Origin of the sequence: Corallococcus sp. CA041A, from assembly GCF_003612075.1 — a bacterium.
Classification (GTDB): domain Bacteria; phylum Myxococcota; class Myxococcia; order Myxococcales; family Myxococcaceae; genus Corallococcus; species Corallococcus exiguus.
On sequence record NZ_RAWF01000003.1, the window covers coordinates 1 to 57671 of the forward strand.

General features: G+C 70.1%; 40 protein-coding genes and 1 pseudogene (1 of these 41 running past the window's edge). 27 read left to right on the forward strand and 14 right to left on the reverse strand.

All coding sequences use genetic code 11. The features are described 5' to 3' along the window. The first annotated feature begins 77 nt into the window (after positions 1–77). Together D7V77_RS00910 and D7V77_RS00915 are read left to right on the forward strand one after the other, a co-directional pair. A complete protein-coding gene (locus D7V77_RS00910; protein WP_120574369.1) occupies positions 78–1322 on the forward strand; it encodes an exonuclease SbcCD subunit D in 1245 nt (414 codons plus the stop codon). Continuing rightward, entirely contained in the window at positions 1319–5122 is a 3804-nt protein-coding gene (locus D7V77_RS00915; RefSeq protein ID WP_120574370.1) for an AAA family ATPase, read from the forward strand. The genes D7V77_RS00910 and D7V77_RS00915 overlap by 4 nt, the downstream gene beginning before the upstream one ends. 4 nt (positions 5123–5126) lie before the next feature. On the opposite strand, the gene D7V77_RS00920 is transcribed toward D7V77_RS00915, so the two are convergent. Both D7V77_RS00920 and D7V77_RS00925 read right to left on the reverse strand, forming a co-directional pair. Next, a complete protein-coding gene (locus tag D7V77_RS00920; protein ID WP_172813111.1) occupies positions 5127–6074 on the reverse strand; it encodes a serine/threonine-protein kinase in 948 nt (315 codons plus the stop codon). Further along, positions 6071–6865 (reverse strand): TIGR02266 family protein, encoded by a 795-nt coding sequence (locus tag D7V77_RS00925; RefSeq protein WP_233596555.1) that lies wholly within the window; start codon positions 6863–6865, stop codon positions 6071–6073. Before D7V77_RS00925 ends, D7V77_RS00920 begins: the two co-directional genes overlap by 4 nt. A gap of 261 nt (positions 6866–7126) precedes the next feature. Here D7V77_RS00925 and cglD point away from each other — a divergent pair, with 261 nt between their 5' ends. Then, a complete protein-coding gene (gene cglD, locus D7V77_RS00930) occupies positions 7127–10540 on the forward strand; it encodes an adventurous gliding motility lipoprotein CglD (RefSeq protein ID WP_120574372.1) in 3414 nt (1137 codons plus the stop codon). A gap of 120 nt (positions 10541–10660) precedes the next feature. Here cglD and D7V77_RS00935 read toward each other — a convergent pair whose 3' ends face one another. Then, positions 10661–12427, reverse strand: coding sequence for a M14 family zinc carboxypeptidase (locus D7V77_RS00935; protein ID WP_120574373.1), 1767 nt, complete (start codon positions 12425–12427; stop codon positions 10661–10663). 31 nt (positions 12428–12458) lie between these two features. Continuing rightward, on the reverse strand, positions 12459–13394 hold the full coding sequence (locus tag D7V77_RS00940) for an MBL fold metallo-hydrolase (protein WP_120574374.1): 936 nt from the start codon (positions 13392–13394) through the stop codon (positions 12459–12461). 172 nt (positions 13395–13566) lie between these two features. On the opposite strand from D7V77_RS00940, the gene D7V77_RS00945 reads away from it, so the two are divergent. Further along, entirely contained in the window at positions 13567–14880 is a 1314-nt protein-coding gene (locus tag D7V77_RS00945; RefSeq protein WP_120574375.1) for a sensor histidine kinase, read from the forward strand. Further along, positions 14877–16283, forward strand: coding sequence for a sigma-54 dependent transcriptional regulator (locus D7V77_RS00950; protein WP_120574376.1), 1407 nt, complete (start codon positions 14877–14879; stop codon positions 16281–16283). The genes D7V77_RS00945 and D7V77_RS00950 overlap by 4 nt, the downstream gene beginning before the upstream one ends. Positions 16284–16288: 5 nt before the next feature. On the opposite strand, the gene D7V77_RS00955 is transcribed toward D7V77_RS00950, so the two are convergent. After that, positions 16289–16753 (reverse strand): hypothetical protein, encoded by a 465-nt coding sequence (locus tag D7V77_RS00955; protein ID WP_120574377.1) that lies wholly within the window; start codon positions 16751–16753, stop codon positions 16289–16291. Between the two features lie 120 nt (positions 16754–16873). Between D7V77_RS00955 and D7V77_RS00960 the strand changes: the two genes are divergently transcribed. Beyond that, positions 16874–17452 carry a hypothetical protein gene (locus tag D7V77_RS00960; RefSeq protein WP_120574378.1) on the forward strand — a complete coding sequence of 193 codons (579 nt, stop codon included), beginning with the start codon at positions 16874–16876 and terminating at the stop codon, positions 17450–17452. Positions 17453–17467: 15 nt separating this feature from the next. Next, positions 17468–18043 (forward strand): RNA polymerase sigma factor, encoded by a 576-nt coding sequence (locus tag D7V77_RS00965; protein WP_120574379.1) that lies wholly within the window; start codon positions 17468–17470, stop codon positions 18041–18043. A 21-nt stretch (positions 18044–18064) separates the two neighbouring features. Here D7V77_RS00965 and D7V77_RS00970 read toward each other — a convergent pair whose 3' ends face one another. Further along, the gene (locus tag D7V77_RS00970) at positions 18065–18340 is read right to left on the reverse strand and encodes a hypothetical protein (protein ID WP_126934583.1); all 276 of its coding nucleotides are present in this window, start codon (positions 18338–18340) and stop codon (positions 18065–18067) included. Between the two features lie 272 nt (positions 18341–18612). Here D7V77_RS00970 and D7V77_RS00975 point away from each other — a divergent pair, with 272 nt between their 5' ends. The 3 genes from D7V77_RS00975 to D7V77_RS00985 all read left to right on the forward strand — a co-directional run bounded on the left by D7V77_RS00975 (position 18613) and on the right by D7V77_RS00985 (position 22716). Next, on the forward strand, positions 18613–21081 hold the full coding sequence (locus D7V77_RS00975; RefSeq protein ID WP_120574381.1) for a heavy metal translocating P-type ATPase: 2469 nt from the start codon (positions 18613–18615) through the stop codon (positions 21079–21081). 88 nt (positions 21082–21169) lie between these two features. Then, positions 21170–21583 carry a four-helix bundle copper-binding protein gene (locus tag D7V77_RS00980; RefSeq protein WP_120574427.1) on the forward strand — a complete coding sequence of 138 codons (414 nt, stop codon included), beginning with the start codon at positions 21170–21172 and terminating at the stop codon, positions 21581–21583. 41 nt (positions 21584–21624) lie between these two features. Next, complete coding sequence (locus D7V77_RS00985; protein WP_120574382.1) at positions 21625–22716, forward strand: aromatic ring-hydroxylating dioxygenase subunit alpha; 1092 nt, start codon at positions 21625–21627, stop codon at positions 22714–22716. A gap of 6 nt (positions 22717–22722) precedes the next feature. On the opposite strand, the gene D7V77_RS00990 is transcribed toward D7V77_RS00985, so the two are convergent. After that, positions 22723–23682 (reverse strand): PLP-dependent cysteine synthase family protein, encoded by a 960-nt coding sequence (locus D7V77_RS00990; protein ID WP_120574383.1) that lies wholly within the window; start codon positions 23680–23682, stop codon positions 22723–22725. Positions 23683–23856: 174 nt separating this feature from the next. Between D7V77_RS00990 and D7V77_RS00995 the strand changes: the two genes are divergently transcribed. Together D7V77_RS00995 and D7V77_RS01000 are read left to right on the forward strand one after the other, a co-directional pair. After that, entirely contained in the window at positions 23857–25317 is a 1461-nt protein-coding gene (locus tag D7V77_RS00995; protein ID WP_120574384.1) for an ATP-binding protein, read from the forward strand. A gap of 83 nt (positions 25318–25400) precedes the next feature. Then, on the forward strand, positions 25401–26009 hold the full coding sequence (locus D7V77_RS01000) for a DUF2378 family protein (protein WP_120574385.1): 609 nt from the start codon (positions 25401–25403) through the stop codon (positions 26007–26009). On the opposite strand, the gene D7V77_RS01005 is transcribed toward D7V77_RS01000, so the two are convergent. Beyond that, positions 26000–26935 (reverse strand): pirin family protein, encoded by a 936-nt coding sequence (locus D7V77_RS01005; protein WP_120574386.1) that lies wholly within the window; start codon positions 26933–26935, stop codon positions 26000–26002. The two genes, D7V77_RS01000 and D7V77_RS01005, sit on opposite strands and share 10 nt — an antisense overlap. Positions 26936–27103: 168 nt before the next feature. Here D7V77_RS01005 and D7V77_RS01010 point away from each other — a divergent pair, with 168 nt between their 5' ends. Further along, a complete protein-coding gene (locus tag D7V77_RS01010) occupies positions 27104–28102 on the forward strand; it encodes a zf-TFIIB domain-containing protein (protein ID WP_147451942.1) in 999 nt (332 codons plus the stop codon). Positions 28103–28116: 14 nt separating this feature from the next. Here D7V77_RS01010 and D7V77_RS01015 read toward each other — a convergent pair whose 3' ends face one another. The 3 genes from D7V77_RS01015 to D7V77_RS01030 form a co-directional block, all read right to left on the reverse strand. Further along, complete coding sequence (locus D7V77_RS01015) at positions 28117–29370, reverse strand: hypothetical protein (RefSeq protein ID WP_147451943.1); 1254 nt, start codon at positions 29368–29370, stop codon at positions 28117–28119. 205 nt (positions 29371–29575) lie between these two features. Next, a complete protein-coding gene (locus D7V77_RS01025) occupies positions 29576–30313 on the reverse strand; it encodes a double-CXXCG motif protein (protein WP_158624250.1) in 738 nt (245 codons plus the stop codon). Between the two features lie 16 nt (positions 30314–30329). Continuing rightward, complete coding sequence (locus D7V77_RS01030; protein WP_158624251.1) at positions 30330–30488, reverse strand: DUF1778 domain-containing protein; 159 nt, start codon at positions 30486–30488, stop codon at positions 30330–30332. 235 nt (positions 30489–30723) lie between these two features. Between D7V77_RS01030 and D7V77_RS01035 the strand changes: the two genes are divergently transcribed. Both D7V77_RS01035 and D7V77_RS43120 read left to right on the forward strand, forming a co-directional pair. Further along, positions 30724–35067, forward strand: coding sequence for a DEAD/DEAH box helicase (locus D7V77_RS01035; protein ID WP_199733716.1), 4344 nt, complete (start codon positions 30724–30726; stop codon positions 35065–35067). Positions 35068–35131: 64 nt separating this feature from the next. Then, the gene (locus D7V77_RS43120; protein ID WP_147451944.1) at positions 35132–35887 is read left to right on the forward strand and encodes a hypothetical protein; all 756 of its coding nucleotides are present in this window, start codon (positions 35132–35134) and stop codon (positions 35885–35887) included. 18 nt (positions 35888–35905) lie between these two features. Here D7V77_RS43120 and D7V77_RS01040 read toward each other — a convergent pair. Next, positions 35906–37238 (reverse strand): annotated as a pseudogene (locus D7V77_RS01040) (IS4 family transposase). A gap of 310 nt (positions 37239–37548) precedes the next feature. Between D7V77_RS01040 and D7V77_RS43125 the strand changes: the two are divergent. The 8 genes from D7V77_RS43125 to D7V77_RS01065 all read left to right on the forward strand — a co-directional run bounded on the left by D7V77_RS43125 (position 37549) and on the right by D7V77_RS01065 (position 47446). Beyond that, entirely contained in the window at positions 37549–38640 is a 1092-nt protein-coding gene (locus D7V77_RS43125; protein WP_147451945.1) for a metallopeptidase family protein, read from the forward strand. A 73-nt stretch (positions 38641–38713) separates the two neighbouring features. Then, complete coding sequence (locus tag D7V77_RS43130) at positions 38714–39361, forward strand: hypothetical protein (protein ID WP_147451946.1); 648 nt, start codon at positions 38714–38716, stop codon at positions 39359–39361. Positions 39362–39786: 425 nt separating this feature from the next. Then, a complete protein-coding gene (locus D7V77_RS43540; protein ID WP_158624253.1) occupies positions 39787–39954 on the forward strand; it encodes a hypothetical protein in 168 nt (55 codons plus the stop codon). A 111-nt stretch (positions 39955–40065) separates the two neighbouring features. Further along, complete coding sequence (locus D7V77_RS01045) at positions 40066–40581, forward strand: hypothetical protein (RefSeq protein WP_120574392.1); 516 nt, start codon at positions 40066–40068, stop codon at positions 40579–40581. Positions 40582–40597: 16 nt separating this feature from the next. Beyond that, complete coding sequence (locus tag D7V77_RS01050) at positions 40598–40981, forward strand: hypothetical protein (protein WP_120574393.1); 384 nt, start codon at positions 40598–40600, stop codon at positions 40979–40981. 183 nt (positions 40982–41164) lie between these two features. After that, complete coding sequence (locus tag D7V77_RS01055; protein ID WP_120574394.1) at positions 41165–42559, forward strand: ammonium transporter; 1395 nt, start codon at positions 41165–41167, stop codon at positions 42557–42559. A gap of 290 nt (positions 42560–42849) precedes the next feature. After that, positions 42850–45030, forward strand: a complete 2181-nt coding sequence (locus tag D7V77_RS01060) for a hypothetical protein (protein WP_233596556.1) — start codon at positions 42850–42852, stop codon at positions 45028–45030. 229 nt (positions 45031–45259) lie between these two features. Next, the gene (locus tag D7V77_RS01065; RefSeq protein ID WP_233596563.1) at positions 45260–47446 is read left to right on the forward strand and encodes a hypothetical protein; all 2187 of its coding nucleotides are present in this window, start codon (positions 45260–45262) and stop codon (positions 47444–47446) included. Between the two features lie 13 nt (positions 47447–47459). Here D7V77_RS01065 and D7V77_RS01070 read toward each other — a convergent pair whose 3' ends face one another. Together D7V77_RS01070 and gltB are read right to left on the reverse strand one after the other, a co-directional pair. Then, positions 47460–48920: a glutamate synthase subunit beta gene (locus tag D7V77_RS01070; protein WP_120574397.1), complete on the reverse strand. Its 1461-nt coding sequence runs from the start codon at positions 48918–48920 to the stop codon at positions 47460–47462. Positions 48921–48923: 3 nt separating this feature from the next. Beyond that, positions 48924–53495, reverse strand: a complete 4572-nt coding sequence (gltB, locus tag D7V77_RS01075; RefSeq protein WP_120574398.1) for a glutamate synthase large subunit — start codon at positions 53493–53495, stop codon at positions 48924–48926. Between the two features lie 285 nt (positions 53496–53780). Between gltB and D7V77_RS01080 the strand changes: the two genes are divergently transcribed. The 4 genes in view from D7V77_RS01080 to D7V77_RS01095 are tightly spaced (each overlapping or abutting the next) and all read left to right on the forward strand, a layout consistent with a single transcriptional unit that may run on beyond the window. After that, a complete protein-coding gene (locus D7V77_RS01080; RefSeq protein WP_120574399.1) occupies positions 53781–54380 on the forward strand; it encodes a biliverdin-producing heme oxygenase in 600 nt (199 codons plus the stop codon). Next, the gene (locus D7V77_RS01085) at positions 54361–56625 is read left to right on the forward strand and encodes an ATP-binding protein (RefSeq protein ID WP_120574400.1); all 2265 of its coding nucleotides are present in this window, start codon (positions 54361–54363) and stop codon (positions 56623–56625) included. Before D7V77_RS01080 ends, D7V77_RS01085 begins: the two co-directional genes overlap by 20 nt. Beyond that, positions 56622–57059, forward strand: a complete 438-nt coding sequence (locus tag D7V77_RS01090; RefSeq protein ID WP_169819688.1) for a response regulator — start codon at positions 56622–56624, stop codon at positions 57057–57059. The genes D7V77_RS01085 and D7V77_RS01090 overlap by 4 nt, the downstream gene beginning before the upstream one ends. Further along, positions 57056–57671: the 5' portion of a hybrid sensor histidine kinase/response regulator gene (locus tag D7V77_RS01095; RefSeq protein ID WP_120574402.1), read on the forward strand. Its footprint extends 575 nt past the window's final position; 616 of the gene's 1191 nt are visible here — the first part of the coding sequence; it begins with the start codon at positions 57056–57058; its stop codon lies off the right edge, out of view. Before D7V77_RS01090 ends, D7V77_RS01095 begins: the two co-directional genes overlap by 4 nt.

Below are 57671 nucleotides of genomic sequence, written 5' to 3' on the forward strand. Positions count from 1 at the left end.
TTGGAGTCGGGGATGGGACCGGGGGAGGCTGCCCGGCTCGCACCCGCCACCGGGCCACGAGGGAGGGTGAACGCCGGATGCGCCTGCTGCACACATCGGACTGGCACCTGGGCCACACGCTGTATGACGTCTCACGCGAAGCGGAGCACGCCGCGTTCCTGACGTGGCTGTTGGACACGCTGGAGTCCCAGGAGGTGGACGCGCTCCTGGTGGCCGGGGACATCTTCGACACGGCCAACCCCAGCGCGGAGGCGCAGGCGGCCTGGTACCACTTCATCGCGCGTGCCCGGCGCACGCTGCCGAAGCTGGACGTGGTGGTGGTGGGCGGCAATCACGACTCCGCCGCGCGCCTGGACGCGCCGGATCCGCTCTTCCACGCCCTGGGCGTGCGCGTGGTGGGCGGCCTGCCGCGCCACCGGGGCGGACTGGAGATGGAGCGGCTGGTGGTGCCGGTGCACGACGCGCGCGGGAAGGTGGGCGCGTGGGTGGCGGCGGTCCCGTACCTGCGGCCCTCGGACCTGCCGTCCGTGCCGGACAGCGAAGGGGACCGGCTGGTGGAGGGCGTGCGCTCTGTTTACACGGAGGTGCTGGAGGCGGCGCGCAGGCGGCGCAGGTCCGGGCAGGCGCTGGTGGCCATGGGCCACTGTTACATGACGGGCTCGGAGCTGTCGGAGCTGAGCGAGCGGAAGATCCTGGGCGGCAACCAGCATGCGCTGCCGGTGGAGCTGTTCCCGGAGGACGTCGCGTACGCGGCGCTGGGGCACCTGCACAAGGCGCAGCGCGTGGGCGGCCGCGAGGGCGTGCGCTACAGCGGGTCTCCGCTGCCGCTGTCGCTGTCGGAGGCGCACTACCGGCATCAGGTGCTGGTGCTGGACGTGGAGGACGGGGCGCTGACGCAGGTGCGTCCGCTGACGGTGCCTCGCACCACGGACATGATGCGGGTGCCCGCGCGGGACGCGGCGCCGCTGTCGGAGGTGCTGGAGTTGCTGGCGGCGCTGCCCGCGTGCGAGGCGGAGGCTCCGGAGTCGATGCGGCCGTACCTGGAGGTCTGCGTGTCGCTGCCCCGGCCGGAGCCGGCGCTGCGCCACAAGGTGGAGAAGGCGCTGGAGGGCCGGGCGGCGCGGCTGGTGAAGCTGACGCCGTTCTATACGGGCACGGGCGGGGCGCTTGCGGACGTGCGGCCGGGGTTGTCGCTGCGTGAGCGCACTCCTGAGGACGTGTTCCTCGCCCGGTATGCGCGGGACTTCAAGGAGGCGCCCTCGCCGGGGTTGCTGGAGTCGTTCCATGCGCTGCTCACGCAGGTGCAGGAGGACGCGTCGTGAAGATCCTGGCGATTCGCGGCAGCAACCTCACGAGCTTCGCGGGGGACTTCGCGCTGGAGCTGGACCGGGCGCCGCTGGACCGGCTGGGGCTGTTCGCCATCTCCGGCGCGACGGGCGCGGGGAAGAGCACGCTGCTGGATGCGCTGTGCCTGGCGCTGTTCGACCGCACGCCCCGGCTGGGCGGGCCCAGCAAGGTGCTGGTGGGCCGGGCGGACGAGGAGGAAGAGGCGCGACTGTCCGCGTACGACGTGCGCGGCATGCTGCGGCGCGGGGCGGGCAAGGGCCACGCGGAGGTGGATTTCCTGGGCAAGGACGGGCGGCGCTACCGGGCGCGGTGGAACGTATGGCGTGCGCGTGAGCGCGCGGAAGGGAGATTCCGGCCGCAGGAGCTGAGCCTGACGGACGTGGTCTCGGGGCAGCTGTTCGGCCGCACCAAGGGCGAGGTGCTCCACGCGATCCAAGAGCGGCTGGGGCTGTCGTTCGATCAGTTCCGGCGCTCGGCGCTGCTGGCGCAGGGGGAGTTCGCGGCGTTCCTGCGCGCGGACGCGAACGAGCGCGCGGAGCTGCTGGAGCGGATGACGGGCACGGAGGTGTACAGCCGCGTGTCCATCGCCGCGCACGAGAAGAACGCGAAGGAGCAGGAGGAGCTGAAGCGGCTGTCGTTGGGGCTCGCGGCCATCGCGCTGATGTCGGACGCGGATCGCGAGAGTGTGCGCGTCCAACTGGGCGAGGAGGAGGCGGCGCGGGTCCGCGAGGAGACGCGGTCGCGCGAGGCGGAGGCGGCCCGGTCCTGGTACGCGCAGCGCGCGGAGTTCGTGGGTCAGGAGCAGCAGGCTGAAGGTGCGGTGGCTCGGGCGGACTCGGAGCGGGAGGCGGCGGCGCCTCGTGAGGCGCTGCTGGAGTCGGTGCGCGCGGCGGAGGGTTTCCGCGCGGTGGTGTCGGCGGTGGAGGCCGCGGAGCAGGGCTGCGTGAGGGCGGAGGCCGAGCAGCTGGAGCGGGCCTCGCAGGCGGAAGCGGCGCTCGCGGCGGCTGCGGCGCAGCGGCAGGTGCGGATGCAGGCGGAGGCCGCGCGGGCCGCGGCGCTGGATGCGGAGGCGTCGGTGCGTCCGGCGCTGGAGGAGGCCGCGACGCTGGACACGCGCCGCGCGGAGGCGGAACGCGAGGCCCGTGAGGCCGCGGAGCTGGCGAAGCAGGCGAAGACCGCGGAAGCGTCGGCTCGAGACGCGCTGGCGCTGGTGCAGACGGCGGAAGCGAAGGCCCAGGTGCTGGTGGACGCGGCCGAAGCGTGGCGCGTGTCGCATGCGAGCTGGGAGTCCCTGGCCACGGAGTGGCCTCGCTGGCAGCGTGAGCTGGAGCGCTTCGCGGGGGCGCTGAAGGACGAACAGTCGGCGGGCTCGGACGCGGACCGGTTGGGGAGGGACGCGGACCGTCTGGGCAACGAGGCCCAGGCGCGCCGTGAGGAGCACCAGGGCGCGGTCGAGTCGGAAGCGCAGGCGCAGGCACTGGCGACGCATGCGGAAGCCGCGCTGGGCGAGGATGGCGGCGCGGCTCGGCGGGCGCTCCGGGATGCGCTGCTGGCGCGACAGGATGTTCTGGGGGCGCTGACACTCGCGGGTGAAGGCGCTCGGGCGGAGGCCACGGCGGAAGGTGACGCGGCGGCGGAGGTGAAGGCGCACCGCGAGGTTTCCCAACGCGCGGCGGAGGAGGCGAAGGACGCGGCGGCGCGGCGGGCGACGCAGGATGCGATGCTCCACGAGGCTCGCCGTGCGCAGTCGCGCGCGGAGGCGACGCAGGGGCTGGCCTCGCACCGGGCCGCGCTGCACGAAGGTGAGCCGTGTCCGCTGTGCGGCGCGCTCGAACATCCGTATGCCCGGGAGGCCTCCGCGCTGGAGGGGCTGGTCGCGGAGGCCGCGGCCCGGGTGCTGGAGTTGGAGACCGCGCGGGATGCCGCGGCGAAGCAGGAGAGCGCGGCGAGCGTGCGGCAGGCGACCGCGGACACCGCCGCGACCCAGGCCGAAGCCCGGCGCGACACGGCGGCCCGCAAGCGCACGGCGCATCGTGAAGCCTGGCGCGCGGCGCGCGAACGGTGGACCCGTGCGGTGCACGCCGAACAGGATGCCAGTGCCGCTGCATCACCTCCCGAGGACGCCGAGGCCACCACCGCCCAGGCGTGGATCCGCTCGGCTCAGGAAGACGCACGTGCGCGGCTCGCGACCCTTCGTGACGAAGAGGCTTCCGCGGAAGCCCGCGCCAGCGCTGCTCGCGAGGCCCGGGCCCAGCTGGAGACCCGGCGCACCCGGCGCGAAGGCGCGGCCGATGCCCTGCGTAAGGCCGAGGACGCCTGGTCCCGCGCGTCCCAGTCCCACCGCGATGCGCTCCTGCGCCGGGACACGGCCCGCGATGCCCGCGAGCGCGCCCTCACCGAAGTGTCCCCTCCGTTCGCCAGCGAGGCTGCCCCCTGGAAGGACAAGCTCGCGGAGGACCCCGTGCGCTTCCAGGGCCAGTGCCTGGCGCGCGTGACGAAGTGGCGCGAGAAGCTCGCGGAGCTGGAGGCCTCTCGCAAGCGCCTGGAGGAACAACAGGGCCTGCGCGCCCGAGAAGAAGTCCGCCTCCAGTCCCGGCACGAGGACGCGGAGACCGCCGCCCACCGCGCGAGCCTCAAGGACGCTGCCTTCCAGGATGCTTCCAGGGCCCGCGCCCGGCTGCTCCAGGGCCGCCCCACGCAGGAGGTGCGCGCGGAGGTCCAGGCGCGCATCGACGCCGCCCAGGCCACCTACGAGCGCGCCCGCGAGGACTCCGAAACCCTCCAGCAGGCGGAGAAGGTGGCCACCGCCCGCGCCGAGGACGCCGTGCGCCTGCGCACCGAGGCCGCCCGCACGCTCGACAGCGCCCAGGCCGTCCTCGCGGAACGCCTCGCCGGACATGGCTCCACCCTGGAGCAACTCAAGGCCCTGCTGTCGCGCGGCGCCGCCTGGTGCGATTCGGAGGCCCGCGCGCTCAACGCCCTGCGCGAGTCCGTCGCCCAGGCCCGCGCTGTCCTCTTGGAGCGCCGCGAGCGCCGCGTCCGCCATGAGGCCTCCGGGCTTCCCTCGCTCGCGGAAGCAGACGTCGCGGAGCTCTGCGAACGCCTGCGCACCGACGTCGAGGTGCGCCACCGCGCCGTGGCCCTGCTGCGCGCGAAGCTGGACCACGACGACGCCTCCCGCGCACGTCATGGCGCGGAGGCCCGGGCCCTGGAGCTGCGCCGCGCCGACGCGGAGGTGTGGAAGACGCTGGGCGACCTCATCGGCTCGCACGACGGAAAGAAGTTCAAGGTCTTCGCCCAGAGCCTCACCCTGGACGCGCTGCTCCTGCACGCCAACGCGCACCTGCGCGAGCTGGCCCGCCGCTACCGCCTGGAGCGCGTGCCCGGCCACGACCTGGACCTCCAGGTGGTGGACGGCGACATGGGCGACGAGGTCCGCAGCGTGGCCAGCCTCTCCGGCGGCGAGAGCTTCCTCGTGTCGCTCGCGCTCGCGCTGGGCCTGGCCTCGCTGTCGTCTGAGACGACGCAGGTGGAGACCCTCTTCATCGACGAGGGCTTCGGCACCCTGGATCCGGAGACGCTGGAGGTCGCGCTCGCCACGCTCGACGCGCTCCAGGCCACCGGCCGCCAGGTGGGCATCATCTCCCACGTGAGCGGGCTCGCCGAGCGCATCGGCGTGCAGGTGCGAGTGGTGAAGCAGGGCGGCGGCCGCAGCAAGCTCGTCGTCGAAGGCGACGCGGGGATCATCGCGCCCTCGGATCAGCAGGTGGCGTGACGGCTCAGCCCGTCACCGGCTCCGCGCCCATCAGGCCGCGCACCACCGCGGCCACGGCCAGCGGCGTCGCCACGCGGTCGTCGCTCAGCGCCGCCAGCGCCCGCGCGAACTGCTCCGCGGAGGAGAAGCGCTGCGACGGGTGCGGCGCGAGCGCCCGGTCCAACACCAGCGCCAGCGGATCCGACACCTCCGGCGCCACCATGCGCACGGGCGTCAACCGCAAGCCCCGGATGGAGGCCTCCACCTCCTCGGCCGTCCCTTCCTCGTAGGGCGACTCCAGGGACAGCAGCTCGTACAGCAACACCGCCGCCGCCCACAGGTCCACCGCGACGGAGACCTCGCCCGCCAGGAGCTCCGGCGAGCGGTAGTTCTGCTTGCCCACCCGCCGCAGATCCACCTCCAGCCCCGCGCGCGAGCGGGCCACGCCGAAGTCCGCGAGCTTCACCTCTCCGCCGCGCGACAGGAGCACGTTGTGCGGAGACACATCGCAGTGCACCACCGCCAGCGGCAGGCCCTTGGAGTTGGTGGCCTTGTGCGCGTACGCCAGCGCCTCCAGCACGTGGCGAACCATCATCACGGAGATGTCGATGGGCAGCTCGATGCGCCGGCGCCGGCACTGCGCCAGCACGCGCCCCAGGTCCGTGCCGTCCACCAGCTCCAGCGCCAGGTAGGGCCCGTCCGCCAGCTCTCCGTACTCCCGGAATCCCACGATGTGCGGATGATCCAGGCACCGCGCCAGCTCCGCCTCGTGCAGGAGTTGCTCGCGCGCTTCCGGGTCCCGCAGGCGCTCCGGTCGCACGCGCTTGAGGGCCATCTCCTCTCCCGCATAGGGGCCCTGGATCATCTTCGCGCGGAACACCTCCGCGTTGCCGCCGCGTCCCAGCCGCGACAGCAGCTGGAAGCGGCCCAGGTCGCGCGGCCACTCGGATGTCGGATCTTCCTCCAACGTCACGCCTTCTCCCCGGCCAGGCTCGCCAGATACCCGTCCAGCGTCGCGGAGAAGGTGGCGTCGTCGCTCAGGAAGGCAAGCCCCACGCCCCCGGTGTACTGCTCGTCCACCACGTGCACCACCAGCGCCTCGCCCTGCAGCCGCTGGCCGTTGGGCAGCTTCACGTCCACGATGACGACGCTGTCCTGCGGCGGGCGGTGCGCCGTGCGCACGAAGAGTCCTCCATTGCTGATGTTCAGCGCGTGCTCGCGCACGAAGTCCAGCTCCGTGCGGAACTCCATCTCCAGCTTCACCGCGAAACGCCGGGCGCGGCGCTGGGATTCATCGCCGGATGCTACGGGGGATGGCGCGGGCGGATCCGACGGCGATGGTTGCTCGGACGCTCCGGCCTCCGGCGCGCCTCCACTTTCGGCGGGAGCAGCCTGGGGCGCGGGCGGTGCCTCGGATGGCGGTGGAGTCTTCGGCGCGGACGAAGCGGGCAGGGGACCTCGCGCGGCCAGATCCTCCAGGTGCTGCCGCAGCTCCTGCGCGGCCTGCGTGCGCTCGTTGCCGGCGAAGGGCGTGCCGCCAGACAGCGTGCGCGAGCGCAGCGCATCCCGCTCCGCCTTGGGCAGCCGCCACAGCTCCACGAACGTGCCGCCGCTCTTGCGGACCTCCTCGCCCAGCCGCTCCACCGCCGCGCGCGGATAGCCGGGCACCTCCACCTTCACCTCCAGCGCGCCGGCCTCGTCGCGAAACGCCACCACGAGTTGCATCGACTGCGCGGACGGCAAGAGCGCACCCAGGCCCTCCACGACGGCTGCCGCCTTCTCAGGCGAAGCCGCTTCCCCCCATACCGCCGCAAGACCGAACACAGGCACGGGGCGGACGATAACCGAGCCCTCCTGGCTCCCGTAAAGACAGTGCAGTCGGAAACAGGCGACAGTGGTGGACGCCAAGTTTACGAATCGTGATTCCCTCTCCGCCCCAGGGCGCACCTACATCGGAATCGGGCGCGCATCCCTCTATGCTGCGGGTGTTCTCCGTAACCCCCCTTCCCGGAGTGCTGACCCGTTATGCGCAATTGGATCCGACTCTTCTCCGGCACGCTGCTTGCCGCCACGCTCATGGCGGGGTGTGGCGGCACCGACCCGGACCCCGGCCCTGGCCCTGATCCCATCCCCACCGACGGAGGCTCCGACGCAGGCGTCGTCGATGCGGGCTTCGACGCCGGCTATGTCGAGGACGCCGGCGTCATCATCGACCCCGACCCCGACCCCGGCGAAGTCCCCGTCGACCCGTATGATCCGAACAACGCCACGAAGGACTCGGACTGCGACGGCCTGACGGACCAGGAGGAGTTCTCCACGGTCTACGCCGGCGGCTTGAAGACGAACCCCGGCCTGCGCGACACGGACGGCGACGGCATCCGTGACGGCGTGGAAGTCGGACGAACGTCCAGCGTCAGCACGGACCCGAACTGCAACTTCCGCGCGGACCAGGATCCGACGACGCGCACCTCGCCGGTGAAGGCGGACACGGACGAGGACGGGCTGCCGGACGGCCTGGAGGACGCCAACCGCAACGGCAAGCGCGACCTCACGGAGACGGACCCCAACACGGCGGACTCCGACGGTGACGGCATCCCGGACGGCGTGGAGGACGCGAACAAGAACGGCTCGGTGAGCCCCGGCGAGACGGATCCCCGCCTGCGCGACACCGACGGCGACGGCCTGCCGGACGGCCTGGAGAAGCAGACGGGCACGGATCCGCTCAAGCCCGACTCGGACGGCGACACCTGTTCGGACGGCGCCGAGGACGTGAACAAGAACGGCAAGGTGGATCCGGGCGAGACGGATCCGCGCAAGGCGGACTGCGCCGCGTCCATCCCCGACGCGGACTTCGACGGCATCCCGGACTCCGTTGAAATCGCCACCGGCACCAACCCGAACAGCGCCGACACGGACGGCGACGGCGTGGCGGACGGCGTTGAGGACACGAACAAGAACGGCCGCGTGGACTCCGGTGAGACCGACCCGCGCCTGACCGACACCGACTGCGACGGGCTCCAGGACGGCGCCGGCCGCAACGGCTTCCTCGGTGAGGACCCCAACTCCAACGGCCAGGTGGATCCCGGCGAGACGGACCCCACCAACCCGGACACCGACGGCGACGGCCTGCTCGACGGCGTGGAGCGTGGTGTGACGACGGCCGCGGCCCCGCGCAACAACTGCGGCTACGTGGGCGACGCGGACCCCACGACGAAGACGGACGCCAACAAGCCGGACACGGACGGCGACGGCATCCCCGACGGCGCGGAGGACTCCAACCAGAACGGCAAGGTGGACCCCGGCGAGCTCAACCCGCTGGACCCCGCGGACGGCGCGGCCACCACGCCCGCCGGCAAGGCGTGCAGCGTGCAGAACCTGCGCACGGTGACCTTCAAGGAGGACAGCGGCGCGGACCTCCGGCTCGCGCTGCCCAACACGTTCAAGGACGCCAACCTCCTCAACCTGAAGGCCAACGGCCAGACCGTGGGCGTGATGGGCTATGACGACACGAAGCAGGTGACGTTCATCGCGTACAAGCGCGCTCCGCTGAGCGGCTCCACCACGCCCTCGACCGACGAGTCGGGCATCCGCACCGGCACGCCGCTCCTGGCGCCGGCGGACGTGGAGTTCACGCAGACGTTCACCACCTGGGACGGCTTCCCCGCGGCGGTCTCCCGCTACGGGCTCGCCGGCACGACGGAGCTGAAGTCGTTCACCAACTCGCTGGCGCGCCAGCTGGTGCCCAACAGCACCGAGTCGCTCGGCGGTTCGGCGGGCATCAACGGCCCGTTCAAGATCCAGGCGCAGTACGTGCACCGCTCCAACGCGAGCGTGGTGGTGGTGCTCGCCATCACGCCGGCGGCCCGCTACAACGAGTCGGCCACGGGCAGTCTCTTCACCATGGCGGACACGGCGGGCGGCTCCGCGCTGGCGCAGTTCGGCGACGCGGACGCGGTGCAGTGCGAGGTCTTCACCGGCAACACGGCCGTGGTGGACTTCCTCTTCGTGGTGGACGACTCCGGCTCCATGGCGTCGTCGCAGACGTCGCTGGCGAACGCGGGCACGGCGGTGGCCAACAAGCTGGGCAACGCGACGCTGGACTGGCGCGTGTCCATGGTGACCACCAGCTACACGGTGGGCAACAGCGCCAACCGCAACATCATCCGTCCCTTCACCACCAACATCGACCAGTTCAAGGCGTGGCTGACCCAGAACGCGGTGTGCAACAACAACGTGTGCGCCGTGAAGGGTGGCACCACCCAGAACCCCACGTACACGCCGCTGCCCAACACCACCTGTACGGCCAACACCAACTGCTGGGTGGCCCTGGGCGGTGACGGCAGCGAGCGTCCGCTGGAGGCCGCGCGCAAGGCCATCAACGACATGGCCGCGTCCACGGGCGGCCCGGAGACGAAGATCCGTCCGGGCGCCAAGGTGGTGGTGGTCATCCTCACGGACGTGAAGGACCAGTCCACGGACACGGTGGCCAACTACTCCGCGTACTTCCTCAACACCGGCACCGTGTCCGGCACCACGAAGAACCCCACGAACCAGTCCATCCAGGTGCACGGCATCATCTGCCCGCCGGACGGTTCCCCGTGCTACGCGGGTGAGGACAACAAGACCCCGCGCCACCTGGACGTCATCCAGGCCACGGGCGGCGTGTCCGGCAGCATCCGGGACAACACCTCCATCACCAACACCATCAACGCCATCGTGGACAGCGTCATCGCGTCGGTGGGTTACCGCACGCTCAAGCCGCCGATTGGCGCGTCGCTGAAGGTCGCGGTGGATGCGGTGGTGGATCCGGCCATCTGCCCCAGCATCGGGGACCTGCCGCGCAGCCGCACCAACGGCTTCGACGTGGACGGCATCAACCGCACCGTGTCCTTCTACGGCGCGTGCCGTCCGAAGGAGTCCGGCAAGACGCAGGCCGCGCTGTCGTACCGCTACTGGATCGACCGCACGGTCAAGCCGGACGGCAACCCGCCGCCGTGCGCGTCCGACACGCAGTACTACGACCCGAACGACCCGGACTTCTGCAAGGGCAAGCTCGCTTGCAACCGCACCACGGACAAGTGCGAGTGCCCGTCGGACTGCGGTGGCACGGCCCCCGCCGGCCAGGTGTGCAACACCGACCGCGCGGTGTGTGACTTCACCTGCGCCCAGGACTGCGGCGGCACGTGCGGCACCTTCGAGACGTGCAACACGAACTCCTGCACGTGCAGCTGCGTGCAGTCCGCGACCTGCGCCGCGGGCTACAAGTTCGACAACAACGCCTGCGGCTGCGTCTGCGACACGGGCGCGCTCAACTGCGGCACCGGCTTCGGCGCGGACCCCGGTCTGTGCGCCTGCGTCTGCAAGCCGGACTGCGGCGGCTGCGCTCCGGGCTTCACGTGCAACGTCAGCGCGTGCGTCTGCGAGAAGCCCATCGGCTAGTCGGAAATGAAAACGCGCTCCCGGTGCCGCATGGACCGGGAGCGCGGCGCTGAATCCGAAGCCCCCGCTCCGCGACGCCCCCTCACGGGGGAAGCGGGCCGGGGGCTTCTTCTTTCCCCTCTACTTCGCCGGGACCAGGCTCGGTGGCGCGCTGGCGGCGCGGTACACGGGATAGAGGCCCAGGCGTTCATCCCAGGTCGGGTGACGCTCGGCGAAGAAGCGCAGGCGGGCGCGCGGGTCCTTGGCGAAGCCCGCGTCCTTCAGGCGCTCCTGGAACGCGGCCTTCACCGCGGGGTCCTTCGCCAGCAGCTCGCGGGCGTAGGGCTCCAGCACATAGTCCTCGATGTATTCCTTCTGCTCGAAGTGGGCGTTGAAGAAGCCCCACGACAGGAGCGAGTCCGGCCCCGCGGGCTCGAAGAGGTGCGCCACCAGCTGCACGTTCTTCTGCGCCACCGGCACGTAGAGCGTCCCCACGGGCAGGTCCTGCGTGTCCGGCGTCCACTCGCCATTCGCGGTGAGGCCCTGGTGGCCTTCGTTGGAGCGCACCTGGAACTGGAAGTCCTTCGAGCGGAACGACTCCACCTTCGCCGCGGGCACCGCGCGGGTGAGGCGCTGGAACGCGATGCCGTGCGCGGCCAGCTTCGGCGCGACCCACGCGGCGTGCGCGGCGGACACCAGGTAGCCGCCCTCGGGCAGCTTCGCGGTGACGGAGGGCTGCACGTCCGGCAGGTACGGCACCTTCCACGTCTGGGGCTGCGTGTCGTCGTAGCGGATGTGCGGCTGGCCGGAGATGTCCGACGGCAGGCGCTCGTAGGCGTAGCCCTTGAACGCAATCGCCTCGCGCTTGGACGTGTTCTTCCAGCCGAGCACCACCTCACGCACCTCGCCGGCCACGGCCTTCTGGTCCTCCGCCTTCACGGCGGCCAGGAGCGCGGCGCCGTCGCGGGACACGAGCTTCAAGAGGCCCTCCAGCACGTCGCGGGTGGCCTTCACGCGCTGCTCGTAGTTCTTCCAGGAGTGCGTCTCCACGAGCACGCCGAAGCGGTGGTGGACGGACCAGAAGGCATGGCTGAAGCGCGGCGGGGGGACACCGTAGGCGAAGCCGCTGGTGGGGTCGTCGTCCACGAGGAAGGACGGATAGAAGCGCAGCGGCTGGTGCCCTTGGGGGGTGAGGCCGGTGAAGAGCTCGTCCACCAGCTTCGTGCCCAGCGCCTGAAGCGCGGGCGGGCCGGACTTCTGGGGCTCCAGGCCCACGGACACGTCGGGTTCGAACTTGGCGCCGTCGGTGACGTGCAGGTCCACGTAGACGAGCGGGTCCCACGCGTTGAGGTACTTCAAGAGCAGCACCATCTCCGGTGCGTCCGCCTTCACGTAGTCGCGGTTGAGGTTGAAGTTCTGGGCGGTGACGCGGAAGCCCATCTCCTCCGGGCCCACCTGGTTGGGGCGGTGGTTGGGGTTGAAGCGCTCGTGGCCGTCCACGTTGAAGACGGGGACGAAGACGGCGGTGACGCCCTTGAGCAGGTCCGGCGTGGACGCCCGGTTCTGGAGCGCGTCGCGCAGGAGCCAGAAGCCCGCGTCCTTGCCGTCGATTTCACCCGCGTGGATGCCGCCCTGGAAGAAGACGACGGGCCGCCCCTTCTTGCGCGCGGCGTCCGCGGTGAGCGTGCCGTCCTGGCTGACGACGAGCGCCACCATGGGGCGGCCCTCCGGCGTGGTGCCCAGCGTGTCGCAGCGGGCCTTGCCAGGGAACGCCTTGGGGAAGGCGCGGCAGAGGCTCTCTGCTTCCGCGTAGCGGCCGGTGCGCTTCCAGCCGCTCTGCTCGGAGACGGTGGTGAGTGGGGGTGGGGCCTGCGTGAGGACCAGGGCTGCGAGGGTGGGCAGGAGCATGCCCGCTTGAGACCACAAGCCCCGTCAGCGCTCAACCTTGCCGCACGGTGTGTGTGCCGCCCACCGGCAGCACGTGCACGCGGTCGCGCGGCCAGCCCCGGCGCAGCCACTCCGCGTCCAGGCGGGCGGGCGGCTCGTCCAAGGGCTCGTCCGTGAGCTTGAACGTGCCCCAGTGCATGGCGAAGAAGGCCATCGCGCCCAGGTCCTCGAAGGCCTGCACCGCCTCTTCCGGGTTCATGTGCTGCAGCCGCATGAACCACGCGGGGTCGTAGGCGCCAATGGGCAGCAGCGCCGCGTCCAGCTTGGGGAACCTGGCGCCAATCTCCTTGAAGCCCTGGAAGTAGGCGGTGTCACCGGAGTGGTAGACGCGCGCGCTGGAGCCCTCCACCACGAAGCCGCCCCAGAGCATCTGGTTGGCGTCGTTGAGGCCGCGGCGGCTCCAGTGCTGGGACGGCACGTAGTGCACGCGCACGGGCCCCACCTGCGTGGACTCCCACCAGTCCAGCTCGTGGAAGGGCAGGCCCTGGCCCTGGAACACCGGCGCGTGGCCCAGGCCGGTGACGATGCGGGCGCCCACCTGCTTGAGCGTGGGCAGGTCCAGGTGGTCGTAGTGGTTGTGGGACACCAGGCTCGCGTCGATGCGCGGCAGCTTCTCCACCGGCACGCCGGGCGGCACGTTGCGGCGGATGACGACGTTGATGGCGTCGCGCAGCACCGGGTCGATGAGCAGCGACACGCCATCCAGCTGCACCAGCCAGCTCGCGTGGCCCAGCCACGTCAGGCGGGCGCCCTCGCCCGGGGCGGGTGGAGTGGCGAGCACCGCCAGGTCCGGCTCCACGTGCGGCACGACCGCGCGCGCGGGCGCGCTGCGGCGCTTGCCCGCGAGCTTGTCCGTGACGGCCCACTTGAAGACGCGGGTGAACGCCTGCGGTCCGCTGCCATCCAGATTCTTGAAGCGCATCGCCATGAGTGGCTCCCGGCAACGGGTGTGTCCCCCAAGGATGGGCCCGCGCCGCCTCGTGCGAGTCATGCTCGGCCGGAGGGGAGGGGTGCAAGGGGAATGCGGCTTTGGATGGCCTGGGGAGGACATGCGCCAGGCGCGGGCGAAAAGGGGCGCGCGCCGTATAAGAGGGCTTCCCATGGGACCTGTCTCCGGCACCACGACCCGCAGGGTGTTGCTCGCGTTCGGCGCGCTGGTGGCGCTGTTCGCGGCGGCGTCGGGCTATGCGCTCGGCCGGCTGGCGGACATCCACGAGGGCACGCGTGCGCTGCGCGAGGTGGGCGGCCGCGCGCGGGAGGCGCGGGAGCTGGCCACGGCGGTGAGGGACCAGTACGCGCACCTGGCGCACACCATCATCCTGGGCAACGACAGCCACCGGCGCTTCCACACCGAGGCCCGCGCCCGCGTGGAGGCGCTGACGCGGCGGCTGGCGGAGCACGCGCGCGACGCGGAAGAGCGCGCGGCGGTGGCGGACATCCAGGCGTCGGGCGACGCGCTGGACACGCTCTACCGGGACACGCTCCTGCCCGCGGTGATGGCGAAGGACGCGGGCGCGGTGGAGGCGGCGCATGGGCGCGCGCTGGAGTGGGTGTCGCGCATCCAGGCGCGGGTGGACGGGCTGACGGCGGACTCGGACGCGTCCATGGATGCCTTCGAGGCGCACGTGGGCGCGGTGGAGCGAGACAGCTTCCGCTGGGCGCTGCTGCTGTTGGGTGGGGCCACGCTGTTCGCGGCCGGGGTGGGCGTGTACATCGGCAACGCGGTGGCGCGGCTCGTCCAGCACGAGAAGCTGGCGGGCATTGGCCGGCTGGCGGCGGGCGTGGCGCATGAAATCAACAACCCGCTGGGCGTCATCCTCGGGTACGTGCGGCTGTTGCAGCGGCGGGCGGAGGGAACGCTCGCGGAGGACCTGCGCGTGGTGGAGGAGGAGGCGGTGCGCTGCCAGGACATCGTGGAGGGACTGCTGGACCTGGCGCGTCCGGGCCGCGGGCCACGTGAGCCGGTGGCGCTGCGCGACGCGTGCGAGGAGGTCGTCTCCCGCCTGCGTGAAGCCACGCGCCTGGGCACCGTGACGGTGGACGTGCACGGAGAGGGCACCGCCTGGGTGCAGGCGCCCCGGCTGCGGCAGGTGCTGCTCAACCTGGTGAAGAACGCGGCGGAGGCCGCGGGCGAGGGAGGACGGGTGGAGGTGCGCATCGCGGTGGACGCGGACGGGAGCGCGCGCGTGGCGGTGTCGGACTCGGGGGCCGGGGTGACGCCGGAAGCGCGGGCGCGGCTGTTCGAGCCCTTCTTCACGACGAAGCCCTCCGGCACGGGGCTGGGGCTCGCGGTGAGTCAGGCCATCGCGGAGGCGCACGGCGGCCGCATCGACGTGGACTCCGGGGCCCTGGGCGGCGCGCGCTTCACGCTGTCCCTGCCCGCGCCGTCGCGTGAACAGGAGGCTGCGGCATGAGCGGCGCGAAGCCTTCGGTCCTCGTCGTGGACGACAAGGAGAACATGCTCAAGCTGTTCGCGCGCATCCTCGGGGACGCGTACGCGGTGACGACCGCGCCCGACGGTGTGCAGGCGCTGGCCCTGGTCTCCGCGCGCACGTTCGACGTGGTCGTCACGGACATCCAGATGCCGGGCGCGGACGGGTTCACGGTGCTGCGCGAGGTGAAGCGGCGCGCGCCGGACACGGAGGTCGTCCTCGTCACCGCCTACGCGAGCATCCCCAAGGCCGTGGAGGCCATCAAGGACGGCGCATACGACTACCTGTCCAAGCCCTTCGACCCGGACGAGGTGGCCCTGGTGGTCGCCCGTGCCCTGGAGCGTCAGCGCCAACGGCGGGATGCACACGGACTCGCCGCCCGCGTGGCGCGCATGCCGGACTTCCACGGCCTGCGTGGCACCAGCACCGCGCTCCAGAAGACGCACGCGCTGCTCGCGCAGGTGGCGGCGCGCGACCTCACCGTGGTGCTCACCGGCGAGACGGGCACCGGCAAGGAGCTGGCCGCCCGCGCGCTGCACCGCGAGAGCCCTCGCCGCGACAAGCCCTTCGTCGCGGTGAACTGCGGCGCGCTGCCGGCGGAGCTGGTGGAGAGCGAGCTCTTCGGCCACGCGAAGGGCGCCTTCACCGGCGCGACCGGCGCGAAGGCCGGCCTCTTCGAGGAGGCCCACGGCGGCACGCTCTTCCTGGACGAAGTGGGCGACCTGCCGCTGCCCGTGCAGGTGAAGCTCAACCGCGCGCTCCAGGAGAAGGAGATCCGCCGCGTGGGCACGACCACGCCGGTGACGGTGGACGTGCGCGTGGTGGCGGCGACGCACCGGGACCTCGCCGAGGAGGTGGCTCGGGGGCGCTTTCGCGAGGACCTCTACTACCGGCTGGGCGGCGTGACGGTGCGGATGCCCGCCCTGCGCGAGCGCCGCGAGGACATCCCGCTGCTCGCCATGCACTTCCTCGCTGGCGCGAAACGGCCGGAGCTGGAGGGCTTCACGCCCCCGTCACTCCAGGCACTCACCGCCGCGCCCTGGCCCGGCAACGTGCGGCAGCTGCAGAACGCGGTGGCGTGCGCGGTAGCGGTGGCGGCGGGCCCCCGAATCACTCCGGAGGACCTGCCGCCCGAGCTCACCGCCGCCCGTACCTCCGCGGCCCCGGGGCCGCTGCCAGCGGAGGCACTGGCGAAACAGCCCTACCGAGAGGCGGTGGACCGCGTGCGCGACGCCGTGTCGCGCGACTACCTCACCGCGCTGATGCAGGAGTTCTCCGGCAACGTCACCCACGCGGCCGAGCGCGCGGGCATGGAACGCGAGAGCCTGCACCGCCTGCTCAAGCGCTATGGCGTCCGCACGGAGGACTTCAAGCGCGGCGACTGAGGCCTTTAGCGGGGCTCGTGCTCGGAGAGCACCTTGTCCAGCGCCTCCGCCTGCGCGCGGACGTCCGCGTCGGTGTCCTTCGCGGCCTTGGCGGCGTGAGCGCGGGCCTTGGCGGCCTCCGTCTTCGCCAGGGCCATGGCCATACACAGGTTCGCCTTGGGGTGATCCGGAGTGGCGTCCAGCGCGGGCTTGAGGACGGCCGCGGCCTGGGCGTCTTCCTGCTTCTCCAGGTGATACATGGCCAGGGCACAGGCCGGATCCACCGCCGAGGGCTCCTGCTTCAGCGCCTCCTGCAGCAGCTCCGTGGCGAACCCGCGCTGGTTGTGCCCGTCCATCGCGAACGCCATGGCGGTGAGCTCCTCCACGGAAGCGTCCCCCTGCTTCTTCGCCTGCTCGACCAGACGCTGCGCGTTCTCGAAGTTGCCGGCGCGCAGTTCCTTGATTCCTTCGGAATACGGGTAGCTCTTCACAGTGTCTCCCAGTGCACCACGCGGTGCGTTGCATGCATTCTGCGCGACTTTGGTTGGGGATCCGCAACTTTGGGGCGGCGGTTTCCGAAAAATCGAGAAGACTTCTCCCCCAGGCCCCCCATGATCATCCGCAACTCGCCCGTCCGCCAGCCGCAGACCTCCGGAACGGATTCCCCCACCGCGCGTCCCGCCGCCCCTGCCGCGCGTAACGTGGTGAAGGACTCCTTCTCCCCTGGCACCACCGCCGCCCAGCGCACGGGCGCCATCAGCAAGGCGCCCCCGGGCGACCACGGCAAGCTGATGAACGAGTACCTCACCGGCGCGCGCCCGCCCCCGGCGGACTTCGAGCAGGTGATGGGCTACAAGCCCTACGCCATCCAGACGCCGCACGGCCAGCGCATGCAGGATCCGCTCGGCTACGCCTCTGTCCCCGGCCAGATTGGCCCGGTGAAGGAGTTCGACAAGGCGGCCAAGACGCACGACTACGGCTACGACCTGCTGCGTTACTACGACCGCAAGGGCACGCCGCTGAAGCCGGAGGCCCGCAAGGCCGCGGACGCGCAGTTCCGCTCGGACATGTTCGACTACGCGAACGACCAGAAGGGCACGCTGTCGAAGTTCAAGTACCGTGCGTGGGCGCAGATCTACGCCACCGCGGTGGAGCTGAACTCGGTGCGCCAGGGCAACGGCCCTCCGTAGTCGTCAGGGAGTCGCATGGAGGCTGAAGGGCCAGACGCAGGGCTGCCCCCGGACCGCGAGGACGTGGTGGCGGCGCTCCTGGCCCATCAGCGCCGCTTCCTCGCCTTCGTGGAGCGGCGGGTGGGCAGCCGGGCCGTCGCGGAGGACCTCTTCCAGACGGCCTTCGCCCGCACCCTGGAGAAGGGTGGGGCGCTGAAGGACGGCGAAAGCGCGGTGGCGTGGTTCTACCGCCTGCTGCGCAACGCGCTCGTGGATCACCACCGTCGGCAGGCCGCGGAAGGACGCGCGCTGGAGGTGGAGGCGCGCGACGCGGACTCCGCCACCGAGGACCCGGAGCTGAAGGGCGCGGTGTGCGCGTGCCTCGCGGACCTGCTGCCCACGCTCAAGCCTGAGTACGCGCAGCTCGTGCGTCAGGTGGACCTGGAGGGGCGGGCGGTGCCGGACGTGGCGCGCGAGGTGGGCATCACCCCCAACAACGCGGGCGTGCGGCTGCACCGTGCGCGGCTCGCGCTCAAGCGTTCGCTGGAGCGCGGTTGCGGCGCGTGCGCGGCGCACGGCTGCCTGGACTGCTCCTGCAAGCCGCGCCGCTGAGGCGCCTGCGGCTCCGGGGCCTCAGCGGCAGGTCGCCGCGTCTTCGTTCCGGTCGATGTTCACGCCCCACGCCTCGCCCTGGAACACGCTCGCCGCGAGCGCGGTGGCCCGGCACGTGGGCAGCTTCGGGTTGTCCTCCACGAACAGGCTGCGCTCGACCCACAGGGGGAAGGCCGTCGCCGTGCCCAGCATGAGCGAGTCCAGCCGGGCGTTGGCGCTCACCGTCACGTCGCCGCCCACGAAGCGCAGGGCGGGCAGGGACAGCCGCCGGTGAGAAGGGCCAGCAGCGCCCCCCACGTCCCCCACATGCGTCGCATTCGATGCCCTCCCTGGTCGGGCCCCGACCTTGCTTCCCTGGCCACACGGAGCGAGCGGATCTTCCTGGCCGTTTCGCGTCGGGCCCGCCGCGTCCTACCGGAAGAAGCCCCGTGCGGACAAACCCCCGGGCCCGCCTGGCGCCCTGCCTCCCAGTGGGACGAGCGCGGGCGGCACGGGCTTCGGGAGGGAGGGTTACGCATGTGTAAGAGCGCGCCGGGTGCCGCGTTGGCCCGGGGAAAGGAGGCTTCCCCATGACGCATCACCATCCGCATCACCTTGTTCCGCCTTCACCCCGGTCGCCGCCCTCCGTGGGCGGGGAGGGGCCCGCCATCGACCCCGTGTGCGGCATGGAGGTGGACCCTCGCGCACCGAAGGGCGGGAGCTGGGAGCACGAGGGGCACACCTGGTTCTTCTGCGGCCCGAAGTGCCGCCAGCGCTTCCAGGAGGACCCCACGCGGTTCCTCCAGCCCCGGACGCCGCCACCGCCCGCCGCGCCGGGCGCCGTGTACGTGTGCCCCATGGATCCGGAGGTGCGGCAGGACGCGCCAGGGGCATGCCCGAAGTGCGGCATGGCGCTGGAGTCCGAAGCGCCGCCCGTCCTCCAGACGCGCGTCGAATACACCTGCCCGATGCACCCGGAGGTGGTGAGCGACGGGCCCGGCACCTGCCCGAAGTGCGGCATGGCGCTGGAGCCGCGCACGGTGACGGTGGAGGAGCCGCCGGATCCGGAGCTGCGTTCGATGACGCGAAGGTTCTGGGTGGGCCTGGTGCTGAGCGCGCCGCTGATGCTGCTGGGCATGTCGGACATGCTGCCGGTGCGGCACGGACTGTCGCCCTCGGCGCTCGTGTGGGCTCAGTTCGCGCTGGCGACGCCGGTGGTGCTGTGGGTGGGGGCGCCGTTCTTCCAGCGGGGTTGGGCGTCGGTGAAGAACCGGCACCTGAACATGTTCACGCTCATCGCGCTGGGAGCGGGCGCGGCGTACGCCTTCAGCGTGGGCGTCACGCTGTTTCCGCACCTGCTACCGGAAGGCGCGCGCACGGGACACGGCGGCAGCGTGCCCGTGTACTACGAGGCCGCGGCCATCATCCTCACGCTGGTGGCGCTGGGGCAGGTGTTGGAGTTGCGCGCCCGCCACGCGACGTCTGGTGCGCTGCGGGCCCTGTTGTCGTTGGCCCCCGCCACGGCGAGGCGCATCTCGGACGACGGCCACGAAGAGGACATGCCGCTGTCCCAGGTGCACGCCGGATGGCGCCTGCGCGTGCGCCCCGGTGAGAAGGTGCCGGTGGACGGCGAGGTGCTGGAGGGCGCGAGCGCGGTGGATGAATCGCTCGTCACCGGTGAGCCCGTGCCGGTGGAGAAGGGCCCGGGCGCGAAGGTGACGGGTGGCACGCTGAACGGCACGGGCACGCTCGTGATGCGCGCGGAGCGAGTGGGACAGGACACGCTCCTGTCGCGCATCGTCCAGCGCGTGGCCGAGGCGCAGCGCACGCGAGCTCCCATCCAGCGGCTGGCGGACCGGGTGGCCGGCATCTTCGTGCCCGCGGTCATCGCGGTGGCGGTGGTGACGGCGGTGGTCTGGGGCGTGTGGGGTCCGGAGCCGAGGCTCGCGCACGCGCTGGTGAACGCGGTGGCGGTGCTCATCATCGCCTGCCCGTGCGCGCTGGGCCTGGCCACACCCATGTCCGTGATGGTGGGAACGGGGCAGGGCGCGCGTATGGGCGTGCTCATCCGCGACGCGGCGGCGCTGGAGCGGATGGCGGCGGTGGACACGCTGGTGGTGGACAAGACGGGCACGCTCACGGAGGGCAAGCCGCGGCTCGTGACGGTGGAGCCAGCGCCGGGCGTGGACGCCTCCGAGCTGCTGCGCCAGGCCGCGAGCCTGGAGCGAGGCAGCGAACACCCGCTGGCCGCCGCCGTGGTCTCGGGCGCGAGGGAGCGAGGCGTGTCCCCCGGTGGCGTGGAGGACTTCCAGTCCGTGCCAGGGCAGGGCGTCCGGGGCCGCGTGGGAGGACGCGAGGTCGCGCTGGGCAACGCGGCGTTGATGCGGAGCCTGGGCGTGGAGGTGGAGGCGCTGACGGAGCGCGCGGAGGCGCTGCGCCAGGAGGGCCAGACGGTGGTGTTGGTGTCGATGGACGGCCGCGCGGCGGGGCTGCTGGGCGTGGAGGACCCGCTGAAACCGTCCACGCCGGAGGCCCTGGCGAGGCTGAGGGAGGAAGGCCTGCGCGTGGTGATGCTCACCGGAGACAGCCCGACGACGGCGCACGCGGTGGCGCGCAGGCTGGGCATCACGGAGGTGATTGCCGGCGTGCAGCCGGACGCGAAGGGCGACGCGGTGAAGACATTGCAAGCCCAGGGGCGCGTGGTGGCGATGGCGGGCGACGGCGTGAACGACGCACCGGCGCTGGCGCGAGCGGACGTGGGCATCGCCATGGGGACGGGCACGGACATCGCGATGGAGAGCGCGGGCGTGACGCTGGTGAAGGGCGACCTGCGAGGCATCGCTCGGGCGCGTGGGTTGAGCCAGGCCGTGCTGCGCAACATCCGGCAGAACCTCTTCTTCGCCTTCGTCTACAACCTGCTGGGAGTGCCGCTGGCGGCGGGCGTGCTGTACCCCGTCTTCGGGTTGCTCCTGAGCCCGCTGTTCGCGAGCGCGGCGATGAGCCTCTCGTCGGTGTCCGTCATCGGCAACGCCCTGCGGTTGCGGCGGCTGAAGCTCTAGTCCGGAAGCAACCGGCCAGTCGGGCACGCGCGGCGGGATGGTGGCGTCCCCGCGCGTGCCCACCGTGAGGCCCGAAAGGACCCCCACCATGGCGAATGCCGAAGTGATGCGAGGCGACGACGCGATTCGGGAGTGCATCGACAACTGCACGGCCTGTCGCCGCGTCTGCCTGGAGACCCTGGCGGACTGTCTGAAGCGGGGAGGCAGGCTCGCCGAGCCTGGGCCCCTCCGGCTGCTGATGGACTGCGCGGACATCTGCGAGACGAGCGCGCGCTTCATGCTGCGCGGTTCGGACCTGCATTCGCGCACATGCTTCGCCTGCGCGGAGGTGTGCGCCGCCTGCGCGACCGCCTGCGAGGAGATGGGCGACGAGGGGATGATGGAGGCCTGCGCGGACGCGTGCCGCCGCTGCGAAGAGTCCTGCCGGAGGATGAGCGGCGGGGTGATGCCCCAGCCCCTCAACCCGGAGGCCGCCCAACGCTTCGCCGACCTGCCCGCCTGAAGGGGGCGTGCACGGAGGCCCGGGCCCATTAGACTGGGCGCATGACCGCCCGCGAGGAGGGGCGCACCCCAGGTGCGTCCCCCAGTCACATCTCCGTCGTCCGGCTTCCGCACTCCTGGTTCATCCTCTGCACGTCGCGCGAGCTGGGGGACAAGCCGCTCGCGCGCACGCTGCAAGGCACGCCCCTGGTGCTCTTCCGGGGCGAGGGCGGAAAGCCCGGCGCCCTGATGGACCGCTGTCCGCACCGCAACGTGCCGCTGTCACTGGGGCGCGTGCAGAACGGGCAGCTGGAGTGCGGCTACCACGGGTGGCGCTTCGACACCGGTGGCCAGTGCCGGCTCATCCCCGGCCTGGTGGGCGAGCCCGAGGCCCGCTCCCGCTGCGCCGCTTCCTACCCGACGCGCGAGCAGGACGGCTTCGTCTGGGTCTACTCCACGCCCGGCGTGGAGCCCACGTCGGAGCCCTTCCGCTTCCCGCTGCTGGACGCGGCGGACTACACCACCGTGCGCCGGGTGCTGCGCGCGCCGGGGTCGCTGCACGCGGTGCTGGAGAACACGCTGGACGTGCCGCACACGGCATTCCTCCACGGTGGCCTGTTCCGCACCGCGGAGAAGAAGAACGAAATCGACGTGGTGGTGCGCAGGAGCGCGGACCGCGTGGAGGCGGAGTACCTGGGCGAGCCCGCGCCCAAGGGGCTCGTGGGGCGGCTGCTCGCGCCGGGCGGTGGGGTGGTGCAGCACTTCGACCGCTTCCTGATGCCGTCCATCGCGCAGGTGGAGTACCGCATCGGGGAGAAGAGCCACATCCTGGTCAACTCCGCCATGACGCCGGTGGATGACTGGGACACGCTCGTGTACGCGGTGGTGACGGTGAAGCTGCCCGTGCCGCGCTGGCTGCTCAAGGCCGCGGTGCCCTTCGTGCTGCCGGTGGGCCTGCACATCTTCGGGCAGGATGCGCGCATCCTGGAGCGGCAGACGGACTCCATCCGCCGCTTCGGCACGGAGGCCTACGCCTCCACGGAGATTGACGTCCTGGGGCCCAGCATCCTGCGCCTGATGCGCGCCCAGGAGCGCGAGCGCGCTTCTCCGCCTCCGGACACGGTGCACGAGACGCGCGTGCGCATGCGCACGTAGGGGCCTTCAGCCGGCCTTGGGCGCGGCCCGGGGCTGCACGAGCTCCGTGGAGAAGTAGCGCTCCATGCGGTCCGGGAACACCGTCACCACCTGGGCCTGCGGGCCCAGCTGCTTCGCCGCCTCCACCGCCGCCGCGTAGTTGAGGCCGGAGGACGGGCCCACCGGGAAGCCCCGGCGGATGAGCGCCCGCGCGGTGCGCATGGCCAGGTCGTCCGAGATATCCAGCTCCACCCGGCCCGGCATGTCCGCCTCGCGGTACAGCTTCGACAGGCCGTCCACCACGCCCGGCACGCGCGCGCTGAAGCTACAACACTCGATGTCGCAGCCCAGCCCCGCGATGGGCCTCGCCACGAAGGGCGTCACCGGACAGCCCGCTTCCGCGAACGCCTGGAACAGGCCCACGATGGTGCCGCCCGTGCCCACGCCGCTCACCACGCCGTGCACCAGCCCGCCCGGCACCTGCGCCAGGATTTCCTGCCCCGTCCACACGCGGTGCGCCTCCGCGTTGTCCGGGTTCTCGAACTGGCGGGGCGCGTAGCCGCCGCGCTCCTTCGCCAGCGCTTCCGCCCGCGCGATGGCTCCCCGGATGCCTTCCGAGCGCGGCACCAGCTCCACCTCGCCGCCGTAGGCGCGGATGGCGATGAGCCGCTCCTCCGTCACGCCCTCCGGCATCACCGCCGTGAAGCGGCAGCCCATCTGCGCGCTCGCCAACGCCATGGCGATGCTGGTGGAGCCGCTGGACGCCTCCACCACGTCGCCGCCCGGGCTCAGGTCCCCCAGACGCCACGCCTTCTCCAGCATGTACCGGGCGATGCGATCCTTCGTGGACCCGCTGGGATTGAGGAACTCCAACTTGCACCAGATGGTCGGACCTTCCGGGTCCAGCCGCACGGGCACGAGCGGCGTGGGCCCCACGGCCTGGAGGAAGCGACCATCAGCGGGAAGCGGGCGGCAGGGAGGGCGCATGGGTCATCCCTATCGCGAAACGCGCCAGCGGGGGAGCCACCCTGTCGTCCAGCGAGCGGCGGCGGACGCCCGTTCCCCTGGCTGTTCCGTCGGAGAAGACATTTTCCCACGTGCAACACTTGGCGCATCCAGGGGCAGCCATTACGAAGAAGGGCCACGGTTTCATCCGCCTGCATGCCTTCCTCGCCCACCATCCTCAACGTCAACGACGACCTGGCCAGCCGTTACGTCACGTCTCGCGTGCTGTCCCTTTCGGGTTTCCAGGTCCTGGAGGCGGGCACGGGCGTCGAGACGCTGGCGCTCGCGGACGAGCACACCGACCTGGTCATCCTGGACGTCCGCCTGCCGGACATGAGCGGCCTGGAGGTGTGCCGGCGCCTGAAGGCCTCCCCGCGCACTCGCAGCGCGCTGGTGCTGCACCTGTCCGCGCAGGCGGTGGGCGCCGCGGACCGGGCGCAGGGGCTGGAGCACGGCGCGGACGCGTACCTGGTGGCGCCGGTGGATCCAGAGGAGCTGGTGGCCCAGGTGCACGCGCTCCTGCGCCTGCGCCGCGCCGAGCGCGAGGTGCGCGTCCTCTCCGACCAGGTGCAGCAGCAGCGCCGTCTCCTGGAGCTGGCCATGGCCGCGGCGGCGGACCCCATCGCGCTCTATGACGGAGACGGGACGCTCATCTACGCCAACCAGGCGGTGGCCGCGTCGCGTGGCTCGCACCACGTGCACGTGCCGGGCAGGAGCATGGACGCGCTTCGCGTGATGGACCCGCAGCTGGAGCCCTACGCGAAGGCGCTGGACGCGGCGCGGCGCACGGGCCAGGTGCAGCGCGGCCGCGTCAGCCTGTCCTCGGACCAGGGCCCGCGGCACTTCGAGTACACGATGTCCCCGGCCACCGGACCCACGGGCGCGGTGGAGGCCGTCATCGCCACCGGGCAGGACGTCACGGAGATGCGCAACGCGGAGGACTTCCGCGAGCAGTTCATCGGCATCCTGGGCCACGACCTGCGCAACCCGCTCAACGCGCTGTCCATGTCCGCGCAGCAGCTCCAGCGCCAGGGAGAGCTGTCCGACCGCCAGCGCGTCTTCACCGAGCGCATCCTCACCAGCGCCGTGCGCATGGATCGGATGATCCGCCAGCTGCTGGACTTCGCGCGGGCGCGGCTGGGCGCGGGGCTGCCGGTGGTGCGCTCGCGGTGCGACCTGTTCGACGTGGTGCGCGGCGCGGTGGAGGAAGTGCGCGCCAGCCAGCCCCAGCGCGAGGTGATGCTGGACGTGCAGGGTGACGGGCGCGGCGCGTGGGACGCGGACCGGCTGGAGCAGGTGGTGGGCAACCTGGTGTCCAACGCGCTCAAGTTCAGCCCGCCGGACTCACCCGTGCGCGTGAGCGCGGAGGGCCTGGACGGCGAGGCCGTGCTGCGGGTGCACAACCTGGGCGCGCCCATTCCGGCGGAGCAGGTGCCGCACCTCTTCGCCGCGTGGCGCCGCGCCGGCCGCAGCGACCGGGAGCGCGGCGCGGCCGGAGGGCTGGGCCTGGGGCTCTACATCGCCGGCCAGATTGTCCACTCCCACGGCGGCACCGTGAAGGTGACCTCCACCGAGGCCCAGGGGACGACCTTCACGGTGCGTCTGCCGCGAGGCTGAAAATCCTACGGGTTTGACGACTCGTGGACGGATGCATTGCGGCCACCCTTCCGGATGCGCAGGCGCGCCCCCACCCTGGGGGCATGGTCCCATCCGAAAAGCAAATCTTCGCCCAGAGCGTGGAAGCCCTCTTCGTGCGTGCGTTGGGGCCGTACCTGACGCGTGACGGGCGCCAGAAGCTGAAGGCCGCGGGCCTGAACCTGTCCGAGCCGCTGCGCCCCCACTACTCGCTGGAGCAGTGGCGCGTCTTCCTGGACGTGGCCGCGCGGGACGTCTTCCCCGGCCAGTCCCTGGAGTCGGCCTACCTGGAGCTGGGCGCCCGCTACCTGAAGGGCTTCCAGCAGACGTCCGTGGGGCGGGCGAGCATGCAGCTGGTCACGCACCTGGGGCCGCAGAAGACGCTGGAGCGCGTGCCGTACAACCTGCGCGCGGGCAACAACTTCAACGAGGTGCGGGTGGAGGAGCTGTCCAAGCAGGACGCCACCCTGTGGGTGAAGGACGTGCTGGCGGACAACCCCTTCTTCGCCTGCGGCTTCCTGGCGGAGACGCTGCGCGCGTCGGGCGCGGGCTCACCCGAGGTGAAGCCCATCGCCTTCGACGGGACGGCGGCGACGTACCGGCTGACGTGGTCGCAGGCGAAGTCGCAGCGGCCCGCGGGCACGCTCGCGCCGGTGCGCCGGCTCTACGGGTAGCGCACGGGCGCCGGCGGATCATCCGGAGGCAGGGGGATGAACTCCGTCTCCGTGGGCACGGCGGCGAAGCGGCCTTCCTTCCAGTCCGCCTTGGCGGCCTCCAGGCGCTCCTTGGAGGACGACACGAAGTTCCAGAAGAGGTAGCGCGGGCCGTCCATGGGCTCGCCGCCCAGGAGCATCATCCGCGCGGAGGACTCCGCCTTGAGGATGATTTCGCTGCCCGGCTTGAACACGAGCAGTTCGCCGGGCTGGAAGCGCGTGCCCTCCACCTCCACGGTGCCCTCGACGAGGTAGAGGCCTCGCTCCTCGTATTCGGCGGAGAGCTTCAAGCGGGAGCCCGCCTCCATCTTCGCGTCCGCGTAGAAGAGGTCGGAGTGGGCGCGCACGGGGGACTTGCCGCCATGCACCTGGCCCGCGATGACGGTCAGGTGGATGCCCTCGCCGTCGATGATGGGGAGCGTGTCCGCGGGGTGGTGGACGAAGGCGGGGGCGACCTCTTCATGCTGCTTGGGGAGGGCGATCCACGCCTGGATGCCGAAGAGGCGGCCACCGGCGGAGCGGGTTTCGGGGCCGGTGCGCTCGGAGTGGGCGATGCCCTGGCCGGCGGTCATCCAGTTCACGGCGCCGGGGCGGATGGGCTGCACGAAGCCCAGCGAGTCACGGTGGAGGATTTCGCCCTCGAAGAGATAGGTGACGGTGGACAGGCCGATGTGCGGATGGGGGCGCACGTCCAGGCCGCGGCCGGGGTCGAAGTCCGCGGGGCCCATCTGGTCCAGGAAGATGAAGGGGCCGACCATGCGGCGGCGCGCGGAGGGCAGGGCGCGGCGCACGTGGAAGCCATCGCCCAGGTCGCGCACGCGCGGGACGATGAGCGTCTCCAGGGAGGGCGGGGGCTCACGGCCCTGCAGGTCTTCTTCCCAGCTCATGGTGTCTCTCCTTTTCGAGGGGGCACAGTGTGCCTGGGTTCCCGTCCCGCGCGGCCACTTTCTCCTGGACGTTCCGCGCTCGGACGCTTCACTCGGACCGGGGTGGGGAGGCACCGTTGGACGCCGTGCTTTCTCCGTGTTGGATCCGCGTTTAGCCTGGGCCTCACAATGTCCCCTGGGTTCCTCGGGCTTGCCGTCGCGACCGTACTGGCGCTGACACCCCTGACGCTCCGGGCGTGGCGCCGCGCATGGGCCCGGCGTCGCTGGCGGGCACTGGGCCCCATCCTGGAGCTGTCACCGTTCCCGTCGTCCACGCGCGTGCTGCTGGCGGGGCGCTACCGGGGCCATCCGGTGGAGGTGTCCCTGTTGCGCACGGGAGCCTCACGGCTTCGTCTCACGCTGGGGGTGAAGCTGCCTCAGGACTTCGCGCTGCTCCCCCAGGGGTGGGGGCTGCGTTGGCGCGGGGCCTCGAAGGAACGGGACATCCAGGTGGGCCAGCCCGCGCTGGATGCGGCGTTCCTCATCCGGGGCGCGAATCCAGCGGCGGTCATCCGCCTGTTGGGCGAACCCGTCGTCCGCGATGCGCTGCGCCAGCTCCAGGCTCGCGGTGCTCCGTTCCAGCTCCAGGGGCAGGAGCTCATCGCCTCCCCAAGGGGCTCGCTCTCCGAAGAGTCCATCCGGGAGCTCCTGCGGGACCTCGCGGGGGTCGCTTCCGCGCTCCAGTCCACGGCGGAGAACCACCGCGCGCTGGCGGCGTCGGCGCGGGAAGCGGTCCAGGACAGCTCGCCCGCCACGGGGACGGTGCTGACTGTGTCCGCCCGGAGGGACTTGGACTTCCAGCGGTTCGTCAGGATCCGCGAGGAGTTCAGCAGGCGGTTGGCGCTGCACAACACCGTGGTGTTCGCGGGCGGTGTCGTGGGGCTGCTGGGCGGGGGCCTCTGGCTCTTCCTGCGGCGCGCGCCTCCTCCGGACGGGTGGGACCTGGCGGGGGTCCCCTTCGCGGCGGGCTTCATCTGCGCCAGCCTGACCTCCATGGTCAGCAGGTATTTCCACCTGCTGTGTCCGGGATGCGGGAACAACCTGCAGGACTTCGACAACACGGATTCGGACGGATCGCCCACCCTGTCGCTGGACCGCTGTCCGCACTGCGATGTCTGGCTGAGGTGAGCCGTGGCTCCAGCCTAGCGCTCCAGCAGTGCCTGCTCGCGCGCGTTCGACTGGAGCCAGGAGGAAGGGCGTTCCTGGAGCTCGGCGATGAAGGGCGGGCGCGAGTTCAGCTCCCAGCGCAACTGAAGCGTCGTCCACTGGCCGTCGGCCTGGAAGTCGTATTCCCAGTGCTCGAACGCGCGCTCCACGTCGTCGGAGAGCTCGGTCCCGTGATGGATGAGGTCCGGTGCTCCCACCCGTTGGAGGACTTCCCATGCCGACATCGTCTTCTCCAGGGTCGCTGCCCGCTCGCGCCGGTCCGGCAGGCACTCTGGGAGCGCGTACCGTTCATGCTTCGCGTCGAGGAAGGAATAGGCCGCGAAGCCCCGGGGCTGGACCCCCAGCCGCCGGAGGGACTGCTGGACGATGGGGCGGAAGGCCTGCTCCTCCAGGGACGCCTCGCGGAACACGGAGCTGCGCGAGACGCTGCTCCAATCCTCCACGGATTCCCACTGCTGGAGGAGTGGCAGGCACGCGTGGATGCGGTGTGCTCCCACCAGCACGACGGCGCCCACCACCCTGTCGAGGTGCTTCCGCAACTCGCTGGGGACTTCCTTCTGCGGAGCAGTGGATGACTTCGACAGGAGCGCTTGAACCTCCTGGAGTTGCTCCGTCAGCATCGCCAGCAGCGCGGACGCATCGCGCTGCTCCGCGGCATCCCATTCGCGAGCCCGGACATCCGCCTCCGGGAGGATGGCCGCGTGGGTGAGGTCGAGCACCAGCCGCTGCCCTCTGTGCGTCCGCCAGATGAAGAAGTCCGTCTCGGCGTCGCGGAAGAAGTAGGGCCACGCATGCTTCGACCAGAACAGCCCCGCGGTCGTGTACGTGGCGTGGTCGGCCTGCCACGCATTGCGTCCCACCTTCCCTTCCCTGGGACCGAGGATGTCCACCCGAAGCACGTCGCGTCCCGAGGGAGACACGGCGATGAGCTGAGGGCCGTGGGTCCGGAGGATGGACCAGCCCGTGTCCGAGACGAACAGTTGGTGCGGACTGCTCTCGTTCCATTTCTGCCACCGCTCCCAGACAAGGCGAGGCTCGGCGCTCCCGGGGATGTGTTCGAGCAACTGGAAGCGGAACTCGTTCTGGAACGCGGTGCGCCTGCCCCACCACCAGGAAGCCTTCCGCCCGCCGCGGCGGAGGATCGCCCCGTTGTGGGGCGAGCGGGCCGTCAGGGTGAAGCGCCCGCTGGGCGAGTGTGTCTCCAGGTCGGAGAAGAAGACTCGGGTCATCCGAACGAGGCTACCGCGCCACATTCCTTGGCACAGCCCCCCGTCTGGAGGGAGGCCTGGGCCCCGGGTGGGGGCACCCGGCGTCCGTGTCGTGCACGCCTGACAACGACGTCGCCGTCATCGACCTCAAGAGGTTGGAGGTCACGGGCCACATCGATGTCGGAGGAAGGCCGGACGGATTGGCCTGGGCGGTCCGGCGCTGAGCTCAGTGAACCGAACCCGTGCGGGATGCCGGCACGACACCGGCTTCGCGAAACGTCACGTCCGATGGGCCCAAGGCTTCGAGTGCCTCGACGAAGCGTTCGGTGACGAAGGTGTACGTGGTTCCGTTCGCGGGGCGGAAGAGGTCCACGTCGTGAGGGAGGGCATCTCCATCCAGCCAGGGTTCGGGCGAGATTCGCACCTCGTACCATCCGCAGGTCGGGCACCTGGGGCCGGTCAGGACCGCGTCCCGGTGCAGAAGCCCGCGCAAGGGAATCTCCAACTCGTACAGCACGACCCCGGCATCGAGTCCCTGTAGCTCCGCGCGCACGGGAGCGAGCCCCCGGATCCCCACGGCCTGGAGGTGTCGCAATGCTTCCTGCGTGACCAGCGCCTCCCACCCGTAGCGCGCGCTCAAAGGTCCGAAGGTTCCGTGTGCCGTGCCACGAAGCGGACCGAACTGCATGCCGGGTTCCGGGGACACTCCAGTTGGGAGGAACGGCTGCACGCGGGACGCGAGGCGCGCGTATTCCGCGTGGGGTTCGACACGCGGCTCCACCAGCAGGTCGCGTCCGGGTAACGAAGACAGATCGACGCTGGGAAGCGCGAACTGACCACTCCAGGTCTCATGGCAGGTGGGGCACTCCACCCCGGGCAGGCTCCAGACGTGCTCGGCGGACAGGCTGCCGTTCCAGTGTCTCGGAGTGGAAGGGGCCGGACGTTGGAGTTGGTAGAAGCGCATCTGTCCTTCCAGAACGTCAGCGGGCCTTCTTGCGCGCGAGCTCCAGCAGCCGGGGCAGAGGCTTCGCTGGCTTCTCCAACGCATCCACGAGCCGATCGAAATCACTGTCAGGCAGCACCACGCGGACTTCCTCGCGTTCGTTCCAGATGGAGGGTGAGTCGTCCTCTGCAAGCATCGGATGTTTTGGGTCCATGACTGTGACGGAGCGGCTCTGACGGGGGGGTGTCCGGCGACGACACGAAGCCTGCCCGCCTGATTACCCTGCGTCCTGCTGGGAGACGAATCCTCCGAGGGTTCAGGGGGATACGCGGTCCCTCCGACATCCCCTGCCCTGGATGCCGAAGTCGGCACCCCCCGTCCGTTGACGACGCGCTGTACCTGTGTTCAGGCTGGCCCTCTGGGAGCCCGCCATGTCCCCTCAAATCGCCCTCGCCTTCACGTCGGAGTTCGCGGCCCATCCGGCGCTCGCCGCCTTCCACCCGGTGGTGCGGCGCTGGTTCGCCTCACGCCTGGGTGAACCCACCCGTCCGCAGGTTGAAGGCTGGCCGCTCATCCAGGCCGGCCACGACGTGCTCATCGCCGCGCCCACGGGCAGCGGCAAGACGCTCACGGCGTTCCTCGCGGCGCTGGACTCGCTGTTTCGCATGGCGCTCGACAGCACGCTGCCCGACCACACGCGCGTCCTTTACGTGTCGCCCTTGAAGGCCCTGGGCAACGACGTGCAGAAGAACCTCCTCCAGCCGCTGGAGGAGCTGATGACCCTGGCGCGCGAGGAGGGCTACGAACCGCAGCAGTTGCGCGTGCAGGTGCGCACCGGCGACACGCCCGCGGGCGAGCGCGCCCAGATGGTGCGCCGCCCGCCGCACATCCTCATCACCACGCCCGAGTCCCTCTACCTCTACCTCACCGCCGAGCGCGCCCGCGCCACCCTGCGCCACGTGCGCACGGTCATCGTGGACGAAATCCACGCGCTCGCTCGTGACAAGCGCGGCAGCCACTTCGCGCTGTCCATGGAGCGCCTCAAGGCCCTCACCGACGTGCGCCCCCAGCTGTTGGGCCTGTCCGCCACGCAGAAGCCGCTGGACGCCATCTCCGGCTTCCTCACCGGCGCGTCCCTCACCGAGTGCAAGCGCGTGGAGGTGGGCCACCAGCGCCCGTGGGACCTGAAGGTGGAGATCCCGGACGCGGAGCTGTCCTCCATCGCGAGCCACGAGATGTGGGGACAGGTCTATGACCGGCTGATCCAACTCTCCAGCGAGCACCGCACCACGCTCATCTTCGTCAACACGCGCAAGATGTCCGAGCGCGTGGCGCACGACCTGGGCGAACGCCTGGGCCAGGCGTTGGTGGCCGCGCACCACGGCAGCATGTCCCGCGAGATGCGCCTGTCCGCGGAAGAGCGCCTCAAGGCCGGGCAGCTGCGCGTGATGGTGGCCACCGCGTCACTGGAGCTGGGCATTGACGTGGGCAACGTGGACCTGGTCGTGCAGCTGGGCACCACCAAGGCCATCTCCGTGCTGCTCCAGCGCGTGGGCCGCGCGGGCCACCACAAGGCGGGCATCTCCAAGGGCATCCTCTTCGCGATGACGCGCGATGAGTTGGTGGAATGCGTCGCGCTCCTCAACGCCGTGCGCGAAGGCGACCTGGACGCGGTCCGCATCCCCAAGAAGCCGCTGGACGTGCTGGCACAACAGATCGTCGCCGCGTGCGCGTGCGAGGAATGGGACGAGCGCGCCCTCTTCAGCATCTTCCAGCGCGCGTACCCGTACCAGGACCTCACCTGGGAGGAGTACCAGCAGGTGCTGGAGATGCTGTCGGAAGGCGTCTCCGAACGCCGGGGCCGGGGCAGCATCCACCTGCACCGGGACCGGGTGAACCAGCGGCTCAAGGGGCGCCGGGGCGTGCGCATCACCGCGCTCACCAACGGCGGCGCCATCCCGGACACGTTCAACTTCAGCGTCACCGCGCAGCCGGAAGGCAAGGTGGTGGGCACGCTGGACGAGGACTTCGCGGTGGAGTCCTCGCCGGGAGACATCTTCCTGTTGGGCAGCACCGCGTGGCGCATCCAGCGCGTCATGGGCAGCACGGTGATGGTGGAGGACGCGAAGGGCGCGCCGCCCAACGTGCCCTTCTGGCGCGGCGAGGCCCCGGGCCGCACGGACGAGCTGAGCCTCCAGGTGGGCCGGCTGCGCGAAGAGCTGCTGCGCCACGACGACCCTGCGGGCTTCCTGGAGAAGCTCTTGCGCGTGCCGCCGCCCGCGGTGGATGCGCTGCTGGGCTACCTGCGGCTGGGCAAGAAGATGCTGGGGGACGTGGTGCCCAGCCACACGCAGATCGTCGCCGAGCGCTTCTTCGACGAGGCGGGTGGCATGCAGCTGATCATCCACGCGCCGTTCGGCAGCCGCATCAACCGCGCGTGGGGCATGGCGCTGCGCAAGCGCTTCTGCCGCTCGTTCGACTTCGAGTTGCAGGCGGCGGCCACGGAGGACGGCATCCTCCTGAGCCTGGGGGAACAGCACTCGTTCCCGCTGGCGGACATCTTCGACTTCCTGCGCCCGGACAACGTGGAGGAGGTGCTGGTGCAGGCCATCCTCCAGGCGCCGATTTTTGGCACGCGCTTCCGGTGGGTGGCGTCGCGAGCGTTGACGCTGCACCGGATGATGGGCGGCAAGCGCGTGGCGCCGAACCTCCAGCGCGCGCGCAGCGAGGACCTGCTGGCGGCGGTGTTCCCCGCGCAGGTGGGCTGCCAGGACAACCACGGCGGCGGGGACGTGGAGCTGCCGGACCATCCGCTGGTGAAGCAGGCGATGGACGACTGTCTGCGCGAGGCGATGGACATCGACGGGCTGCGCGAGGTGCTCCGGCGCATGAAGGACGGGAGCATCCAGCTGGTCGCGCGAGACGTCCCGGAGCCGAGCGTCTTCGCGCACGCGCTCATCAACAGCCAGCCCTACACCTTCCTGGACGACGCGCCGGCCGAGGAGCGCCGCGTGCGCAACGTGGCCCTGCGCCGCGCGATGCCCGCGGAGGACGCAGCGGCGTTCGGGGCGCTGGACGCGAACGCCATCCGGCAGGTGGTGGAGGACGCCGCGCAGCCGATGCGCGACGAGGACGAACTGCACGACGCGCTGTTGCAGCTGGTGCTGGTGCGAGCGTCGGAGGTGCCGCGAGGCCTGGAGACAGGGCTCTTCAAGCAGGGGCGCGTGGCCTGGCTGGAGCGGCAGGGCGGGCGGTTCCTGGTGTCGGCGGAGCGGGGCAACGCGGTGCGAGCGCTCTTCCCGGACGCGCAGACGCAGCCGGTGTTGCCGGTGCTGGAGTACGACCGGCCGGTGGAGCGCGACGCGGCGGTGCTCCAGGTGGTGCGTGGGCGGATGGAGTTGGTGGGGCCCACGACGGTGACGGAGCTGGCGCGGCTGACGCTGTTGGATCCGGATGACATCAACCTGGCGCTGCACAACCTGGAGAGTCAGGGCAGCGTGCTGCGAGGCCAGTTCCGCGCGCAGGACGACGTGCCGGTGCCTCGGGACGCGGACGGAAGCCCGGTGCTGGAGTGGTGCGACCGGCGCCTGCTCCAGCGCATCCACCGGCTGACGGTGGGGCGGCTGCGCCGTGAGATTGAACCGCTGAGCCCGCAGGACTTCATGCGCTTCCTCTTCCGGTGGCACCACCTGGAGGACATGGACGCGCTGCGAGGCTCCACGGGATTGCTCAAGGCGGTGCGGCTGCTGCAGGGGTACGAAGCGCCGGCCTCCGCGTGGGAGCGCTTCCTGTTGCCCGCGCGCATGCGGGGCTACACGCCGGACCTGATGGAGCGCGCGTGCTACGCGGGCGAGGTGGCGTGGGGGCGGGTGACGCTGAAGGATCCGCCGAAGCCCGCGGGCCCGCGCCGGGGCGCGCCGGTGGAGGCGCCAGAGCCGGTGGTGGCGAAGCGGTCTTCCCCGACGCGCAACGCGCCGCTGACGTTCACGGTGCGCGAGGACCTGGAGTGGATGCTCGCGGCGGCGCGTCCGCACGCGGTGCTGGCGGACGGAGGCGTGTGGACGCCGCCGGACCTGAGCGCGGCGGCGAAGGACGTGGTGGGCGTGCTGGAGCGGCGGGGTGCGTGCTTCTTCCAGGACCTGGTGACACGGGCGCGGCGGCTGCCGGCGGAGGTGGAGGACGCGCTGTGGGAGCTGGTGGCGAAGGGGCTCGTGACGGCGGACGCGGTGCAGAACCTGCGCATCCTGCAGAGCCCGGCGCACCGCAAGCGGCAGAAGCTGCTCAACCGGGGCGGTCCGGGCCGCTGGAGCCTGCTGGCGCCAGCGGAGCCGAAGTCGCAGGAGGAGGTGACGGAGTCGCTGGCGAAGCTGTTCCTCCAGCGCTACGGCATCGTCTGGCGCGACCTGGTGATGCGCGAGTCGCTGGCGCCCACGTGGCGCGACCTGCTGTTCGTCTACCGGCGCATGGAAGCGCGAGGCGAGCTGCGCGGTGGGCGCTTCGTGTCGGGCTTCGTGGGTGAGCAGTTCGCGCTGCCAGAAGCGGTGGACATGGCGCGAGCAGTGCGGCGCGCGCCTCCGTCCGGCGTGCGCATCCAGCTGTCCGGAGTGGATCCGCTGAACCTCACGGGCGTGGTGACACCGGGCCCGCGCGTGGCCGCGCTGCCGAACAACGTCGTCACCTACGTGGATGGGATTCCGCAGGGCGTGGACGCGGTGGAGGACGCGTCTGAGAACGAGGAGGCGGAAGCCGATGGAACGCTCGCGCAGGTGAACTGACTCTACTTCAGAACAGGGCCAGATTCGAAAAGCGTGGACGTTTCCAAGCAGGAGGCCGAATTTGTTGAGAAAGTCGGTCGTGTACGCTCTTTGTAGTCCGCTGTTGATGGTTGTGATGATGAGCGCCTGTACGCAGGAGGGCGCTGTGGAGCAGTTGCGATTGCAGTCAGAGTTGGAGCGTGCCGTTCTGGCTGATCAAATGGCGCTGGTGAATGAAGAAAGGAAGGGCGATCAAGGCTTTCAAACCTTTTTGAAGAGGCATGGTGAGGATGCGGCGCCTCTTTTTGAGAAGCTTGTCGCGGATGCTGCGAAGTCGGGGGATGGTGGTAACCCGTCTTTGATTGAGGCTGCCGTGGATGGATTGGTGCTCCTGAGGAAGGGATATTCTCGGGAGTTGCTCAAGGGGCTGGCCTCTAGTGACAAGGTTGGTTTTGAGCTTTCGAGGTCCGCCCTGGATGCACTGATCGAGGTTTCGCCGAGCAATGAGAGGGTAGGAATTCTCGTTGAACGCTTGCGGCAGAGACAGGATCCGAAGGATCAGTTCTCGACTGTTGATGATTTGATCAAGCTGGCATCCTCCGAGGCGGTTCCCTATCTGAAGGACATCCGGCCTGGGATATCAGACGCCAAAACCGCGAGGCATGTTGATAAGGCAATTGCTTTGTTGGGGGAGCCCGGTGTTTGCAGGGTGTATAGCGAGAAGTTCAGGGAGGTAACCGGTAGGTGGGGGTGCGTCTATAGGTGCGCAGGCGCGATTCGGTCCCGGGAGCGGGTTATGGAATCGGGTTGTCCCAGTACCATTCCAAATCAGGATGAGTGACTCGTAAGAGCCACCCCTCTAAACATCCTGCTTGACGTAGTCGACAGTGCCGGCAGCGAGGACGCGTGACGTCGCGACCTGCCGGCGCACCTCACTGCCTGGCGCGTAGCCATTCTGCCTCCTTGGCTTCGGTCCGCGAGGATGCTTGAGAAGCGTCATCGGGTCGACGTGCCCTGTCATTTCCACCAGCGTCCGGGCCAGTTGCGCCGATGTCTGGCTTTCGTAGGGCACCCAGACTTCCTCCGGGAGGGCGGCCTTCATTCCGCCGTAGTACTCGCGCAGTTCGGCCGCGATGTAGAAAGGGGAGATGGGTTTCTCCCGGCACACCGGATGCGCGGTCCGCACCGCCGCCTGCAGAAGAGCCAACACGTCGTAGGCTACCAGTGCGACGCAGAATCCAAGCAGGGCGCCCCGGAGTGAGCCAAGGCTTCGCACCTCGCTCTCAAGGACAGACTCCAGGCGGCCAAAAAGGCATTCAATCCGCCAGCGCGTACGGTACAGCCGGGCGAGGGTGGTGGCTGCCTTGCGGCCCGCTGGGACGTTCGTCAGCAGCCGGATGACGGTTTCGCCGTCCTCGGTCCGAGTGTCGAGCTCAATCTCGATTCGCCGCAACCGCAGCACGCCACTGGCTCCGTCTGGAATGGACACCGACTGCTCGAATACCGTGCCCGTCTCGATTCGCCCCACCTTGCGTCGCGGGCGCCCCTCGGTCGGCGAGGGATTGCGAGCATGCTCCCGCACCAGCAGGAAGGCGTCGCGCGCGGCGAAGGCCTGCAGAATCGAGCGCGTGCTGAAACCCCGGTCCGCCACCCAGAGGTGGCCTGGCTCGACTTGCGGCAGCAGATGCTTCAGCAGCGAGCGCTCATGGTCATGCGCGTCCTCCCAGGGCAGCACGTCGGCCACCAGGTCCAGGTCCGGGTCGTAAAGCACGAGGGACTGGGCCCGGCGTCGCGGCGCCCCGGAGGCCGCGCAACGCCGCGAGGCGCTTGTCCCTCGCCGGCAAATCGTTGCCGTCCACGATGCGGACAGCCATCCCTTCGCAAACCGCGTCCCCCGAGCCCATCGCGCAACGCACCGGAGCCAGCCGAGCGTACGCGCCACGCATCAGCGCCCTGAGGACCGCCGGCTCGGTCCGGTTCACCTTCTTGTAGAGCGCTTGCACCGAGACGGGCAGGCGATGCCGCTGCGCCGCCGCATGCAGCGAGGGGAGCATGCCCAGCACCACCAAGCTCATGCGGTCGACGACATCGGAGAACAGCAACTCGCGCTCATACTGTCGGCACCGGTGCTCATGAAACGCCGCATCGACCCACGCCGCGTCACAGACGCGCTCCAGCACCACCCGGGCCATGACGGTGAGTGGACTCTGGGTAAGGAAGTGCTCCACGATGGCTTCGAACATGACGGTTGAACCCCCAGCTCAACAGTGGCCAAGGGGCTATCGTCCGCACAGGGGCCAGGGTGTGCCGATTGAGCAGTCCCTTGCAGCGCACACCTGCTTGCCAGCCAGCATGCCTTCCTCCCCTCGCAACCAGCAGATGCCGAAGATGTTTAGAGGGGTGGCTCTCAGGGCCTTGATGTGTGCGGACTTGATTCAAAGCGGAAGCAGAGTCTCCCGTCAGACTGGGGTTGGTCCCAAGGACAATGATCCTGCGACCCTCTTGGTGACCTCTTCCTCGAAGATTGCAATCAAGCAGGAGTCGGGGCCTCAAGTCGATACCTCGGTGAGCATCGAGCCACTGACCATCAAGTCTATTCGGTCAGATGGGTTCCCCCCGAGGGTGATCAACCCGGCGCTGCTGTGCCACGGCGATTCACAGATATCGACTTTTGAGGTGGAAGGAGCAGATGGCTTCGAGTCTCAGCTCGTCTGGAGTTTCGATGACACGAGCAACCTTCCGCCAATCGATAGGCATGATTCTCAATTCGTGGGTGGGAATCGTGGTGTTCGAGTGCAGGTCTCTGCTCCAACGAAGGGACATCTCGTAGCAATGACGGTTTCTTTGCCTGGATATGAGAATGTCTCGGATGCAGCTAGGCTGCGGGTCGACATTCCCGCCATTGCCATTCAGACCGTCAAGGTAAATCCGCGTGTCGTGGCGACGGATGAGAGTGATTCAAGTACACATGCGATAGACCCATCCAAGATTCCGGCAGATGTTGCGATGGCCTCTAGGATTTGGATGCAGGCGTGTATCAAGATTGAGATGGTTCCGGCCGGAGTCGAAGTGATTGAGAGGGAACCGTTGATTGCCAATGATGAATTTGTCTTCCAGGGGAAGCAGGCAAATTGGCCGGCGGCGTGTCGGCAGGTGTATACGTATTGTGGTATTGTAGGGGATTATGACCGGAGTCCTGTTCGTGATTATATTGAAGTTTATTATCGACGCAGGGCAATGAATATTCGGAATCAGCTTGGCATGACTACCCCGATGGGGGTGCTCCTCTTGGTTGGGGCAAACAGGAGCAGGGATGGCAGTGCGCAAGAACCTGAAGTGCCGGATGAAGTCCGTGGTCAGGTCTTGGCTCACGAGATTGGCCACCACTTTGGGTTGAGCGGCAACACTCCTCAGGCGCAGATTGATTCGATCGTGGTTGCTCCGAAATATGACAGGGGACATGCCCAAGTGCGGGAGTCTTTGATGTACGATGTGCGAGACAGAGCGGCCCCAGGTCCTTATGATGTGTCGCTGTTTGAGTTTAATTTCGTAGACCGTTGGAAGGGGGTGGGGTTTGTTTCGAAATATCAGTAGGATTGTTTTTGCTGCCCTGGCTCTTTTGGTTGTTTCATGCTTGGAGGGGCGCGTACGGCGTGAGTTTGAGGTGATGGTTGAGAAGGAAGGAATGCGAAGCCATGAGCCAGTCCTGAGCCCTGGGCAGCCTGATCCCGTTGAAGAATTCATTGGGAGGAACCCTGGTGAGGCTTATGACGTTTGTGTAGATGCGTTGAAGAAGAACCTGCGTCCCGCCAGGGATGAAGAGTATCGTGCGGCTGACATGGCGCTTCGCTGTGTTTCTGCGAGTGGCAACCAAAAGGCCTTGGCCTTCCTTGAGTGGGTGGCCTTTGAAGCGACGGCGGATTCTTTTATCGCAGGTCAGGCTGTGTATTTCATAGGGACGCTGGCTCCCGGGAAGATGGTCTGGGCGCTTGTGAGGCGATTGGAAATGGAGAGTTATCCTGGGGCACGGTCACGGTTGGTGCACGATCTCCTGTTGAGCCAGGATCCTGTCGCTGCTGAATCGCTGGACGATGCCGTAAAGAGAGAGACCGATGAGGCGGTTCGCAGGCAGATGATTCGAAGCGCCTATTTGCTACGTCATTCTGAGCAGTGTGTGCGTTATGGCGTGAAGAAAAAGGTGGACGGTGAAATGCCTGTTTGTGAATACATGTGTGTTGGTCGTAGTGTGTCGGAGAGGAGCACGTCTGGATCATGTCCTGAGTACATCCTGGCGCCGCCGGTGAGTGGAAAATGATATTGGATTGAAGGCCTGTTGTGGTTGTTGCTCAGGAGAGCGAAGGAATCGCGTAGATGTGAGTGGCATTGTTATGGGTTTGAGCTGCCCCCGGCGTTGGACGCGGTCACACGCGGTTTGATGTTGTATCCGCCTTGGCCCGCGCATCCGCATCCCTACAGCTGGGAGTTCTCCCGCGAGGACATGGGTGCGAACCACGAGCTGGATTGGTCGCCGTGGGGCTCCGCCCGCTTCGTGGACAAGTCCGGACGGATCTGGGAGCGCGAGTTGCTCCTCTTCTAGGGGCCTCGGAATGGGTCGCGTCGGCGCTGGGAGGTGGAAGGTGGATCCCCATCGGGGATGCTTCCGGAACAGCGGGGGACTTCAGCCTTGGCTTGTTCGAGTGACGGTCCTGGTTGCCGTCGCCTTGCCCGAGAGGACTCAGGATGAAGAGGCTCCGCTCCTCCGACACCCATGTCCTTCAATCGGGAGAAGACCTGTTCTTCGTGTGGTTCTCTCTGCAACCGGCGCGCTGTGGCTTGAACGAGCCCATCCTGGATGGAGGCGTCATCTACGCGATCGACGGGCAGGGCCGCATCCTGGACAGGAGGTAGCAGCCAGGACGCGGAAGTCGATGGGCCGCTCGCGCAGGTGAACTGACCTGCGCAGGACAGAGGTCCGTCGCGGCTTGAAGGCGGTTGGGGGGCAGGGGTGGAGTGACTCCCATGAACCCCAGCGTCCGGCACGGAAGCCCCGGTTCTCATGCCGGGGCTTTCTTCGTCCTCACGGTGATGATGGCTACTGCTTGTGGACACACCCAACGTCCCGAGCGGAAGACCTATGTCGTCTCCGAGGATGCGCGAGGCGTCGGAACGGCGGAAGGGCCTGGCACGGGCGGCTCTGGGGCGGAGGCCTACTGTGCGGAGGTCCAGAAGCAGTGCTTCCAGACGTGCTGGAGACGGAAGCCCCCTGTCACCAGCATCCCGAAGCATTCAGCGACGCACCATGAGTACTGCACGAAGACATGCCGTGAGGAGTTCATGAAGTGCGTCGAGGAGCAGGAGGCACTGGAACGTATGGATGTCAGGCGGGACTTGCGATTTCCCAACATGCCTGCAGCGCTGGAATGGCTGAGGGAGCACAAGTCCGAAGTGGCCTTGGGAGCCGTTGTCATTGTCGCAGGCGTCGCGTTCACGCTCGTGGTGGTACCCGCGGGTCTACTTGTATTGAGCCCTATCTGAGCGAAAGGGGGATGCCGTGAGTGAGGTCCCAGAAATCGATGTACGAGGCATCCTTGAGGTCCTTGATGCCGCGAGCCAACACCACACACGGGGAACTCGAGATTGGAACGCCTTCGAAGCGGCGGCGTTCTGCCTGCTTTATGTTCAGCATCTCGGGAAGCTGAAGGAGTTCGCGCACTACTATCGGGAACGTCTCGATCCCGATTTCAAGATCAAGGTTGAACGGGACTTCGCAACACGGGCCGAAGCAGAGTCTTGGCTCAAAAGCGGGGATGCTGAAGATGGCGTGCAGCTTCGCATCGACGGCAAAGGCTTCCTGGTGGTCCGACTCCCAGGGCGGCTCACCCTGATGAACAACCCACTGCCAGAAGAACTCGGCACTGACGACTCCGAGGACTGACCCACGTTGGACAGGAGGTAGCGACCAGGCTCCCGCCCTGGTGGTTGCTGCTGAAATGTTGTGCGCTGGGTCTGGATAATCGAAATTTAGACTTAATTCGCTGAATTTTAGCCTCCATCGGCTTGAAACTAGCCCGGACAGAACCCACAATGCATCGCGTCAGCTCTCTGGAGAGGTGCGGCGATGCAGAAGTGGATGGCGATGGTCCTGCTGGTGGCGGTGGCGGTGGCGGGACTGCTGGTGGCCCCGGCGGCGCAGGTGAAGCAGGGCGGCCCCATCAACCCGGCGGACACCGCGTGGCTGCTCACCGCCACGGCGCTGGTGCTGCTGATGACTCCCGGCCTGTCGTTCTTCTACGGCGGCATGGTGCGGCTGAAGAACGTGGTCTCCACCCTGATGCAGAGCTTCATCGCCATGGCCGTCATCAGCTTGCTGTGGGTCGTGGTGGGCTTCAGCCTTTGCTTCGGCGACAGCTTCCACGGTCTCATCGGTGATCCGCGCACCTTCTTCATGTTCAGCGGCGTGGGCGGCGAGACGCATCCGGACCTTGCGCCCACCGTGCCGCTGCTCCTCTTCGCGCTCTTCCAGCTCAAGTTCGCCATCATCACCCCGGCGCTCATCACCGGCGCGTTCGCGGAGCGCGTGCGCTTCAAGGCGTACCTGCTCTTCATGGTGCTCTTCAGCGTCTTCATCTACGCGCCGCTCGCCCACTGGACGTGGCACCCGGAGGGCTTCCTGCGCCAGTGGGGCGTGCTCGACTTCGCCGGTGGCACCGTGGTGCACATGTCCGCGGGCCTCGCCGCGCTCGCGGGCGCCATCGTGCTGGGCCGCCGCCAGGTGCACCTGACGCACGCCACGCATGCTCCCGCCAATGTGCCCTTCGTGATGCTCGGCACGGGCATGCTGTGGTTCGGCTGGTTCGGCTTCAACGCGGGCTCCGCGCTGTCCGCGTCGTCCCTGGCAACGCTCGCCTTCGCCACCACCAACACGGCCTCCGCCGCCGCGATGCTCGGGTGGATCGCCTTCGACTGGCTGCGTGGCCGCAAGCCCAGCGCCATGGGCGCCTGCGTGGGCGCGGTGGTGGGCCTGGTCGCCGTCACCCCCGCCGCGGGCTTCATCACCGTGGGGCAGAGCATCCTGGTGGGCCTGGTCGCCAGCCTCGTCAGCAACGCCGCCGTCCACTTCAAGAGCCGCACCGCGCTGGATGACACGCTCGACGTGTTCCCCTGCCACGGCCTGGGCGGCATCGTGGGCATGGTGCTCACCGGCGTGCTCGCCAAGGACGTGGGCCTCATCTACGGCACCACGCGCACCTTCCTCATGCACCTGCTGGCGCTGGTCGTCGTCTCCGTCTTCTCCTTCGTGGGTTCCTACATCCTGTACAAGATCGTCGACCGCATCGTCCCGCTGCGCGTCACCCGCGAGCAGGAGGAGGAGGGCCTCGACCTGAGCCAGCACGGAGAGACCGTGGGCGAGGTCCCCACCGCGGCGCTCGCCGTCCCTACGCCGCCTGCGCCCGCCGCGAGCGCGTCCACCGCCCCGGAGCACGCCGCTCCGTCGGAGCCCGTGCCCGCGTAGCGTTCTTCCCCACCGACGCCGGTGCACACGGGGCCCCTCGCTTCACGCGGGTGGGCCCCGTGATGCTTTGGGCCTCCAATCGTGCGGACCCCGCGAGGCCGTGAGCCTGTCGGGTGGCGTCCTCGCGGATCATTCGCGCGGGCAGCGCCCTGTCCGGGGCCTGACTGCGACCTGCCATGCACCGGACGTCCGTTCATGCATGGGCACCTACGGCGTTGAGACAAGGCCCGTCATCGAATGACGGGGCTGGCTTCGCCGTGGGGGAGCGCATGTCGAGGAAGTGCAATGAATTGAGAATCGTTGTCCTGGGAGTCGTGCTCGCGGTGTGGGGTTGCTCGAAGGAGCCCGCATCCGCGCAGGCCCCGCCGGTGCGGGAGGCCCCGGCGGGCGTGCGGGCCGGGCCGGGAGGCACCACGAGCCTGGGGGAACTGCCCGTCGTGCCGGGCCTGTCCGTCGCGAAGGTCTTCGCCCAGAAGCTGGGAAAGCCCACGTCCCTGGGAGAGACGACGGCGGTGCACGTGAAGCTGCCGCCCCCCGCCAATCGCGGGCTCGCGAGCAGCCTCGTGCGCGTGGTCGGTGATTCGTCAGGGCCCACCGTCCTCTTTCGCTCCGACACCCTGGCCCGGCTCGGGGTGATTCCGGCGAGCCCAGGCCCCGAGTTCTTCACCCTCTTCGCGCGGCTCCCGGAGCCGGAGGTGGAGCGCCGCGAAGAGAGCGAGCGGCGGCTGGCCTCGGGCGAGTTCGGGATGCCCACCCGGGAGACCGTCCTGTTCAACGGCCGCCACCCGGCTGCCCGTTACGAGGGGCTCCCCATGGACGCCAACGCCTTCGCACAGGGCGCGCTCGTACCCCAGACGAGTTGTCCCTGGGTACCCGCTTCCACCGAGGACTGGTGGGAGCGGACGCAGATGATCCGCGACCCGGCCGTGGTGCTCGACCCGGCGCGCACGTGGGACCCTTGCACCGGCGCGGGGACGAAGGGAGGCGTGTGGACCTTCGCGCACCTCATGCGGGAGATGGCCCAGGGCTCCGGCGTGAGCCCGGAGGACTTCGTGCTCGAATGGCTGTCGCTCTGGCTCAATGACTTCCAGGCCAACGGCGACACGGTGCCCGCGCGCCGCAAGATGTATGACGAAGTGATTGCCCCCTGGGCCGCCGCCAGCGGCGCGTCCTCATCCCTCGAGTTCAACGCCGGCACGGGCCTCTGGGAAGTGGTGCTGCGCCAGCCGCTGGACCTGGACATCGCGCCCTTCCGGCTGCTGGCCATCGTCAACCGCATCGACCTGGCGGGCGGCTCGGAATACTCCGGCCGGTCATCCAACCCGGGGGAGCTGCGGTTCATCTTCGGGCTGACGCGCCCCTCGCCCTGGGGAGGTGGAACGGAGGCGACGTGCAACCTCAAACCCTTCACCACCATCTTCGAATACGGCGTGCCGGGCGAGGGGTGCCGGGCCATCACCGGTTGGGCGCGGCAGTGGGGGGGGTTGGGGATGTACCCGACCTTCAACGAGGCCTACCGGTCGCGGCTGCAGCGGATGACGGAGAGCGTCGTCCGGCATGGGCGCGCGCCTGGGAAGGGCAACCGGAGCGCGCTCAACCAGCTGCGCACCAATGAAGTGGCCCTGGCGTTTCCGTGGGAGCTGAGGGAATTCCACCTGGCGGACGAGCACCCCGGCACCGGCAAGGACATCCCCTCCAACGGGCTGTTGCGCGTCCACACGATGGCGCTGACCCCCGACGACGCGACGCACGACTTCCGTACGGACCCCGACGTGGACTTCTTCGTGCGCACGCACGTCAAGAACGGCGTCGAGCAGCCGGTGACCGTCCCCACCCACTGCACCGCCCGCTTCGCGGTGCCTCACGCCATCAACGGCGTGCCCTTCCTGGGGGCCAACGCGCTGGTGGCGCCGCCCACCCACTGGGAGGCCCTCTCCGCGGTATCCACCCGCGCCACGGAGGTCTGCGCGCGGAAGGAGTTCTCCAGCAACACGTGCAATGGCTGTCACTTCAAGGACACGGGCACCAACGACTTCTCCGGCACGGACAACCTGGCCTTCACGCACGTCAGTCCCACGTCGGGCATCCCGGCCCGGCAGTCCAAGTTCCTGACGGGTGGGGGCGACGGCTTCATGTTCGTCGTGCCGGATGCCCAGTTCGGAGCGCAGGTGACGTCGTGGCCGTTCGCGGACCTGCTGCGCCGCCACCAGCGGCTCCAGGAGCTGGCCCATTGCTCCACCTGCGGATGGTTCATCGACCTGGACGCGGGCTACCTGAACCGGATGGAGGCGATCGCCGGGAGCGTGCCCCTGGACCTGGCGCCCGGCTCACCCGCGTCGACGCTCACGGTGGGCCCCATCCGCGACGTCGACGTGGTGAAGCGGCTGCTGGAGCTGCGCCCTGGCTTCAGGATGCGGCCGCGGGAGCTGCCGCTCGACTTCCTCGAGCCTCCCGCGGCCCGCGTTCACTGACGGGCTCCGTGATGCGTTGGGCCTCCAAGCGTGTGGACCCCGCGAGGCCGTGAGCCTGTCGGGAAGGGAATGGGCGCGGCCCCCGCTGATCACTCGCGCGGGCAGCACCCTGTCCGGGCCTGACTTCGATCCGTCACGGGGTGGACGTCCGTGCACGCACTTTCGCTCCGGCGGCGTTGAGTCAATGCCAGCCATTCAAGGCAAGCGCTGGCTTTGCCGGGGGGAGTGCATGTTTCGGAAGTGCGAGGAATTGAGAATCGTCGTGGTGGGGGCCGTGCTGGCGATCAGCGGCTGCGCGAAGGAGCCGGCGCAGGAGCCTTCGCGGCAGGACGCCGCGGAGGAGTCGCGGGGGAGCAGCACGAGCCTGGGGGAACTACCGCTCGTGCCGGGTCTGTCCGTCGCCAGGACCTTCGCCCAGAGGCTGGAGCAGCCCACGCCCCTGGGGGAGACGACGGCCGTGCACGTGAAGCTGCCGCCCCCGGCCAACCGGCTCCTCTCGGACAGCCTGGTGCGCGTGGTGGGAGACCCGGCGCGGCCCACGGTCCTGTTCCACTCCGACACGCTGGCGCGGCTGGGCGCGATTCCCTCGAGCCCCGGTCCGGACTTCTTCACGCTCTTCGCGCGGCTCCCGGACTCGGAGCTGGAGCGGCGCCAGGAGAACGAGCGCCGCCTGGCCTCGGGCGAGCTTGGGCCGACCACCCGGGAGTCCATCCTGTTCAACGGTCGCCACCCGGTCGCCCGCTACGAGGGGCTCCCCGTGGACGCGCAGGCCTTCAGGTGGGGCGCGCAGACGCCGGTCACGAGCTGTCCGCTGGTGCCGACCTCCACCCAGCCGCAGTGGGAGCGGACGCAGATGATCCGCGACCCGGCCGTGGTGCTCGACCCGGCGCGCACGTGGGACCCTTGCACCGGCGCGGGGACGAAGGGAGGCGTGTGGACCTTCGCGCACCTCATGCGGGAGATGGCCCAGGGGTCCGGCGCGCGGCCGGAGGCCTTCGTGCTGAACTGGCTGTCGCTCTGGCTCAATGACTTCCAATCCAACGGCGACACGGTGCCCGCGCGCCGCAAGATGTATGACGAAGTGATTGCCCCCTGGGCCGCCGCCAGCGGCGCGACCTCGGCCCTCCAGCAGAACGCCTCCACGGGCCGCTGGGAGGTGGTGCTGAGCAAGCCGCTGGACCTGGACATCGCGCCCTTCCGGCTGCTGGCCATCGTCAACCGCATCGACCTGGCCGGCACCCGGGACTCCGACGACAAGCCGACCGACCCGGGCGAACTGCGCTTCATCTTCGGGCTGACGCGCCCCTCTCCCTGGGGCGGTGGAACGGAGGCGACCTGCAACCTCAAGCCCTTCACCGTCATCTTCGAATACGGCGTGCCCGGCGAGGGGTGCGCGCCGGTCGTCGCCTGGGCACGGCAGTGGGCGCTGCTGGGGACGTTCACGTCCTTCAACGTGGCCTACAAGGCGCAGCTCACCCAGATGACCCAGAGCGTCGTCCTGCGGGGACGGGCTCCGGGGAAGGGCAACGCGAACGCGCTCAACCAGATTCGCACCAACGAGGTCGCCCTGGCGTTTCCGTGGGAGATGCGGGAGTTCCGGCTGGCGGACGAGCACCCCGTCACCGGCAAGGACAAACCCTCCAACGGGCCCCTGCGCGTCCACACGATGGCACTGACTCCCGATGACGCGACCCATGATTCCCAGACGGATCCGGACATCGACACCTTCGTCCGCACGCAGGTCAAGAACGGCGTCGAGCAGCCGGTGACTGTCCCCACCCGGTGCACCGCGCACTTCACGGTGCCTCGCACCCTCAATGGCAGACCGTTCCTGGGCGCCAACTCGCTGGTGGCGCCGCCCACCCACTGGGAGGGCTTCAGCGTGGTGCCCTCGGACGCCACGGAGGTCTGCGCGCGGAAGGAGTTCTCCGTCAACACGTGCAATGGCTGTCACTTCAAGGACACGGGCACGAACGACTTCTCCGGCACGGACAATCTGGCCTTCGTGCACGTCAGCCCCACGTCGGGCATCCCGGCGCGGCTGTCCAAGTTCCTGACGGGCGGGGGCTCGGGCTTCATGTTCACCGTGCCGGATGCCCAGTTCGGGGCCGCCGTGGCGTCGTGGCCGTTCGCGGACCTGCTGCGCCGGCATCAGCGGCTGCAGGAGCTGGCCAGCTGCACCACGTGCGGATGGTTCATCGACCTGGACCTGGGCTTCCTGTCCCGGATGCAGGCGCTCGCCGGGAGCGTGCCCCTGGACGTGCCCCCCGGGGCGCCAGCGCCAGCGCTCACGGTGGGCCCCATCCGTGACATCGGCGTGGTGAAGCAGCTGCTGGAGCTGCGTCCCGGCTTCAGGACGCAGCCGCGGGAGTTGCCGCTCGACTTCCTCCAGCCACCCGCGGCCCGCGTCCACTGACGGAACGCGGCGCCTAGAACGCGCAGTCCTGGCCGCGCGTGGGCAGCACGGAGGCGGTGCCGGACAGCCAGGTGTCCAGCGCGCGCGCCGCCTCACGTCCGTCCGCGAGCGCCCAGACGATGAGGCTCGCGCCCCGGCTGGCGTCGCCCGCGCAATACACGCCCGGCGCGGAGGTGGAGAACTTCGCGTCCACCTGCACCGTGCCGCGCGGGGACAGCGTCACGCCCAGCTCCTCCGCCAGCCGGTCCGTGTTCGGGCCGGTGAAGCCCATGGCGAGCACGAGCAGGTCCACCTCGAACACCTGCTCGGAGCCCGGCACCTCCACCAGCTTCAGTGCGCCGTTCGGCTCGCGCTGCATCTCCACGCGCACCGCGTGCAGGCGCTTCAGCTGGCCGTCCTCGCCCTCCAGCCGCTTCGTCATCATCGCGAAGGCGCGCTCGCCGCCCTCCTCCTGGCTGGATGAGGTGCGGAACACCAGCGGCCAGCGCGGCCACGGGTTCTCCTTCGCGCGCAACTGCGGCGGCGCGGGGAGCAGCTCCACCTGCATCACGCTCGCCGCGCCCTGGCGCAGCGCCGTGCCCAGGCAGTCCGAGCCCGTGTCGCCGCCGCCCAGGATGATGACCCGCTTGCCCTGGGCCTCCAGCCGCGCGTCCTGCGGCGCTCCCGCCGTGACCACGCGGTTCTGGTGCTCCAGGTAGTCCATGGCCTGCAGCACGCCGGACAGCTCGCGGCCCGGCACGTCCAGCTCGCGGGCCTTGCGCGCGCCCAGGGCCAGCACCACGCCGTCGTACTGCTCGCGCAGCGCGCGCCAGCCCGGCGTGACGGCCACGTCCTCGCCCGTGCGGAAGACGATGCCCTCCGCCTCCATCAACGCGAGCCGGCGGTCCAGCACCGCCTTCTCCAGCTTGAAGTCCGGGATGCCGTAGCGCAGCAGGCCTCCGGCGCGGCTGTCCTTCTCGTACACCGTCACGCTGTGCCCGGCCGCGTTCAGTTGCGCCGCCGCCGCCAGGCCCGCGGGCCCGGAGCCCACCACCGCCACGCGCTTGCCCGTGCGCCGCGCCGGGGGCCGGGCCTTCACCCAGCCCTCCGCGAAGGCGCGCTCGGAGATCTCCTTCTCCATCTGCTCGATGGTGACCGCGTCCCGGTCGATGGCCAGCACGCACGCGGCCTCGCACGGCGCGGGGCACAGCCGTCCGGTGAACTCCGGGAAGGTGTTGGTGCGGCTGAGCACCTGGTACGCCTCCTTCCACTGGCCCCGGTACACCGCGTCGTTGAAGTCAGGGATGAGGTTCCCCAGGGGACACCCCTGGTGGCAGAAGGGAATGCCACAGTCCATGCAGCGCCCCGCCTGCCGCTTCGCCTCGTCCGCCGCCAGCGGCAGGTGCAGCTCGCGCCAGTCCTCCAGGCGCTCCACCTTGTCCCGCTTGGGTGCGTGGACGCGTTGCCACTCCATGAAACCCGTGGGCTTGCCCATGGCTCAGGCCCCCCCGCCAACGACGTGGAGCTGCTGCACGCCCGCGGCCGGTGGCGGCCTGCGCGCCGCCCTTCGCGCCTGGAGCACGCGCTTGTAGTCGGACGGCATCACCTTCATGAACTGCGGCACCATCAGCTCCCAGTTGTCGAGCACCCGCCGCGCGAGCGCGCTGCCGGTGTGGTGCAGGTGGCGTTCAATCATCCCGTGCACGAGCCAGATTTCGGACTCGTCCACCAGCGACTCCAGCTCCACCATCTCCAGGTTGCAGCGCTCGCGGAAGGTGCGCTCGCGGTCCAGCACGTACGCGGTGCCGCCGCTCATGCCGGCCGCGAAGTTGCGGCCCGTCTGGCCCAGCACCACCACCACGCCGCCCGTCATGTACTCGCAGCCGTGGTCGCCCACGCCCTCCACCACCGCCTGCGCGCCGCTGTTGCGCACCGCGAAGCGCTCACCCGCGAGCCCCCGCAGGTACACCTCGCCGGCCGTGGCGCCGTAGAGCACCGTGTTGCCGACGAGCACGTTCTCCTCGGGCGTGAAGCGGCTGCCCTCCGGCGGGTAGACGATGATGCGTCCGCCGGACAGCCCCTTGCCCAGGTAGTCGTTGGTGTCGCCCTCCAGCTCCAGCGTCACTCCCGACGCGAGGAACGCGCCGAAGCTCTGGCCCGCGGAGCCCTTCAGCTTCACCCGCAGCTTCCCGTCCGGCAGCCCCTGCGCGCCGTGACGGCGGGCAATCTCGCCGGACAGCATGGCGCCCACCGCGCGGTGCGTGTTCGCCACCGGCAGCGTCAGCATCAGCGGCGGCCCGCCCGCGAGCACGGACTGCGCCTTGGTGAGCAGCTCGTGGTCCAGGTGGTCCGCCACGTCCTTGCGGTGCGGCGTCTGGCAGTGGCGCGGCTCGGTGGCTGGCGCGGACGGCGCGGCGAGCAGCGCGGACAGGTCCAGCTTGCGCGCCTTCCAGTGGTCCACCGCCGCGCGCTGGCGCAACAGGTCCACCCGGCCCACCAGTTCATCCAGCTTTCGCACGCCCAGCTTCGCCATGTGCAGGCGCAGGTCCTCCGCCAGCAGCAGGAAGAAGCTCACGACGTTTTCCGGCGTGCCCTGGTAGCGCTCGCGCAGCGCCGGGTCCTGCGTGGCGATGCCCGCCGAGCAGGTGTTGAGGTGGCACTTGCGCAGCATGATGCAGCCCACGGACACGAGGCTCGCGGTGGCCAGGCCGAACTCCTCCGCGCCCAGCAGCGCCGCCACCAACACGTCGCGCGCGGTGCGCAGGCCGCCGTCCACCTGCACGCGGATGCGCGAGCGCAGGCCGTTGTGCACCAGCACCTGCTGCGTCTCCGCCAGCCCCAGCTCCCACGGCAGGCCCGCGTGCTGGAGGCTGGAGAGGGGAGAGGCACCCGTGCCGCCCTCGTAGCCCGCCACCACCACGCAGCCCGCGCCCGCCTTGGCCACGCCCGCGGCGATGGTGCCCACGCCCACCTCGCTCACCAGCTTCACGCTCACGCGCGCCTTCGCGTTCACGGACTGGAGGTCGTAGATGAGCTGCGCCAGGTCCTCGATGGAGTAGATGTCGTGGTGCGGCGGCGGCGAAATCAGCGTCACGCCCGGCGTGCTCCAGCGCACGCGCGCAATCCGCTCGTCCACCTTGTGGCCCGGAAGCTGGCCGCCCTCGCCGGGCTTGGCGCCCTGGGCCATCTTGATTTGGAGCTCGTCCGCGTTGACCAGGTACTCGGCCGTCACGCCGAAGCGCGCGCTGGCCACCTGCTTGATGGCGCTGCGGCGCGAGTCGCCGTTGGGGTCCTGGGTGTAGCGGCGGGACTCCTCGCCGCCCTCGCCGCTGTTGGACTTGCCGCCCAGCCGGTTCATCGCGATGGCCAGCGTCTCGTGCGCCTCCGCGCTGATGGAGCCGAAGGACATGGCGCCGGTGACGAAGCGCCGCGCCAGCTCCAGCGCGGGCTCCACCTCTTCCAGCGGTACCGGCGTGCAGCCGTCCGTCACCACGTCCAACAGGCCGCGCAGGTTGCTGTGCTCGCGCGTCTCGTCGTCCGCCAGCTTCGAGTACTCCTGGAACCGAGCCGCGTCGTTCGTCCGCACCGCCTCCTGGAGCTTCGCCACGGTGGCCGGGTTCCACTTGTGCCGCTCGCCCTGCCGGCGCCAGCGGAACTGACCGCCCACCGGCAGCAGGTCCTCCTCGCCGTCCGCGCCGACGCCGAAGCCGCGCGCGTGCCGCTCCGCCACCTCGCGTCCCAGCTCCGGAAGGCCCACGCCCTCCACTCGCGACGACGTGCCGGTGAAGTGCTTCTCGATGAGGCTTCGCTGGAGACCCACCGCCTCGAAGAGCTGCGAGCCGCGGTAGGACTGGAGCGTGGAGATGCCCATCTTGGACATCACCTTGAGCAGACCCTCCTCCAGGCCGTGGAGGTACTGCGCCTGCGCCTTGTCCGCGTCCGCCTTGAGCTCCCCCGCGTCCGCCAGCGCGCGCAGCGTGTCCAGCGCCAGGTACGGGTTCACCGCGGACACGCCGTAGGCGAACAGGCACGCGAAGTGGTGCACCTCGCGCGCCTCCGCCGTCTCCAGCACGATGCCCGTGTACATGCGCGTGCCGTCGCGCACCAACCGCTGGTGCACCGCGGACACGGCCAGCAGCGCCGGAATCGCCGCGTGCGCCGCGTCCACGCCCCGGTCGCTCAGCACCAGGATGCTCGCGCCCGCGTCGACGGCATCCACCGCCGCCGTGCACAGCCGCTCCACCGCGACCTCCAGCGCCGTCGCCGCGCCGCCCGCGTGCGGGTACAGCAGGCTCAAGGGCCGCGGCTCGAAGAGGCCGGTGTCGCCGCGCAGGTTCGCCAGTCGCGCCAGCTGCCCGTTGGTGAGGATGGGGCCGGGCAGCGAGAGCCGGTGGCACTGCTCCGGCGTCTCCTCGAAGGTGTTGCCCTCCGGGCCCAGCGCGGTGGCCAGCGTCATCACCAGCGCCTCGCGCAGCGGGTCGATGGGCGGGTTGGTCACCTGCGCGAAGAGCTGGTGGAAGTAGTTGAAGAGGGTGGGTGCCTGGTCGCTCAACACCGCCAGCGGCGTGTCCGTGCCCATGGAGCCCGTGGGCTCCTTGCCCGTCTCCGCCATGGGGACCAGCGTGGTGCGCACGTCTTCATCCGTGTAGCCGAACGCGCGCTGCGTCCGCCACAGCGTCTCGCCCTTCAGGCGCGCGGGTGCGGGGACGGCGGGCAGGTCCTCGAAGGTGAAGACGTTGCGCTGGAGCCAGCGGCGGTAGGGCCAGCGCGAGGTGATTTCATGCTTCACCTCCTCGTCCTCCAGGATGCGCCCCTCCGTGGTGTCCACCAGCAGCATGCGGCCCGGCGTCAGCCGACCCTTGCGGCGCACCTGCGACGGGGGCACGTCGATGACGCCCGTCTCCGACGCCAGGATGATGCGGTCGTCCTCCGTCACCAGGTAGCGCGCGGGGCGCAGGCCGTTGCGGTCCAACGTCGCGCCAATCAGCTGTCCGTCCGTGAACGCGATGGCCGCGGGGCCGTCCCACGGCTCCAGCAGGGACGCGGAGTACTCGTAGAAGGCGCGGCGCTCGTCGCCCATCTCCTTGTGACCCTCCCACGCCTCCGGGATCATCATCATCATCGCGTGGGGCAGGGTGCGGCCGCCCAGGTAGAGCAGCTCCACCATGTTGTCGAACTGCGCGGAGTCGCTCTTGCCCGGGACGATGATGGGCCACAGCGGCTCCAGGCTCCCGCCCAGCTTCGCCGTCTGGAGCAGCCCTCGCCGCGCCGTCATCCAGTTGCGGTTGCCACGCAGTGTATTGATTTCACCGTTGTGCGCGATGAAGCGGAACGGCTGCGCCAGCTCCCATGTGGGGAAGGTGTTGGTGGAGAAGCGCGAGTGCACCAGCGCCAGCGCGCTGACGAACTCCGGGTGCCGCAGGTCCGCGTAGAAGCGCGGCAGCTGCCGGGGCAACAGCAGCCCCTTGTAGATGAGCGTCTCCGACGAACAGCTGGCCACGTGGAAGCGCCCCTGCGGATCCACGCCGCGCGCCAGCACGCGGTTCTCCACCAGCTTTCGGATGCGGTAGAGCTTGCGCTCGAAGGCGCTGGGCACCACGCGGCGCCGGGCGATGAACAGCTGACGGATGAACGGCGCGGCCTCCCGCGCGAGCGGCCCCAGTTCCTCCGGCGCCACTGGCACGTCGCGCCAGCCGAGCAGCCGCTGCCCCTCCTCCTCCACCACGTCCTCGAACAGCGCCTCGCATGCGCGGCGCGCCTCCGGCTCCTGCGGCAGGAACACCTGCGCCACGCCGTACTGGCGGCGCGGCGGCAGCTCGAAACCCAGCCGCGGCGCTTCATGGTTGAAGAAGCGGTGCGGCAACTGCACCAGGATGCCGGCGCCGTCGCCCGTCTCCGGGTCGCGCCCTGCCGCGGCGCGGTGGCTCAGGCGGTTGAGCAGCTCCAGCGCGTCCTCCACGATGCCCCGAGAGCGCTGTCCCCGGATGTGGGCCACGAATCCCACGCCGCAGGCGTCGTGCTCGGTCTCCGGCTCATACAGCCCGTAGCGCGGAGGGAGGGTGAACGGCATCGTCAGGACCCCTTTCCCGCATGACGCGGGAAGCCAAGCTGTTGAGCCTCCAGGCTAACGCGTCGTGTCGCAGCCCGTAAAGACAGGGTGGTCCAGGGGGTTGAGTCACCGCGTGGAGTGGTGCCGGGGAAACAGGCACCCCGTGAAGCCTCACGCTCCGTGCGCCCCCCGCCGCAGGCCTGAGTGAACGGACGACAGTCGCCTGCGATGAACGGCCAACATTCAGCGCAATTGGTTCTTTCCCCCCGCCGCGCCGCTCCCGATCCTCCGGCCACTTTGGAACTGATGCAGCGGCTGAAGACGGAGACGCGCCCCCACCACGAGCGCACGGAGGGCGTGGTGCGTCTGATGGACGCGCACCTGACGCCCGGGGACTACCAGCGCCAGTTGGAGGCCTTCTACGGCCTCTATCTGCCCCTGGAGGCGCTGCTCGCCGGTCCCCTGGCGGCCCTGGAGCCAGCGCTGGACCTGGGGGCGCGCTGGAAGACGCCGCTGCTGGACGCGGACCTGCGCGCCATGGGGCACGACATGGCCTCGCTCGCGCGGCTGCCGCGCGCCTCCTCGCTGCCGGCGCTGCCGGGCCTGGCGGAGGCGCTGGGCTGCGCGTACGTGCTGGAGGGCTCCACGCTGGGGGGCCAGCTCATCCTGCGCCACCTGACGCGCCACTTCGGGCCGGACGCACGCGTGGGGAACTTCGCCTTCTTCCGGGCCTATGGCGACCAGGTGGGCCCCATGTGGCGTGCGTTCGGTGAAGCCCTCACCCGGGCGTCCGAACGGGCGGCCTCCGAGACCTTCGACGCGGCCGTCGTGCAGGGCGCCCGCGATACCTTCGACACCTTCGCCGCCTGGTTGATGCGAGAGCACGATGTCCCCGTCCGTCTCTGATGCGGACCTCAGCGTCTGTGATCGCGAGCCCATCCACCTGCTGGGCGGCATCCAGCCGCGGGGTGTGCTCGTCGCCTTCCACCGGGACACGGAGGCCGTCGCGGTCGTGAGCGCGAACGTCCAGGTGCTGCTCGGCGCCGGGCCGGATGCGCTCGTGGGCAAGCCCCTGTCCGGAGTGCTTCCGCACGGACTGCTCGCGCGCGTGGAGGCGGGGCCGGGGCCCGTCACCGTGGAGGTGTCGGGACAGCGCTGCTCCGCGCTCCTGCATGACAGCGACGGCCTGCGCGTGCTGGAGCTGGAGCCGCTGGCGGACGAGGACGTGGGCGCGGAGGAGACCGCGCTGGGCGCGGTGCAGCGGCTGGTGTCGCCGCTGGCTCGCGCGAAGGGCACGGTCGCGCTGCTTCAAGAGGCCGCGGACGCGGTGCGGGAGCTCATCGGCTACGACCGGGTGATGGTCTACCGCTTCCACGCGGACTTCCACGGCGAGGTCGTGGCGGAGAGCGTGCGCGAGGGCGTGGACTCCTTCATGGGCCTGCACTACCCCGCGAGCGACATCCCCGCGCAGGCGCGCGCCCTCTACACGCGCAACCCCATGCGCCTCATCGCGGACGTGGACGCGAAGGCCGTGCCCCTGGTGCCGCCGGTGCTGCCCGGCACCCAGCGCCCGTTGGACCTGTCCGGCTCCGCGCTCCGCAGCGTGTCGGAAATCCACCTGGAGTACCTGCGCAACATGGGCGTGGGCGCGTCCTTCAGCGTGTCGCTCCTGAAGGACGGACAGCTCTGGGGGCTCATGGCCTGCCATCACCTGGCGCCCCGCACGGTGTCCGCCGCGCGGCGGCAGGCGTGCGAGGTGCTGGCGCGGCTGTTGTCGCTCCAGCTCTCCGCGGAGGAGCGGAGCCTGGAGTCCGCCGCCCAGGCGCGCCGTGCGTCGCTGCTCAACGCGCTCGTCCTGCCGAACCTGGGCGAGCGCAGCCCCGCGAAGGCGCTGGAGGCGCAGGCCCCGCTGCTGATGGAGCTCACGGGCTCCCACGGCGTGGCGCTGGTGCTGGGCGCGAGCGCGGGTCCGGAGGCGTCGCCCCTGCTGCTCGGCACCACGCTGTCCGCGGAGGAGGTGCGCGCCCTGGTGGCGTGGCTTTCGGAGCGGGAGCTGCCGGACGAGGCCTTCCACGTGGACCGGCTGGGGGACGTGTACCCGCCGCTGGCCTCGCGCGCGGACGTGGCCGCGGGCCTGCTGGCGGTGCGCCTGGACCCCTCCGTGCCGCACTTCGCGCTGTGGTTCCGCCCGGAGGTGGCGCGCACCGTGTCGTGGGCCGGCAATCCGAACAAGCCCGTGCGTCCGGAGCCGGGCCATGCGCGGCTGCGGCCCCGCACGTCCTTCGACGTGTGGCGTGAGGAGATGAAGGGCGCCTGCACCCCGTGGTCCGCGCAGGACCTGGAGGCGGCGCGCGCGCTCAAGGGCGCGCTGGTGGGCGTGGTGCTGCGGCATGCGGAGGAGCTGGCCCGGCTGTCGCGGGAGCTGGCCCGCTCCAACGCGGAGTTGGACGCGTTCGGCGGCACCGTGGCGCACGACCTCAAGGAGCCCCTGCGCGGCATCCTCCAGTACAGCTCCTTCCTCCAGGAGGACTTCGGCCCCACGCTGGGCGCGGACGGACTCGGGCAGCTGGAGTCCCTGGCGTGGCTGGCGAAGCGCACGCACGAACTGCTCGACAACCTCTTCGAGTACAGCCGCCTGGGCCGGCTGGAGCTGTCGTGGGAGGAGACGGATCAGCAGGCCCTGGTGGAGGACGTGCTGAGGACGCTGGGCGCGCGGCTGGAGGAGGGCAGGGTGGAGGTCCGCTTGCCCCGCCGCCTGCCCACGGTGGCGTGTGACGCCGTCCGCATCCGTCAGGTGTGGGCCAACCTCATCAGCAACGCGGCCAAGTACCAGACAGCCGAGCCGCGCTGGGTGGAGGTGGGCTTCCTGGGGCCAGGAGAAACGCGCCCGGAGGCGGCGCGGCATGTCACCGCGCCCTACCTTTTCTACGTGAAGGACCCCGGCATCGGCATCGCGCCGCAATTCCATGAAGCCATCTTCGAGCTGTTCCGCCGCCTGCACCCCGCGCAGGCCTACGGCGGCGGCACGGGGGCGGGGCTGGCCATCGCGCGCCGGCTGGTGTCGCTGCACGGCGGCATGCTCTGGGTGGACTCCTCGCTGGGAAGGGGCTCGACGTTCTTCTTCACACTGGGCGAGGCACCGCGATCATGAAGCCGCTCCTGCTGGTGGAGGACAGTGATCCGGACGCGGAGGCGCTGATGCGCATCGCGAAGCGTCTGCCGCTGCCCGTGCCGGTGGTGCGCGTGCGCGACGGCGAGAACGCCCTGGACTACCTCTACCGGCGCGGTGTCCACGCGGACGCGGAGCGCCCGGTGCTCATCCTGCTGGACCTGCACATGCCGGGCATCGGCGGGCGCGAGGTGCTGGCCACTCTGAAGGCGGACCCCGACCTGCGCTCCATCCCCGTCATCATCTTCTCCTCGTCCGTGGCCGCGGAGGATGTGGACGGCGCCTACGCGGACGGTGCCAACAGCTACCTGTTCAAGCCGGAGGTCGGTCCCCAGTTGCAGGCCACCGCCGAAGCGCTCCATGCCTTCTGGTTCAAGGCCGCGCGTCTGCCCGAGCCCCAGGAGCCGGAAGCATGAGCCTGCGCGTGCTGCTGGTGGACGACGGCATGGCGGACCGCCTCGCGGTCAGCCGCGCGCTGGCGCGTGACCCGGACATGCAATGGGAGGTGGTGCCGGTGTCCTCCGCGGAGGACGCGCTGGCGTACCTGTCCGGCAACGCGGTGGACGCGATGCTGCTCGACTACCACCTGCCCGGCATGAACGGCGTCAGCATGCTCCAGAAGCTCGCGGAGCTGGGCCTGCCCAGGGTGCCCGCCGTGGTGGTGCTCACCGGCAGCGGCAACGAGCGCGTGGCGGTGGACGCCATGAAGGCCGGCGCCCAGGACTACCTGGTGAAGGAGGCCTTCAGCCCGGAGCGCCTGCGCCGCAGCCTGCGGGCCGCGGTGGACACGGTGCTGATGACGCGCGAGCTGGAGGAGCGCCGCCTGCGCGCCGAGCGCGCCGAGGCCGCCGCCCGCGATGCCCTGGCCGTGCGCGACGAGCTCTTCTCGCTGGCGACGCACGACTTGAAGGGCCCGCTTCAAATCATGACGCTCAACGCCCAGGTGCTGCGCCGGCAGATTCCCGCCGCCGCGATGACGCCCGCCCTGGAGACACGCCTGGGCCACATCGTGCGCGCGGCGCACCGCA

Bases quoted from the DNA above. Each gene is read 5' to 3' on its own strand.
- D7V77_RS00910 (WP_120574369.1), top strand. From the start codon at position 78: ATGCGCCTGCTGCACACATCGGACTGGCACCTGGGCCACACGCTGTAT.
- cglD (WP_120574372.1), top strand. From the start codon at position 7,127: ATGCGCAATTGGATCCGACTCTTCTCCGGCACGCTGCTTGCCGCCACG.
- D7V77_RS00935 (WP_120574373.1), bottom strand. From the start codon at position 12,427: ATGCTCCTGCCCACCCTCGCAGCCCTGGTCCTCACGCAGGCCCCACCC.
- D7V77_RS00940 (WP_120574374.1), bottom strand. From the start codon at position 13,394: ATGGCGATGCGCTTCAAGAATCTGGATGGCAGCGGACCGCAGGCGTTC.
- D7V77_RS00945 (WP_120574375.1), top strand. From the start codon at position 13,567: ATGGGACCTGTCTCCGGCACCACGACCCGCAGGGTGTTGCTCGCGTTC.
- D7V77_RS00950 (WP_120574376.1), top strand. From the start codon at position 14,877: ATGAGCGGCGCGAAGCCTTCGGTCCTCGTCGTGGACGACAAGGAGAAC.
- D7V77_RS00960 (WP_120574378.1), top strand. From the start codon at position 16,874: ATGATCATCCGCAACTCGCCCGTCCGCCAGCCGCAGACCTCCGGAACG.
- D7V77_RS00965 (WP_120574379.1), top strand. From the start codon at position 17,468: ATGGAGGCTGAAGGGCCAGACGCAGGGCTGCCCCCGGACCGCGAGGAC.
- D7V77_RS00975 (WP_120574381.1), top strand. From the start codon at position 18,613: ATGACGCATCACCATCCGCATCACCTTGTTCCGCCTTCACCCCGGTCG.
- D7V77_RS00980 (WP_120574427.1), top strand. From the start codon at position 21,170: ATGGCGAATGCCGAAGTGATGCGAGGCGACGACGCGATTCGGGAGTGC.
- D7V77_RS00985 (WP_120574382.1), top strand. From the start codon at position 21,625: ATGACCGCCCGCGAGGAGGGGCGCACCCCAGGTGCGTCCCCCAGTCAC.
- D7V77_RS00990 (WP_120574383.1), bottom strand. From the start codon at position 23,682: ATGCGCCCTCCCTGCCGCCCGCTTCCCGCTGATGGTCGCTTCCTCCAG.
- D7V77_RS00995 (WP_120574384.1), top strand. From the start codon at position 23,857: ATGCCTTCCTCGCCCACCATCCTCAACGTCAACGACGACCTGGCCAGC.
- D7V77_RS01000 (WP_120574385.1), top strand. From the start codon at position 25,401: ATGGTCCCATCCGAAAAGCAAATCTTCGCCCAGAGCGTGGAAGCCCTC.
- D7V77_RS01005 (WP_120574386.1), bottom strand. From the start codon at position 26,935: ATGAGCTGGGAAGAAGACCTGCAGGGCCGTGAGCCCCCGCCCTCCCTG.
- D7V77_RS01010 (WP_147451942.1), top strand. From the start codon at position 27,104: ATGTCCCCTGGGTTCCTCGGGCTTGCCGTCGCGACCGTACTGGCGCTG.
- D7V77_RS01015 (WP_147451943.1), bottom strand. From the start codon at position 29,370: ATGACCCGAGTCTTCTTCTCCGACCTGGAGACACACTCGCCCAGCGGG.
- D7V77_RS01025 (WP_158624250.1), bottom strand. From the start codon at position 30,313: ATGCGCTTCTACCAACTCCAACGTCCGGCCCCTTCCACTCCGAGACAC.
- D7V77_RS01030 (WP_158624251.1), bottom strand. From the start codon at position 30,488: ATGCTTGCAGAGGACGACTCACCCTCCATCTGGAACGAACGCGAGGAA.
- D7V77_RS01035 (WP_199733716.1), top strand. From the start codon at position 30,724: ATGTCCCCTCAAATCGCCCTCGCCTTCACGTCGGAGTTCGCGGCCCAT.
- D7V77_RS43130 (WP_147451946.1), top strand. From the start codon at position 38,714: ATGGTTGAGAAGGAAGGAATGCGAAGCCATGAGCCAGTCCTGAGCCCT.
- D7V77_RS43540 (WP_158624253.1), top strand. From the start codon at position 39,787: ATGAAGAGGCTCCGCTCCTCCGACACCCATGTCCTTCAATCGGGAGAA.
- D7V77_RS01045 (WP_120574392.1), top strand. From the start codon at position 40,066: ATGAACCCCAGCGTCCGGCACGGAAGCCCCGGTTCTCATGCCGGGGCT.
- D7V77_RS01055 (WP_120574394.1), top strand. From the start codon at position 41,165: ATGCAGAAGTGGATGGCGATGGTCCTGCTGGTGGCGGTGGCGGTGGCG.
- D7V77_RS01065 (WP_233596563.1), top strand. From the start codon at position 45,260: ATGTTTCGGAAGTGCGAGGAATTGAGAATCGTCGTGGTGGGGGCCGTG.
- D7V77_RS01070 (WP_120574397.1), bottom strand. From the start codon at position 48,920: ATGGGCAAGCCCACGGGTTTCATGGAGTGGCAACGCGTCCACGCACCC.
- gltB (WP_120574398.1), bottom strand. From the start codon at position 53,495: ATGCCGTTCACCCTCCCTCCGCGCTACGGGCTGTATGAGCCGGAGACC.
- D7V77_RS01080 (WP_120574399.1), top strand. From the start codon at position 53,781: ATGCAGCGGCTGAAGACGGAGACGCGCCCCCACCACGAGCGCACGGAG.
- D7V77_RS01085 (WP_120574400.1), top strand. From the start codon at position 54,361: ATGTCCCCGTCCGTCTCTGATGCGGACCTCAGCGTCTGTGATCGCGAG.
- D7V77_RS01090 (WP_169819688.1), top strand. From the start codon at position 56,622: ATGAAGCCGCTCCTGCTGGTGGAGGACAGTGATCCGGACGCGGAGGCG.